Below are 56,680 nucleotides of genomic sequence, written 5' to 3' on the forward strand. Positions count from 1 at the left end.
TCGGCTGGGGCAGCAATCTGCAGGGGCTGCAGCCTGTGCTCGACTCGTCGCTGATCATGCGGGTAGGGGCCGCAGTGGCGGGCCTCATCGCTGCCGCAGCCATGCTGCTGGCCCCGCGCGCACCGCGCACGAGCATCGTGCTGTCGCTGCTGCTGGCCGTGTTCGGTGGCGCCGAACTGGTCGGCTACGTGAGCGGCTGGAATGGACTGGGCGCGCATGGGCTCGATCGTTGGCTGCTGGTCGCCACGGGGCGGCCGTTCAACCACATGACGCCGGTCGCCGCACTCGGCTTCGCACTCATCGGTGCACTCGGGGCCGGTGTGGTGGCGCGCTGCAGCGCGTGGCTGCGCGAAGTCTGTGCGTTCGCCGTGATCGCGATCGCGATGGGGTCCGCCGCGTCGTACGGGCCCGTGCTGGCCGGCGGCGAATCGGACCTGCTCGCGCAGTTGCCGGTGATGACGGCCTTGACCCTGCTGCTGCTGGCGCTGGCCTGGCTGTCGTCGGAGCCGACCCGGGGTCTCACCCGCATCGCGGTTGCCGACAGCGTCGGTGGTGCGGTGGCGCGGCGCCTGATCCTGCCGGCGCTGCTGCTGCCCGTGCTGCTGACGTTCCTGCTCACGCTCATGCAGTCGTGGTGGCGGCTGTCGCCGGCGCTGACGCTGGCGATGGCCAGCGTCGCCACCGGTGGCACGGTGGCGACGATGATCGTGTGGGTGGCATTCCTGCTCGATCGCAGCGAGCGCCAGCGCCGCACCGTGCTGGCGCTGCGCGAGGACGCCCATACCGACGGGCTGACTGGTCTCGTCAACCGGCGAGGTTTCGACGAGACGTTCGCCGTCCTGTTGGCCGAGGCCATACCCGGCACCACCGTGGCCGTGCTGATGCTCGACCTCGACCACTTCAAGCGCTTCAACGACAGTTTCGGTCATCAGGCCGGTGATGAGGTGCTGCGTGCGACCGGACGCCTGCTGCGCGGCGAGGTGCGCCCGCGTGATCTGGTGGCGCGTTATGGCGGTGAGGAATTCGTCATCGTGCTGCCCGACAGTGATGCCGAGCGCGCCGAACGGGTGGCGCAGCGCATCCTCGTCGCATTTCGACAGCACGCCTGGCCATTGCGGCCGGTCACGGTCAGCATCGGCGCCACGATCGCGGCTGCCGGCGAGGCAGGCGAGGTGGTGCTGCACCGCGCCGACCAGGCGCTGTACTGCAGCAAGCAGCAGGGCCGCGACCGGCTCATGTTCGACGGCGGCCCCTGTCAGGGCGTGCTCGCAGCCGGCCCCGTGCTGTTGCCGTGAGTGGCCGTCGCCAGGGCGCCTGATGCCGCAGGCAGGGCCAGGTGCAGCACGGCGCGCGTCAGTGCGTCGTCGCCGGCCACGGCGCGCGCGATGATGTCGGGATAGACGATCTGTTCCTCCTTTTCGTCGTGGCCGTCGAGCAGCAGCAGGAAGCGGCGCCGCGCGCCCGCATCGTGCAGGCGTTCGAGATCGCGGCGCAGCAGGGCGTGTTCGTTGCACAGGCCGCGTACCCAGCCCGCGCGCCCACCCGCGGCCAGATAGGCCGGGAACAGCAACTGCTCCTCGATGACGAGGTGGCGCGCCAGCGCGTTGCGCAGCCAGCGCATGCGCTGTGCATCGCCGCGCAAGGCACCGGCCAGCGCCGCTTCGATCACCGCGTGATCGCGTCCGAGGTACTCGAGCAGGCCAATCGGCTGCGACGCATGCACGAGCAGCACGACGTGCTCGGCCTCGTCCGCCTGCAGTGGATGCCAGCCGAGCGCGCCCGCGCCGGCGTCGAGCGCGGCGCGAATCGATGCGCTCGGATCGAACGGCGTGCGCAGCAGGCAGTGGCTGCCCGCGGCGAGCGTGGCCAACACCTCGCTGAGCGCCGCAGGATCGGCTGCCACGATGACCGGGGCCGCGTCGAGCAAGGCCGCACGCAGGGCCTGCGGCGCAGCCGCGGCGGTGGCATCGTCGGCGTGGATTTCGAGCACGAAGCTCGCCTCGGCGTGACCGTCACCCACGCGCCAGCGCGTGCCCGGCGCGATCCAGCGCAGCTCACCGCGGTCGAGTTCGAGGTCGCTGATGCCGCCATCGTCGAGCCACTGGATCGCGAGTGGTCCGCGGATGACCTGCAGGCATTCCCAGCGATTGGCGCGCGGCGCATGCCATTGGCGCAGGCGCGCGGGCAGGCTGGCGAGGTCATAGGGGCGCGAGCGACCGAGCTGACGCATGTGCGGCGTGGGGGCGGAGTCGTGGACGCAGGCCATGGGAGGGTATCGCCAACGTGGGATGGGTCGCCTGCCGTGCCCCTTGCCGCCAGCGCGCTCGCGTGCGGCGGGTGATCGACGTGGCCGGCTTGCGATGGTGCCGCATCGCGCGCTGCGCGGCATGGATCGAATCGCGGCAGATTGGCGCATCGTACACGATTGCGAATCATTCGCATCTGTGTTCTTATGCGCGCCACTGAACCACGACCGCCTGCGGCAAGGTCGCCAGTGCCCCGGCATGCGGCCGGACGCGCGCTGCGCGGCAGCACCAGCGGCGACGCGGTTCGTCACGACCTCCCATTTCTGCCACGAAAGGATTTTCGATGGATCGTTCCTGCCTGCCGGTTGCGCAACCGGCGCTGCTGCACCGCCCGCTCGCGCTTGCCTTGGCTCTGGTCTGCGGCAGCGTGCTGCCCGTCGCGTTCGCTCCGGCGATGGCTGCGCCAGCCGCGGCGACGTCCGCGGCGATGTCCGACACGCCCGATGCTGCACCCGACGATGCCCCTCCCGAACTCGACTCGGTCGAGGTCACGGGCTTTCCGGCCAAGGGCTATCGTGCGCAGCGTTCGTCCACCGCCACCAAGACCGACACGCCGCTGCGCAACATCCCGCAGGCGATCAGCGTCGTCACCCGTGACGAGATCCGCGATCTTGCCGTGCAGAGCATGGCCGAGGCGTCGCGCTATGTGCCTGGCGTGAGCTTCGCGCAGGGCGAGGGCAACCGCGACACGGCCGTCATCCGCGGCAGCAGCTCGACCGCCGATTTCTACATCGACGGCATCCGCGACGACGTGCAGTACTTCCGCGACCTGTACAACATCGATCGTGTCGAAGTGCTCAAGGGGCCCAACGCCATGATCTTCGGCCGCGGCGGTTCGGGCGGCGTCATCAACCGCGTGTCCAAGGTTGCCGAGTGGAACGATGCGCGCGAGGTCGGGCTTACGCTCGGCTCGTGGAACGACCGCCGCTTCACCGGCGACGTCAACCAGGCCGTCAGCGAGCAGCTCGCGCTGCGCCTGAACGGCGTGTACGAGCGCAGCGACAGCTACCGTGATGGCTATGAACTCGAGCGCTGGGGCCTCAACCCGACCCTGTCATGGCGGCTCGGCGACAGCACGCTGCTGAGCGCCGGCTACGAGCATTTCCACGATGAGCGCACCGGCGACCGCGGCATACCTTCGTTCCAGGGACGTCCGCTCGCGACCGACCCGGCGACCTTTTTCGGCAATGCCCGGCTCAGCCCCAACCACGCCACGATCGATGCGCTGAACGTGCTGCTCGATCACCAGTTCGACAACGGTGTTGGGCTGCGCAACCGCACGCGGCTGGCCGATTACGCCAAGTTCTACCAGAACGTGTTCCCGGGCGCGGTCAATGCTGCCGGTACCGAGGTTGCGCTGGCGGCCTACAGCAATGCCACCGATCGCAGCAACGTGTTCAACCAGACCGACCTCAGCCTTGCCTTCGCCACCGGCAGCCTGCGCCATGAACTGCTGGCCGGCATCGAGCTGGGGCGCCAGGACACCGACAATTTCCGCCGCACCGGCTACTTCACCGGCGTCGGTGCCGATGTCACCTCGATCAGTGTGCCGGTCGGCAATCCGTATACGGCCGGACCGGTCACGTTCCGCCAGAGCGCGACCGATGCGAACAATTCCGGCACCGCCGACACGCTGGCCGCCTACCTGCAGGACCAGATCGAGTTGACGCCGCAACTGCGCGCGGTGCTGGGCCTGCGCTACGACCGCTTTGCGGTCGACCTGCACAACAACCGCAACGGCAGCACGCTGTCGGCCACCGACACGCCGGTGTCGCCGCGCGCCGGTCTCATCTATGCGCCGATCGAGCCGCTGTCGCTGTATGCGAGCTACAGCGTGGCCTACCAGCCGCGTTCGGGTGACCAGCTCGCCTCGCTCAACCTGAGCAACCAGGCGCTCGATCCCGAGAAGTTCCGCAACATCGAGGTCGGTGCCAAGTGGGATCTCGGCAGCGAGCTGGCGGCGACGCTGGCCGTGTATCGGCTCGAGCGCAGCAACATCGCGGTGACCGACCCCAACGACTCGACCCGGTTGATCCTCATCGATGGCCAGCGCGTCAAGGGCGTCGAGCTCGGTCTGTCGGGCCACATCACCGAGGCCTGGCAGGTGACTGGCGGCTATGCGCGCCAGGATGGCCGCATCACGCGCACGTTGTCGGCGAGCGCGCCGGCCGGGGCGCGATTGGCGCAATTGCCCGAGAACTCGTTCTCGCTGTGGAACCGCTACGACTTCACGCCGCACTGGGGCGCCGGTTTGGGCGTCATTTACCGCGACGCGATGTACGCCGCCACCGACAACAAGGTGACCCTGCCGGGCTACACGCGCCTCGATGCGGCGCTGTACTGGACCGTCAACGACCAGCTGCGGCTGCAGGCCAACATCGAGAACCTGCTCGATCGCAAGTACTACCTCAACGCCAACAGCAACAACAACATCACGCCCGGCTCGCCGCGCGCGATCCGCATCGGCGCGAGCCTGCGCTTCTGACCGCGGCCGTGCGCTGCGACGCGGCTGCGCCCGGCCGCGCGCAGCGCATCGGCCGTTGTGCGTCGGCGTGGTGTGGCGCGCTCACACCACGCCGGTGCCGGTCGATGCCGTCAATGCCTGCGCCAGGTCGTTCCACAGGTCCTCACCGTGTTCGATGCCGACCGACAGGCGCAGCAATCCGGGCGTGATGCCGCTGGCGGCGCGCGTAGCCGCATCGAGCACGCGGTGGGTGAGCCCGGCGGGGTGCTGGATCAAGGTGTCGACCGAGCCGAGACTGACCGCCGGTGTCATCACCTTGACCGCGGCCATGACCGCCGCCGCGGCGGCGTGGCCGCCGTGCACCTCGAACGCAATGAGCGCGCCGGGGCCGCTCATCTGGGTGCCGAGCAGGTGCGCGTTGGCGTTGCCGGGCAGGCCCGGATAGAACACCCTGGCCACGGCCGGATGCGCGCCGAGGCGCTGCGCGATGAGCTGCGCATTGGCCTGCGCGCGTTCCACGCGCAGCGGCAGCGTCGGCAGGCCGCGATGCAGCAGCCAGGCAGCCAGCGGATGCAGCAGCGCACCGGTCGCGGCGCGCACCGTGCGCAGCGCCGTCGCACGCGATTGGTCGCAGCACACGACGCCGGCGATGACATCGCCATGGCCGCCGAGGAACTTGGTCGCACTGTGCAGGACCCAGCTTGCGCCATGCCGCGCCGGGCGTTGCAACACCGGGGTGGCGAAGGTCGAGTCCACGAGCACGGGAACCGGGCCCGCGGCGGCAACCACGGCGCCGATGTCGACGAGGTTGAGGGTCGGATTGGACGGCGTCTCGATCACCACCAGGCAAGTGTCGGCGCGGCGCCGCGCGGCGATCTCGTCGGCCGCGACGAACTCGGCCTCGATGCCGCACAGGCCACTCGCGAGCAGGTGGTCGGAGGTTCCGTACAGCGGTCGCACCACGAGCACATGCTTGCCATGCTGGCTGCGTTCGAGCAGCACGGCGGTCAGCGCGGCCATGCCCGAGGCAAACGCCACGCAGGCCTCGGTGCCTTCGAGCGCGGCGATGGCCGCTTCGGTGCGCGCCACGGTCGGGTTGTGCAGGCGCGCGTAGATCGGGTTCGCCGCCTGCGCCGCACCGGCGACGAGGGCGTCGAAGCTGGCGGTGCCGGTGTCGAGGTCGTGAATCGGATAGGTCGTCGACAGGTCCAGTGGCGGGGCATGCACGCACAGCGTGGCGAAATCGTCGCGGCCGGCATGCACGGCCATCGTGTCGAAATGAGGCATGACGTTCCCCCGCAGCGGCAATATGGCAACATTGTGGAACATGATTCGGTCCCACGGCGCATGACCGAAGCCTATTTCGCAATGAGCGGGTTTGCCGATGCTGGACCGAATCGACTACGAGTTGCTGCGACTGCTGCGGAAGAATGCTCGGCTGCCCAACAAGGACCTGGCGGCGAAAGTCGGCATCGCGCCGTCGACCGCGCTCGAACGCATCCGCCGCATGCGCGAGGCGCGCGTGCTGCTCGGCTACCACGCCGAGATCGCGCCGCAGGCGATTGGCGTCGGCCTGCAGGCGATGGTGTCGGTGCGCCTCGCGCGCCACTCGCGCGCGCTGGTCGACGGCTTCCACCAGCATCTGCTCGGCCTGGCCGAGGTGCTGGCCTGCTACCACGTGGCGGGCGCCGACGACTTTCTGGTCCATGTCGGCGTGCGCGACAGCGAACACCTGCGCAGCTTCACGCTGGCGGCCTTCACCGAGCGCGACGAGGTTGCCCACATCGAGACGCGCCTGATCTTCGAGTTCCGGCGCAACGTCGAACTGCCGGCGACACCGGCGCCGGCGTGAGCGGCGCGCCGCGTCAGGCCAGCGGTGCGAAGCGGGCGGTGAAGTGGCGCAGCTGCCGCGGCTCGGCCACGATGCGGTAGCCACGCAGGGTGCCGGCCGCGGCGGCGACTTCCTGGCAGACCTCGATCACGTAGTCGATGTGGCTCTGGGTGTAGGTGCGGCGCGGGATGGCCAGCCGCACGAGGTCGAGCGCGGCCGGCTGCTCGCTGCCGTCGGGATGGCGGCCGAACATGACGGTGCCGATCTCGCAGCCGCGCACGCCGCCGACTTCGTACAGCGCCACCGCCAGCGCCTGACCGGGGTACTGCAACGGCGCGATCTGCGGCAGCAGGGCACGCGCATCGAGATAGACGGCGTGGCCGCCGATCGGCTGCACCACCGGGATGCCCGACCTGGCCAGCGCCTCGCCCAGATACGCGGTCGAGCGGATGCGGTAGCGCAGGTAATCGTGGTCGACGACTTCCTTGAGGCCCTGCGCGAGCGCCTCGAGGTCGCGGCCGGCGAGGCCGCCGTAGGTCGGAAAGCCTTCGGTCAGGATCAGCAGGTTGCGGCACTGTTCGGCCAGCGCATCGTCGTTGAGCGCGAGCCAGCCGCCGATGTTGCCCATCGGGTCCTTCTTGGCGCTCATCGTCATGCCGTCGGCGAGCGCGGCCATGTCGCGCACGATGTCGGCGACGGCGCGATCGTGCTGACCGGGTTCGCGTTCGCGGATGAACCAGGCGTTCTCGGCGAAGCGACAGGCGTCGAGGAACAGCGGCACGCCATGTTTGCGGCACACCGCATGGGTTGCGCGCAGATTGGCCAGGCTGACCGGCTGGCCGCCGCCCGAGTTGTTGGTGATCGTGACGAACACCACCGGCACGCGGCCTGCATTGCGGTCGAGGAAGGCATCGAGGGCAGCGACGTCCATGTTGCCCTTGAACGGATGCAGGTTGGCCGGGTCGCGCCCTTCGGCGATCACGAGATCGACCGCCTCGGCGCCGGTGTACTCGATGTTCGCGCGTGTGGTGTCGAAGTGGGTGTTGCTCGGAATCGTGCGGCCCTTGCCGCCGAGCACGGTGAAGATGATCTTCTCCGCGGCGCGGCCCTGGTGGGTCGGGATCACGTGCTTGAACGGGAACAGGCCCTGCACCGCGTCGCGGAAGATCTCGAACGAAGGACTGCCCGCGTAGGACTCGTCGCCGTGCTGGATCGCCGCCCACTGGTCACGGCTCATCGCACCGGTGCCCGAGTCGGTCAGCAGGTCGATCATCACGTCGTCGGAGTGCAGCCCGAACAGGTTGTAGCCGGCGGCCTCGATTGCGCTGCGGCGCTGCTCGGGCGTGGTCATGCGCAACGGCGCCACCGACTGGATGCGGAACGGTTCGATGATGGTGCGAAAGGCCACGGTGATCTCCCATGCACAGCCGGCTGCAAACCTTGCGACTCTAGCACGCAGCCCGTGGCACGGCGGCCGCTGGCGATGAGGGCTCGGCGGCGCGCGCGTGGTTGCCGGTCAGTCGGCGCGCACGCGCCAGGCCTCGGTGAGCGAAATCTCGCCGCTGCGCGCCAGCGCGACGGCGGCGGCGGTGATCGGCACCATGCCTTCCTCGATCGCCACGCGGTGGATCGCGTCGGCTTCGGCGCCGGGTACGACCAGCGTGCGCAGGCGCTCGCTCATCACCAGCAATTCGTAGACGGCCTTGCGGCCGCGCACACCCAGACCCTCGCAGTGGCTGCAGCCGCGGCCGCTGTGGAACACCTCGTCCGGTGCCACGCCGAGCGCTTCGCGGACGTGCGGACTGACCTGCTCGACCTCGCGGCAATGCAGGCAGGTCTTGCGCACGAGCCGCTGCGACAGCACCGCGAGCAGACTCGCGCGCAGCAGGTACGGTTCGACGCCGAGGTCGAGCAGGCGCGTCACCGTGGTCGCCGCGGTGTTGGTGTGCAGCGTGCTCAGCAGCAGGTGCCCGGTGAGCGCGCTTTCGACCGCGATGCCGGCCGTTTCGCGATCACGGATCTCGCCGACCATGATGACGTCGGGATCGTGGCGCAAGAAGTTGCGCATCGCGCTGGCGAAGGTGAAGCCGGCCGCGCGGTTGACCTGCATCTGCTGGATGTCGGCGATGAAGAACTCGACCGGATCCTCGATGGTGAGGATGTTGATGCGCTGCTGACGCAGCGCCGTCAGCATCGCGTACAGCGTGGTGGACTTGCCGCAACCGGTCGGGCCGGTGGCGAGGAACATGCCGTGGCTGCGGCTCATCACGTCGTCGATGCGCCGGCGGTCGTGCTCGCTGAAGCCAAGCTGGTCGAGCGTCCACAGGCTTTCCCGCGCATCGAGCAGGCGGATCACGATGCTCTCGCCGAAGATTGCAGGCAGCACCGAGATGCGCAGGTCGACCTTGGTGCCGTCGCGCACGGTGAAGCTGGTGCGCCCGTCCTGCGGCCGGCGATGGTCGGCCAGGTTCATGCCGCCGATCACCTTGACGCGGCTCACGATCGCCGGATGCAGCGCGCGCAGCAACGTGCGCACCGGCACCAGCTCGTCGTCGATGCGAAACAGCACGTCGGTGCCATGCTCGCCCGGGCGCAGGTGGATGTCCGAGGCGCGGCGCGCCACCGCGTCGGCGATGAGGCCGTGGACGATGCGCACCACGGGTTGTTCACGGGCCAGGCGCTGCGCCTCGGCCTCGCTGGTTTCCAGCGTGAGACTGGGGTCGAGGCCGAGCAGTCGGATCGTCTCGCTGTCCTCGACCTGATCGTAATAGCGGGCGATCGTCTCGCGGATGCCGCGCGCGGTGGCGACCAGCGGCAGCACGCGGTCGGTCGTGACGAATTCAAGCGCGTTCAATGCCGCGCCGTTGGCGGGATCTTCCATCGCCGCCACGAGCAGGCCATTGCGCGAGCGCAGCGGGACGATGCGCAAGCGTCGCACCAGTTCCGGCGTGAGCAGTGTCGTGGTTTCCGGGTCGGCGGTGACCTCGGGCAGGCGCACCAGCGGCAGGCCCAGTTGCTGCGCGGTGCGATAGTTGCCCTCGGCCGCATCGTCGCCGCTGGCGAGCCAGTGCTCGAGCTCGACGCAGCGGGCACCGGGCCCGGTGCCGAGCGTGCGGCGCTGCACATCGTCGAGATAGCGCTCGAGCGCGGCATTGTCGGTGATCAGCAGGGGCGGCTGGGCGGTGGGCGCGACGCGCTCGTCCATCGTCATCGATCCATGGGCGGCCATGCGGCAGGCATTGGCCAGAAGGGGGGCTGCCCGGCAAGGATGCAATTAGCCTGCCAGCACCGGGCGAGGCAGTTGCCGGCGTTGCCATGGCCTGATCCGCCGCGAACTGACACCATCTGTTCGAAATGCACCGGCGCTGCGCCAGACGTGACAGCGACGGTTGGCAGCGGACGCCAGCGCGTCGCCGCTGGTTACTGCCGCCGCAGCCACCGCCAGCGACGGCGTGGCTTGCGGCGTAGGTTTTGAGCCGGCGCCGGTCAGTGGCGCAGCGGATGCGGGTAGGGAAAGGCCTGGTATCCCGGCGGCTGCTGGTCGAGGTGCCAATCGCTGCCCTGTTCGAGCAGGGTCGGACAGGCGATCCACACCTTGTCCGGGTTGTAGCCCGGGATCGCCCGCCAATCCTCGCTCCAGTGGTCGGACCAGATGTAGGCCGCCGTGGTCTGGTAGGGCTGGGGCCGGCTGCCGCTGCAATCGTCGTCGTCGAGACTGGCCGCATAGGGCACGTAGTCCTTGACCTTGTTGTTGTAGATCACGCCGTCGCCGCCGCGCAGCGCGATGCCGTCGCCGTAGCGGTTGCCGGACGCGCCGTCGCCGTGGATCTCGTTGTCGTAGATTTCCCAGCTGCGCGAGCCGGGATGGCGCACGCCGTTGTTGTCGCGACTGGGCCCGTGGGCATCGATCTGGCCGTAGTCGCGGGTGCGCGCGGTGCTGACGAACAGGTTGTGGCGGGCCACGTACACCGAACCGCTGTTGGCGGCAATGCCGTGGCGGTTGTCGTAGAAATAGTTGTCCTCGACGAAAACGGCCTCGGCCGTGCCCAGTTGCAGCGGCGGCCAGGCGTCGCTGTCGTCGCCGTACACCGCCACGCCATAGCCCCAGCAGCCCGGCACGCACTTGAAGTTCGACAGGAACGAGTTGTCGTGGATCACGCCGCGCTGCTGCGGCCCGCGCACGGTGAGGCCGGCGTTGGAGAACTTCTCGAACACCATGTCGTGGACGCGGAAGTCGCGGCAGCGCTCGGTGAGGCCGATGCCCGCATCGAGATCTTCTTCGACGCCGTTGCCGACCACGCGCAAGTCGGCCAGCTCGACCATGGCACCGACCCCGCACTTGAACTCGATCATGTAGTCGTACCAGTTGGTCATCGTCACGTTGCGCTTGATCACGGTGCCGCTGCCGTCGGTGGCCGTGCCGGCGCCGCGCACGGTCACGCGCGTCTTGCGGTTGGGAGCCGAGCCGCCGCCCCAGGTCAGCCGTGCGTTGCCCCAGTTGCAGGTGCCGGCACGGATGCGCACGGTACCGCCGTCGGGCACGGCGTTGAGCGCTGCCTGGACGGACGCGGGATCGCAATCGGCGAAGATCGGGCCTTCGAAACTGTCGGCGAAGATCGGCGGCTCCCAGGCGGCCTGTGCCACGAGCGGCAGGGCGAGAGCAATCAGCAGCAACATGCGGGCGTGGCGCATCGGTGGGCTCGGCGTCGGGATCGGCGCGCAACCTATAGCAAGGTGCCCCGCTTCTGGCATCATCAAGTTTGTGGAGCCACAGTCGCCGCGGACGCTGCCATCGCGTCGTCGTGGCGCACGTGCGCCGGGCTGCGGCGATGGCGTATCGTGGCGATGGCATGATGCGGTTGATGGCACAGGATGGACGCATGCACAGGCATGGTGAGTACAAGATGCCGGGCGGCAAGCTGACGGTGGTCGATCTGCAGATCGTCGACGGCCGTCTTGTCGATGTGGTGGTGAGCGGCGATTTCTTTCTCGAACCCGACGACGCACTCGCCGCGATCCACGCCGCCGTGGAAGGCCAGCCCGCCGAGCTCGACGAGAGTCGCCTGGCCCAGTTGATCGAGCACGCCACGCCGGCCCACACGCGCATGTACGGCGTCGACGCGCAGGCCATCGCGCGCGCACTGCGGCGCGCCATCGACGCCGGACGGCCGGCATGAAGACGCAATGGCGCGATCACGATTGGCAGCTCCTGCACGGCGCGCCATGCTCGCCGGCGCTGCACATGGCGCTGGACGAGGCAATCACCGACGAAGTCGCTGCCGGGCGTCGCGCGCCGACGCTGCGGGTATGGGAGTGGGCCGCCTCGGCGGTGGTGATCGGGCGCTTCCAGTCGCTGCGCAACGAAGTCGATCCCGACGGCGCGCAGCGCCACGCAATCGAGGTCGTGCGCCGCGTGACCGGCGGCGGCGCGATGTTCATCGAACCGGGCAACACGATCACCTATTCGCTGTCGGCGCCGGCGAGTCTGGTCGAAGGCATGAGCTTCGAGCAGTCCTACGCGTTCATGGACGCGTGGGTGCTCGATGCACTGCGCACGCTCGGCATCGAGGCCTGGTACCAACCGCTCAACGACATCGCCTCGCGCAGCGGCAAGATTGCCGGCGCGGCGCAGATGCGGCGCGGCAAGGCCGTGCTTCACCACGTCACGATGGCCTACGACATCGATGCGACGAAGATGCTCGAAGTGCTGCGCATCGGCCGCGAGAAGCTGTCGGACAAGGCCACCCAGAGCGCGGTCAAGCGCGTCGATCCGCTGCGCAGCCAGACCGGCCTGCCGCGCGAAGCCGTGATCGCACGCATGGTCGAGACGTTCCGCGCGCAGCACGGCCTGCATGAGGATCAGCTGCGCGCCGATGAACTGGCGCGCGCGCAGGACCTGCTGCAGGACAAGTTCGCTACGCGCGAGTGGACCGCACTGGTGCCGTGAACGCGGCCGCGCCGCGCGCGGGCTGCGGCGCGGCACCGGCATGGCCGCCGGCGAGATGGCGTTTGCTGTACCACATGCCGAGCACGAGCAGGCCCGCCGTGGCGAGATAGAACGCGAGCATCATGCCCGACGGTCGCGCGTCATAGCCGATCAGGATGTGCAGGATGCGGCCGGGCAGGGAAGTGTCGGTCAACAGCCACGAACTGTCCCATACCTGCGCCTGCCAGCCCGGCAGCAGGTCGGCCTGCGCCAGATAGCGCGCCGCATTGGCGGCAAGGCCGGCGGCGAGCAACACGAGCATCCAGTTGGTGGCGGTGAAGAAATGCCGCACCGGGATACGCAACAGGCCGAAGTAGAGCGCGAAGCCGAGCGCCGCGCCGCTGCTGATGCCGATCGCCAAACCCGCGTAGAGGCCGTCGGCGCCGCCTGCCAGCATGCCGTACAGGAACAGCACGATCTCGGAACCCTCGCGCAGCACGGCCAGCGCCACCACCGCCAGCAGCATCGTCAGCGAACTGGCGCCGGTGCGCACCGCGCTGCCGACCTGTTTCATGTGTTGCGCCAGCTCGCGCGCGTGGCCCGACATCCACACCACGTGCCAGCCGATCATGAGCACGGCGGCGAGCAACACGCCGGCGTTGAAGACCTCCTGGCCCATGCCGCTGGCCATGTCGGCGATGCCGCCAGCGAACGTCGCCACCAGCAACGCGCCGACCACGCCGAGCACGATGCCGCCGCCGATGAACCAGCCGCGGGCCTGCACGCCGCGCGTGGCGGCGGCGACGATGGTGACGATGAGCGCGGCCTCGAGCACCTCGCGAAACACCAGCAGTGCGATGCCCCACATGGCCTACTCCGCAATCAGGCGACCTTGCGCCGTGTCCTGGTGAAAATCGCCGAAGAAGCGGTAGCTGCCGGCTTCGAGCGGGCCGATGTAGACGCTGATCTGGCCGCCCGGCATGACGATCTTCTCGCGCTTGAGGTCGACGCTCTCGAATTCCTCGGGCGTGCCGTCGCGGTTGGTGACGACGAGCTTGAACTTGACGCCGGCCGGCACCCTGAGCTCCTCGGGCTGCCAGCGGTGGTGCTCGATGGCGAGCTGGAACTCGGGCAGGTCGGCGGCCAGCACCGGTGCGCTGCCGGCCGCGAGCATGAGCAAAACCGGCGCGAGGCGTCGCCGCAGGGATGACATGGGGCGTGACATGGGTTGGCTCACGGTTGCGGCGTGCGCGTCACCGGGGCGGGCGCGTAACGCAGGTTGTCGAGCAGCGGCGTACGCGGCCGCTGGATGTGCAGGAAGTCGATCCCGGCGCGCTGGTGGCAGGCCGTGCAGGCCGCCGACAGCGCGTCATAGGCCTTGCCGAACGCGGCTTCGTCCTTCTTCTCGAGTGCCTGCTGCAGTTGGCCGAGTGCGCCGTTCATCATCGCCGGCATCACCGCGGACAGCTGGTCGGGTTGCAATTCGGGCGCCTCGCCATTGCTGGCTTCGATCGCGCGCAGGGCCTCGCCGAGTTCGCCGACCATGTAGTAGGCGAGGTTCCAGTTGCGTGCATGGCCAGCCCACCACAGTCGATCGTGGCGGATCTGCAGTTCGAGCATCTGCTGGCCGAGCTCGGGCGCCTGCAGCTTGCCCTCCAGTTCGGCCACGCGCGCCTTGAGCGCCGCCAACCCGGCCGCATCGGTCGCGGTCGCGGGCGGCTCGGCGGCAGTCAACGCCCATGCCATGCCGGCCAGCCAGCCGCAGCTTGCAAGCAGCATGCCGCGCAGTGACAGTCCCATGCGCTCGGCTCCAAATGAGAACAATTCGCATCCGCGATCATCCACCCAATGCCTGCGCGATGCAAGGCGCCCAGCCACCATGCGTTCACCTGCGCGCGAGCCAGTGAACACGTGGCAGGTCGTTGCGCCGACGCCGGCGCGCCGCCATGGCCGCTTGCGCCGGCGTCCGCGTTCCAATACAAGCTCGGTTGCAGCCTCACCGACGGGACCCACCGATGAACCCAGCAGTTGTCGCCTCCACCTGGCGCCCGGTGGCTTGAGTCGCGATGGCACGCGCGATCTGGCTCGTTCTTGATTCACTCGGCATCGGCGGCGCGCCCGATGCCGCCAGCTATGGCGATGCCGGCGCCGACACCTTCGGCCACATCGCCGCCGCCTGCGCCGCCGCCGCGCGTGGGCCGCTGCGGTTGCCCAACCTGACCCGGCTCGGCCTGCCGCACGCGCATGCGCTCGCCAGTGGCCAGGTCGCGGCCGGTCTGGCACCGCTGCCCGCAGCGCAGGGGCAATGGGGCTGCATGATCGAACGTGCCTGCGGCAAGGACACGCCTTCGGGGCATTGGGAAAGCGCCGGCGTGGTGCTGCAGCAGCCGTTCGGCCTGTTCGCGGCACCCGAGCAGAGCTTTCCGCCCGAGCTGCTCGCCGCCCTCATCGAGCAGGCGCGCCTGCCCGGCGTGCTCGGCAACTGCCATGCCTCGGGCACCGAGATCATCGCGCGCCTGGGTGCCGAGCACATCGCCAGCGGCAAGCCGATCGTCTACACCTCGGCCGACTCGGTGTTCCAGGTCGCCGCGCACGAGCAACACTTCGGGCTCGAGCGGCTGTACGAGGTCTGCCATCTCGCGCGCGAACTGCTGGCACCGTGGAACATCGGGCGCGTGATCGCGCGGCCGTTCATCGGCGAGCCGGAGACCGGGTTCACGCGCACCGGCAACCGCCACGACTATGCACTGGCACCGCCGGGGCAGACCCTGCTCGATGCGGTCTGCGCCGCCGGTGGCGAGGTGTTTGCGGTCGGCAAGATCAGCGACATCTTCGCCGCGCGCGGGGTCAGCCACAGCCTGCTCGCGAGCGGGCACGACGCGCTGTTCGACGCCACGCTGCAGGCGCTCGCACGCGCCGAGTCCGGCGCGCTGGTGGCGACCAACTTCGTCGACTTCGACAGCGTCTACGGCCACCGCCGCGACGTGCCCGGCTATGCGGCCGCGCTCGAGGCCTTCGATGCGCGCCTGCCTGAATTGATGGCCGCGATGCGCGCAGGCGACATCGTCGTGCTCAGCGCCGATCATGGCTGCGATCCGACCTGGCCCGGCAGCGACCACACGCGCGAGTGCGTCCCGCTGCTGGCGTGGGGGCCCGACCTGGCGCCGCGTGCGCTTGGTCGTCGCGGCAGCTTTGCCGATCTGGGCCAGGGCCTGGCCAGCCACCTGCGCCTGCCGCCGCTCGCGGCCGGCGTTTCCTTCCTCGAGGACTGATGCGATGACGACACCCCACATCGATGCCGCCGTAGGCGACATCGCCGCCGATGTGCTGTTGCCGGGCGATCCGCTGCGCGCGCGCTTCCTCGCCCATCGCTTCCTCGACGCGCCGCGCGAGATCAACACGCGCCGCAACATGCTCGGCTACACCGGCCACTGGCAGGGGCGGGCCGTCACGATCATGGGCGGTGGCATGGGCATCCCGTCAACGGCGATCTACGTCACCGAGCTCGTGCGCGTGTACGGCGTGCGCCGCATCATCCGGGTCGGCACCTGTGGCGGACTCGGCGACGTCGCGCTCGGCGACGTGCTGCTGGCGCAGTCGGCCAGCACCGACTCGCGCTTCAACCGCCTGCAGTTCGGTGGTCACGATCTGGCGCCCTGCGCCGACTTCGCGCTGCTGCGCGCCGCGGTCGATGCCGCCGCGGCGCAGCAGGTGCCGGCGCGCGTGGCGCACGTGTTCAGTACCGACAGCTTCTACGATGGCGATCCGCAATTGCTGGCGCATCTGCAACGCCACCACATCAGTGGCATCGAGATGGAGGCGGCCGGGCTGTATGGCCTGGCCCTGCGTGAGCGGTTCCAGGCCTTGGCCATCCTCGCCGTCAGCGACCATCTGCAGAACGACGTCCACATGCCGGCGGCCGAGCGCGAGCAGGGTCTGGCACGCATCGCCGGCATCGCTTTGGCTTGCGTGGCCGCAGCGGACCCACGCTGAAGCGGTCGCCGCGCCGCGCCGGCGCGGCCTGCGTGGTTTGCAGGCGTTGGGCACATGCGCGAGGATCGGTTTTCCGCAGACCGAAGGATGCCGCCATGGCCGATACCTGGTTGACCAGCCTCAAGACCGCAACACCGCAGGATGGCTTCGAACTGGCCATCAAACTTTCACGCATGGGCGTCAAGTACACCCAGCCTTCGGCCGAGGCCCGCGATCGCCTGCGCCCGCAATACGCCGAGGACGCCAACGCGCTGATCGCCTCGTCGCAGGTGGTCGCGATCAACTTCCAGACCATCGCCGCGGCCAACAACTATTGGCGCGGAGCCTGACAGCCTCGCAGGCGCCGGCGTCGCGGCCGCGTGTTCGCGCCTGCGCAAGGTTCGATCAGGCGCTGCCCACGGCGGCGGTGGAGCGCCAGTTTCCACCGCGGGTGGCGACCGGCGCCGGGGTGCGGGCGCGCGATGAGGCTGTCGCCGCCGCAGCCGCCGCGTGGCCGCTTGACGTGGGTCAGGGCGGGAGCGACATGGCGGCGTAGCATGACTCGGGTTTGTTGCAAATCGGAGTCATTTCCATGTCGCTGCAGCTCGATCCCGAACCCAACGTCCACGTCTTCGACGCGCGCGGCATCGCGCGCCGCTTCCGCCATTCGGCGATCTTTGGCGCGCTCGGCGCGCTGCGCAACGGCGAGACGATGCGCTTCATCAACGATCACGACCCGATCCCGCTGCTGGGCCAGCTCAACCAGCGCTTCGGCGAATACCTCAGCGTGACCTATCGTCAGCGCGACGCCGAGGGCGTGGTCATCGACTTCGGCATCGACGGCCTGCCGGACGAATAGGCATGGCGCTGCAGGATTTCTTCGCCGAGGCGCCGCGCATCCGCGTCCACGATGCACTGGCGCAGTTCCTCGGTGCTGCCGACGACGGCATGATGGAGTACGGCTACGCCGACGCGGTGCGGCTGGCAGGGCATTCGTGCCCGACCGTGGCCGGCGCATTCCTGATGGCGCGTGCCGCGCTGCGCGCGCTGTATGCCGAGCAGGCGGCCGAGCGCGGTGCCATCCGCGTCGACATGCGCGATGGTGAAGGCGACGGCACCACGGGCGTCATCGCACAGGTGTTCACGCTCGTCACCGGTGCCGCGGCCGGCAACGGCTTCCATGGCATCGGCGGGCGTTTTGCACGCCAGGGCCTGTTGCGCTACGCGCAGCACGAGGTGCGCGGCATTGCGCGCTTCACCCGTGTCGACGACGGCCACGCGGTCGAGGTCTGGCTCGACGTGTCGGGCCTCGCGCCGGCGCCGCAGATGCGCGCGCTGATGGTGCGCGCGATGGCGGATGACGCCAGCGCCGCCGATCGGCATGCGTTCGGCGCGGTGTGGCAGGAGCGCGTGCGCCGCCTGTTGCTCGAGCACGCCGACGACCGCTCGGTCATCATCGTCGAACGTCTCGGCCCGCCGTAGGCGCAATGGCCATCGCGGGCGGTTTTCCGCGACAATCGGCCCACCTGTTGCCCGCGGATCCCACCGCCCATGCATGTCCTGCGCATCGCGCTGTTGCTGCTGCTGGTCATCGTGCCGAGCACGATCGTGCACATCGTGCCGCTGCTCGCGGTGACGCTGTTGAAGGCGCTGCTGCCGGTGGCGGCCTGGCGCCGGGCCTGCAACCCGCTGCTGACCGGTCTCGCCGAGAGCTGGGTCGGCGTCAACAATTTCCTGTTCGACCACTGCACGAACACGCGGCTGCGCGTGCAGGAGCAGGCATGCCTGCAGCGCGACGGCCACTATCTCGTGTTCGCCAACCACCAGAGCTGGGTCGACATTCTCGTCTTGCAGAAGGTGTTCAACCGCCGCATTCCGCTGCTGCGCTTCTTCCTCAAGCGGCAACTGTTCTGGGTGCCGCTGCTCGGGCTGGCGTGGTGGGCGCTCGACTTCCCGTTCATGGGTCGTTACACGGCGCGCCAGATCGCCCGCAATCCGGCCCTGGCGCGCCGCGACATCGAGGCCACGCGCCGCGCCTGCGACAAGTTCAGCGCGATCCCGGTCGCGATCATGAACTTCGTCGAGGGGACGCGCTTCACGCCGGCCAAGCATGCGGCGCAGAGTTCGCCGTACCGTCACCTGCTCAAGCCGAAGTCCGGCGGCGTCGCCTTCGTGCTCGGCGCCATGGGGCAGGGCCTGCATTCGATCCTCGACGTGACGATCGCCTATCCCGGCGGTGCGCCGAGCCTCGCTGACTTGCTCGGCAACCGCATCGGCGAGGTGTGCGTGGACGTGTTGCAGCGACCCATTCCACCCGAGCTGGTGCAGGGCGACTATCAGAACGACCGCGCGTTCCGGGTCAGGTTCCAGCACTGGATCAACGAGGCGTGGAGCGACAAGGACGCCGCGATCGCGCGCATGTTGGCGGTGCCGCCGCAGGTTGCGGACCACGCGCCGACTGCGTGAAGCGCGCGTCGACCTTGGTCGTATGGCGCGGCCCCTGCCGCCTGTCCAACAGTCTCGCCATGGTCGCGCGTGCGCTCGGGCGTGCAGCGACGCACGAGTGGATGGAGCGGAACGATGCGCATCGGACTGTTGGCCGACCTGCATGCCAATCGCGAGGCCACCGAGGCCTGTCTGCTGGCACTGGCCGACGCCGGGTGCACGCAGTTCGCGTTTCTCGGCGACCTCGTCGGCTACGGCGCCGACCCGGGCTGGGTGGTCGACTGCGTGCGCGAGCATGTCGCCGGTGGCGCGGTGGCGGTGCAGGGCAACCATGACGCTGCCGTCGACGGCGATCTCGAGCCGGCGATGAACGAGCAGGCGCGCGTCGCGCTGCAGTGGACGCGTGATGCGCTCGACGCCGACCAGCGCAGGTTCCTGCGCGAGCTGCCGCTGCAGGTGGTGGAGGAGGATCGCCTGTACGCGCATGCCAACGCGTTCGCGCCGGGACGCTGGGCCTATGTGTACAACCCGCTGGCGGCCGGGCAGAGCCTCAAGGCCACCCCGCAGTGGCTGACGCTGCTCGGCCATGTGCACGACCAGGCCGTCTACTACACCGGCGCCACTGCGCAGGCGATCCATTTCCAGCCGGTGCCCGGCGCCACCTTGCCGCTGCTGCCGAGCCGACGCTGGCTCGCCATCGTCGGCAGTTGTGGCCAGCCGCGCGATGGCAATCCGGCGGCCGCCTGCGCCTGGCTCGACACCCAACGGCGTCAGCTCGGCTTCCTGCGCGTGCCCTATGACCACGAGCGCGCCGCGCAAAAGGTCATCGCGGCAGGTTTGCCCGCGGTTCTGGCGCAGCGGCTGCTCAGCGGGAGATAGCGATGCCGGTGCGGCTCGAAGCGGGCATGGTGCTGGGCGGCTTCACGCTGATCGAGGCGCTGCACGAAGGCGGCATGGCGACGCTGTGGCGCGTGAGCCATCCCGCCCACGCCCAGCCACTGCTGATGAAGCTGCCGCGCATCGCCTATGGCGAGAGCGTGAGCCAGGTGGTCGGCTTCGAGGTCGAGCGCATGCTGCTGCCGGTGCTCAGTGGGCCGCATGTGCCGCGTTTCATCGCCACCGGTGACGAGGATGACCAACCGTGGCTGGTGATGGAGCAGGTCAGCGGCCACACCCTGCGGCCGCTGCTCGACGACGCGCCGCTCGCGCCCGCGCAGGTGGCGCGACTGGGCGCGCTGGCCGCGATTGCGCTCGACGACCTGCATCGCCAGCAGGTCGTGCATCTGGACATCAAGCCGAGCAACCTGCTGCTGCATCGGAGCGGCGCCGGCCAGCAACGCATCGTGCTCATCGACTTCGGCTTGTCACGCCATGCGCAGTTGCCGGACCTGCTCGCCGAACAGTTCCACATTCCGATGGGCACGGCGCCATACATCGCGCCCGAGCAGGTGCTCGGCCTGCGCAGTGACCCGCGCAGCGACCTGTTCGCGCTCGGCGTGACGCTGTACCACCTCGCCACGGCGCAGCGTCCATTCGGCTTTCCGGGCAGTGAACGCGGCTTGCGGCGACGGCTCTACCAGGACCCGCTGCCCCCGCGCAGCCTCGTGCCGGCGATTCCACGCTGGTTGCAGGAGACGATCCTGCGCTGTCTGGAGGTCGATCCCGAGCAGCGCCATCCCAATGCGGCGCAACTGGCCTTCGATTTGCAGCATCCCGAGCAGATCAGCCTGACCGAGCGCGCGCAGCGGACGCAGCGCGCGGGCCGCCTCGAGCGTACGCGGCGCTGGTGGCGGTCGCTCGGCATGGAGGCCGACCGTCTCGGTGCCGGTGCCGCCAGTGCCGCGCGGGCACCGCTGATCATGGCCGCGCTCGACCTCAAGCAGCCCGACCCCGAGCTCGACGTCGCGCTGCGCGACACCGTGCAGCGCCTCGTCGCGACCGCGCCCGGCGCCCGGCTGGCCTGCGTGACGGTGCTGCGCACTGCGCGGGTCGGACTCGACAGCAATATCGATGCGGAAGGGCGCAATCGCCACGTCAAGCGTCTGGTCGGCCTGCGCGACTGGGCACGCACGCTCGACCTGCCCGGCAATCGCATCACGTTCCATGTGCTCGAATCGCCCGACATTGCCGATGCGCTGATCGAATACGCACGCAGCAATGCGATCGACCACCTCATCATGGGGGCGCGCGGCGTCACCGGCGTGCGCCGTCTGCTTGGCAGCGTCTCGGCTCGTGTGGTGGCCGAGGCCGGCTGCACCACCACCGTGGTGCGCGCGCGTGGCATCGACGCGGCGAGCGACCAGGCCTGAGCTCGCGCAGCGCAGCGCATCGCCTCGTGGCGGCGCCACTACCACACCTGCGGCGGCTGCGGATCGCGTGATCCGCAGCCGCCCGACACCCTTACGGCCAGAAGTCGTTGAAGCCGTCGCGGAAGATCGTGTCGCCGTAGCAGACCATGGGCGACACGCTGAGCGAGGCCGTCAGCGCGTGCGTCGTGCCGAGTTGGACGAGGCGTTCGGCATGCACCGGTTCGAGGCGCGCCTGCAGCGCGTAGCCACTGCCGTGCTGGGTCGCCGCACTCGGTGCGAGGCTCGCGCGCAGGTCGATGCGGCCGGCCTGCGCCGGCAGCACCGCCAGCGCAGTCGCCAGCGTAACGCCGGCGAGCGCCATGCGCAGGCGCGGGTCAGATGGGAATGGACGGTTCATGGCGCTCACTCCGCTCGATTCGACAGTGCCTCGACCTTCGCTGCCAGTGCATCCAGGCGCTGCCGCAACTCGGCATTCTCGGCTTCGAGCTTTTGATTGAGGCCCTGGATTGCCGCGAGCGCGACACCGTTGGCATCCACGGTCGAGATGTGCTGGGCATCGTTGCCCAGGCCGAATGCGCCCGCGAAGTCCTCGGCGACCGGACCCATGTGGCGACCTTCGCTTTCGCCGCCAAGGTAGGACCAGGTTTGCAGCGGCATCGCCACGAGCCTTGCCAGCACCTGTGTGGTGTCGACATCGCTGAAGCCCTGCTTGAAGAAGCGGCTCGACGCATTGGTCCAGGTGCCGCCGGGGGTCAGGTAGGCGCCATTGCCGTTGCTCGAATTGTTGCCGACGACGAACGGCTTGGCGGCGGTTGGAATCACACCATTGAATCCGACGGCCTGGGCGTTGGCGCTGACGAACATCGCGATGCCGCCTCCGCTCGTGGCGGCCTTGCTGATGGTGAAGGCCTCGATGAAGTTGCCGAGATCCCAGCTCTTGTCGCTCGCGTACTTGAGGCTCAGGTTGACTGCGCTGGATCCAGCGACTGGCGCGATCGTCACGGTCTTGTTGAGTGCGCCGCCGCTGTTGTTGGTGGCGGTATTGATGCCGACGCCACCCTTGGCACCGATGATGAACTGGTCCGTGGCGGTATCTTGATAGGTACCCGTGGAGGTGTAATCACCCCAGACGATGGAACCGTTATAGTTGGCCTTGCTGTTGAAGCCGCCAGCGATCGAGTAGTCGCCGGCCGCGCCATTGGATAAGGCGAGACTCACGGCGCGCAGGCCAGGCGCCGCAGCGTTGAGCCAGGGGGCCAGTTCCACGCTGCCGTTGCCGCGTGCGCGCAGGACGTTGTACGCGTTGCGTTTGATCCAGAATTCCTCCGTGTCGGCGACGCCCAGATAGCTGCCCGACGGGATGCCGGCATTGCCATCGAGCGTCCATGCGCCTGGACAGGCGCTGCCCATCGGCGCCACCGCACTGCGGCCGTCGAGCGCTTCCCAGCCGGCGTTGCCCGATTTGACCGCGACGGCCAGCCAGGTCTGCGCGGCGGTGGCGAGGCTCGCGCCGAAATCGACGGGAACGCTGAAGCTGCCGTCCTTGACCGTCACGCCGTAGACGTCGATCGGGCCGGCCACGAGGTTGCCACCCTCGGCTGCCGAATACAGGGTCAGGCGCAGGTCATAGGAGCCGTTGGCCGGCTCGCCGGCCGCGCTCAACGACCCGTGGTAGTTGAAGCTTTCGGCGCGTGCATCGGCGCCTGCAGCCGTTGCGATGGCAAGGGCTAGAACGATGGCCGTGGTGCTTGCTTTCATGGTCTGGGTACTCCCCGCGTGATTGCGGGCTTCTGCCCGCAGAGTCATTTTCACGCAATTTGGCGGCGCTTGGGGACATGGCGCGCGCAGGCCGAAGGGACCGGCGGCCGCACGCGGCACGGTCGGTCCGGCCGCGCGCTTGGCCGCTGGCGGCAACGCGCCGGCCGGCGGGCGGCAGAGGCGGGCGGCGATCCGCAAGGCAAGCGCCGCGGCGACCGACTTGCGCAAATTCCGCGATGCGGGCGCAGGAAATCGGCAAGACCGCGCCAGGTGCCGATGCGAGGCTGTGCACGGGGGTCGCGCAGTCGATACCTGCAGTGGCCGATACGCGCAGGGTCGATCCAACAACGGGAGAGAACGATATGAACAGCAGCAGCCGGCGGTTGCTCCAGGCAGGCCTGGGCGGGCTGTGCGCATGCGTGATGGCGGCGGCGCAGGCGGTGGCGCCACGGTCGCCACCGCCACCCACGGCGGCGTCGATCGATGCGGTCGCGCCGCACCTCGGGCGCGATGTCGCGCACGTGCAACAACGTGTGCTCGATGCGGCCGAGCGGCCACCGCTGCCTGCCACCCGCGTCCATCTGCGCATCGACTACGACCAGCCGGCGCGAATGCTGGCCAAGGCCGGCATGGCCACCTGCGATGCGGCCACGTTCGCCAACGCCAGTGGCACCGCGCTGGTCGCGGCCGTCACCGCGGCCACGGTCGACTGCATCAACAGCCTGTTCTCGGTCAGCGCCAGCGTCGGCGCGCAGGTGTTCCCCGAGGCCAAGATGGTGACGATCGCCAATGCGATGGCGGCAGGCGCGGCGGCGTATCCGGGCAACAATTCGACCAGCATGCTGCAGCTCGTCGTGTACTTGCGCGCCGGCTACTACGTGCAGTGGTACAACCCCGACGAGGTCGGCGACTACGGGCCGGCGCTGACCGCGGCGATCCGTCCCGCGCTCGACGGCTTCGTCGCCAACGCGCATTTCCAGGACGTGAGCGACAGCCACGGCGCGGTTCTCGCCGAGTTCGTGACGCTGATCGACAGCGCCGGCGAGAACGCGCACCAGATCGGCACCATCCGCGGCATCCTGAGCCGCTATGGTCCGAGCCACCAGTCGTACGGGTACATGCAGGCGGCAGTCAACAACGTGTTCACGGTGCTGTTCCGCGGCCACTACCTCGACGATTTCCGCGCTGCCGTGCAGACGGCGCCCGACTCGGGCCTGCTCGATACGCTGGCCGATTTCGTCACCAGCAACAAGGCCGCCGACGTCGGCACCGATCGCGAGTATCTGCTGCAGAACGCGGCCGGCGAGCTCGCGCGCTTCCTCAATCCGGGGCCGTGGTATGGCTACCCGAGCGCGTTCCACGCCAGCGTGCACCCGAAGGCCAAGGCCGTGCTCGACCAGTTCGCGCTGACCGGCGCCGGTTCGGGCATCTACGTGCGCATGGCCGGCGTGATCGACTACTACGACCACGTCCATTGCAGCTACTTCGGCCTGTGCAGCTTCGCCGACGACCTCGAGGAGGTCGTTCTGCCGCCGGCCAATGCGCGCGACTGCAGCCCGACCCTGCGCGTGCGCAGCCAGGCGCTCAATGCCGCCCAGCTCGACTGGGTCTGCGCGCGCGTGGGCGGCGAGGAGAGCTATTTCCACACCCAGGCGCAGACCGGCAACGTGCCGGTGGCCGACGACTACAACACCAAGCTCGAGATGGTGATCTTCCATTCCAGCACCGACTACGAGACCTACTCGGGCACGATCTTCGGCAACGACACCAACAACGGGGGCATCTACCTCGAGGGCAACCCTTCCGATCCGGCCAACCAGCCGCGCTTCCTCGCCTACGAGGCCGAGTGGCTGCGTCCGACCTTCGATGTGTGGAACCTCACCCACGAATACATCCACTACCTCGACGGACGTTTCAACTGGTACGGCGGCTTCGGCGACTATCCGCTCGATGCGCCCAACGCCGCGGTGTGGTTCATCGAGGGCTTCGCCGAGTACATGTCCTATTCCTACCGCGACCTGGTCTACGGCTCGGCAGTGGGCGAAGCCGCCAATCCCGACAAATTCACGCTCGCGCAACTGTTCGATACCGAATACAGCACCGACTACGCGCGCACCTACCAGTGGGGCTATCTCGCGGTGCGTTTCATGTTCGAACGCCATCGCGATGACATCAGCGCCCTGTTCGGCGTGACGCGACCTGGCACCTACGTGCCCGGCTACGGCAACTGGCTCACACCGCTGCGCAGCAGCTACAACGCCGAGTTCCGCGCCTGGGTTGCCTGTTTCGCCGCCGGCAATGGCAACACCGCGGCCTGTGGTGGCACGTCGCCGCAGGTCGACGCGATCTTCGCCAACGGCTTCGATGGCGCGGTGCCGGTCGAACTGCCCGAATGCGCGCAGGCGGCCGACGGACGGCTCGACAATGGCTGCCGCATCAGCAGTCTGGCGGCCGCGCGCGAGGTCGACCGGGTCTGGCTCACGATCCTCGTGCCGGCCGGCAAGAGCTCGCTCACGTTCACGATGAGCGGCGGCAGCGGCGATGCCGACATCTACGAGAAGGCCGGCGGCTGGCCCGATGCGACCAGCCACGACCACGCCTCGACGCTGCCCGGCAACGACGAGACGATCACGGTGTCGAGCCCGGCCGCCGGTTGGCACTACCTGATGCTCAAGCCCAAGTCGACCTCGTTCGCCGGCGTCACGGTCGCTGCGGCCTGGCAATGAGCACCCGGCGCGGTTCCTGATCCCACCCCCAGCGCGAACCGCGCCAGTCGCGGGCGCCGTCCGGCAACGGACGGCGCCCTTTTTTTTTTCCGCAGGCCTGCCTGCGGCGCCGGGTCTGCTCGGCTCGCGCGGCGGCGCCTGGCACGCCGCCGCCCCCGCGATGGCCGCTGCGGGCTGTCCGTCGCGTCGCGCTTCGTGAGACGCTTGCGTGTCATCGTCGATGCTGGCGGTGGCGCGGCGACAACGGGGGGCGGAGTGGGGATGGAGGCAGTCGACAACGGACTCGTGGTGTATCGCGCCAGTCGCATCGAGGCGCTGCTGGCGCCGCTGTTCGAACTGCTCGCTGCAGCGCCGCCCGCGCATCTGCTGGCGCCGCACGAGCTCATCGCCGCCCATCCGGGCATGCGCCACTGGCTCGGCCGCGAACTCGCGCGGCAGGCCGGCGCGACCGGCATCGCCGCCAATCTGCGCATCGAACTGCCGAGCACCTGGCTCGACGCCCTGGCGCGCGAACGGCTCGGGGCCGAGGCCGTCGCGTTGCGGCCCTATCGCCGCGAATTCCTGCGCTGGCGCATCCACGAGCGCCTGGCCGCGCCCGACGACGCGGCGCTGGCGGCCTGGCTCGACAGCGTGCCGGCCACGCGCGCGCAGCGCCGATTCCAGTTGGCGGACCATCTTGCGCGGCTGTACTCGCAATATCTCGTCTACCGGCCCGACTGGCTCGATGCCTGGGCCAGGGGACGCAACGAGGTGCCCGAGGCGGCTGCGCTGGCGGAGCTGTGGCGGCAACTGCGCCGCGAGATCGGCGTGCCGCACCGCGGCGAGCGCATCATCCAGCTCATCGCCGCGCTCGAGCGTGGTGCCGGCCCGGCGCAGGAGCCGCTGCACGTGTTCGGCATCGCCCATCTCGCCCCGGCCGAGCTCGCCGTGCTGCGCGCGGTGGCGCGCCATCGCCTCGTGGTGCTGTACGTGCCCGATCCATGCCGCGAGCATTGGGACGGACTGGGCAGTGAGCGTGCTGCACTGCGCGAACTCGTCGCGCGTGATCCACTCGGGGCAGACAGCGAGGCGGCCTTCCTCGAACAGGGCCATCCGCTGCTCGGTGCCTGGGGACGCATGGGCCAGCACTTCGTGCTCGCGCTCGACGAGGTCGGTGCGGTGTTCGACACGCGCCACCACGAGGACGGCACGGTGGTGCAGCCGGTTTCGCGCCTGCAGGGCGTGCAGGAGAGCATCCGGCGATTCGATGCGAGCCTGATCGGCGAATGGGCGGATTCGCCGCGTGCCGATGCGAGTCTGCGCGTGCACGCCTGCCACACGCGGCTGCGCGAGCTCGAGGTGCTGCGCGATGCGCTGCTGCAGGCGCGCAGCGACGACCCGACGCTGCAGCCTGCCGACATCGCGGTGCTGATGCCCGACATCCACGCCTACCTGCCGTTGCTGCCGGCCGTGTTCGGCACGCCCGGCAGCAACGAGGGACCGTTGCCCTACCACTGCGCCGATGTCGCGCTGCGCCATGCACACCCGTTGTTCGAGGCGTTCCGGCGCCTGCTCGAGCTGCCACATTCGCGCTTGACCGCGCCCGAACTGGCCGACTTCCTCGCGCTGGCGCCGATCGCGGCGCGGCTGGGCCTGCAGCCTGGCGATCAGGCCGTGGTCGAGCGCTGGCTCGAAGCGAGCCGCGCGGCGTGGGCGCTCGATGGCGAATTCCGCGCGCGTTTCGCGGTGCCGCCGATCGAGGAGCACACGCATGGCTGGGCCGTCGATCGCCTGTTGGCCGGCTATGTGCTCGGCGCGCAACCGCTGGCCGACGCCGTGGTGGAACTGCCCGACGCCGCGCGACTGGCGCCACTGGAAGGAGTCCATGGCACGCAGGCCCCCTTGCTCGGCGCGCTCGACCGCCTGCTCGTCGAACTGCGCGAGGCATGCCGCGATGCGCTGTCCCCGCGCCGCGCCAGCGAGTGGAGCGCGCGCCTCGAGGCGCGCATCGACCGGCTGTTGCGCGTCGAGGCCGACGCCGCCGCCGGGCTCGACGCGCTGGCGCGCGTGCGCGACATCGTGCGCGCGATCGCGCTCGAGCCGGCCGATGCCGGCCTCGACCCCGAACTCGAGTTCGCCGTCGTGCGCGAGGTCCTGCTCGCGCAGCTCGACGGCGTGCCGGCGCGACAGCCGTTCCTGTTCGGCGGCGTCACCTTCTGCGGCATGGTGCCGCAACGGGCGATCCCGTTCCGCATGATCGCCGTGCTCGGTCTCGACGATGGCGCGTTTCCGCGCGCGCCGCGCGCCGGCAGCCTCGATGCGATGCGTCAGCATCCGCGGCTGGGCGACCGCGATGTGCGCAGCGATGACCGCTACCTGTTCCTCGAGACCGTGATGGCGGCGCGGTGGCGCCTGCATCTGTCCTGGATCGGCGAGGGCGTGCGTGACGGCAAGCCGCGCAATCCGGCCGCGCCGCTGGCCGAGCTCATGGCCGCGCTCGACGCCGGCCGCACCGGTGCCGACGACAGCGCCGGGCAGCCGGCGTCGCGGCAGCAGCCCTGGCTCGTGCGGCATCCGCTGCAGCCGTTCGATGCGCGCTACTTCGACGGCGCCGATCCGGCCCTGTATTCGTATCGGCACGTGTGGGCAGCGCTGCAGGGCGCGGCGACCGCGGCCGCGCCGGTACCCGCCTTCGTCGCCGGCGCTGACGCCGCCGGCACGGCGGCGGACGCCACGCCGGACGCGCCGGCCGTCATCTCGCTGGGCATGCTGCTGGCCTACTACCGCGATCCGGCGCGGACCCTGCTCGAGGACGTGCTCGGCCTGCGGCTGGACGCACTGCGCGAGGACCGGTTGCGCGAGAGCGAGCCCCTGGCCGCGGCGACCGAGGCGCTCGACCGCGTCGCCGCGCGCGTGTTCGTCGAGCAGCTGGCACGTGGCGAATACGCCGCGCCAACGCTGGCGCCGGAGTGGCTGCGGCTGACCGGCCTGCTGCCGCCGGGGCGGGCCGGCGAGGAGGCATGGCGCGGCGAGGCCGACAAGGTCGCGGCGCTGTTCGCCGCGCTCGCCGACCCCGCCCATGCCGCGCACGCGCTCATCGCGCAGCCGCTGCCGCCGGCGCGGCCGATCCGAGTCGAGCTCGCGCTCGGTCGCCGCGTGCTGCGCGGCGAACTGCGCGAGGTGTACGACACCGCAGCCGCGCGCTGGCTGCTGCAGGTGCGCCCCGGCAAGCACGAGGACAAGCTCGGTTTTGCCGAGCGCATCGGCGCCTTCCTCAACTGGGCCGTGCTGCGCCTGGTCACGCCGGCGACGCAGCCGGTGCGCGTGGCGTTGGCGGCGCTGCCGGCCGCAAAGCCCGCCTTGGCCTGGGCGGCGCACTGGCACGATTGGGACGCGCGCTACCTCGGCGCCACCGAGCCCGAGCGCGCGCGGTTGCGCAACGCGCTCGAAACGCGCGTGGAGGGGCTCATCGAGTTCTTCCTCGCCGCCTGTGGCCAGCCGCGCTGGTATTTCCCGCGCAGCTCGTGGGTCGCGCTCGACGACGATGCCGACGCGATCGCCGATGCCTGGCTCGGCAGCGACCACCATCTGGGCGAACGTGATCATGCGCCCGGCTATGCGCGACTGCTCGCCGGCAACCGCGATTTCCGCAGCGGCGCCGACCATGCCGACCTGGTGGCGCACGCGCGCGCGCTGCGCGCGCTGATCGAGCCGGTCGGCGAAGGCGCGGCGCGATGAACGCCCCGACCTTCGTGTCCGACTGGACCGCGCTCACGCTCGACGCGGGCGGGCGCAGCCTCATCGAGGCCAGCGCCGGCACCGGCAAGACCTGGACGATTTCGGTGCTGTATCTGCGCCTGCTGCTCGAGCGTGCGCTGTCGGTGCGCCAGATCGTCGTCACCACGTTCACCGAGGCCGCCGCGCAGGAATTGCGCGAGCGCATTCGCGGCCGCCTGATGTGGGCGCTGGCGCAAGTCGGTGCTGCGACAGCCGACCACGATGCAGGCGAAGCCGCGGTGGCGCGATGGCTGCAGGCACGCGATGCCGTGGCGTCCCGCGACCGCTTGCGGCTGCGCCTGGCGCTGGCCGAGCTCGACCTTGCCCCGATCGGCACGCTGCACGGCCTGTGTCAGCGCATCCTGCGTGATTTTCCGCTCGTCAGCGGCGCGCCGTTCGAGGCCGGCATGATCGTCGACGCCACGCGCCTGCGCAGCGAGCTGCTCGATGACCTGTGGCGCCGCCTGGTGCAGTCGAGCACGCCGCTGGCGCCCGATGATGCGGTGGCGTGGCAGTTGGGCCGCAGGCGACTGGAGCAGTACCTGCGCGCGGCACTTGCGCCCGGCGTGGTGGTGCCAGCGGCCGACAGCGCGGCCATCGAGTCCTTCCTCGCCCTGCTCGATCCGGCGCAGGCGCCCGCGATCATGGCGCTGGCGCAGGCGCCGGTCTATGCGCGCAGCAATTCGGCGCTGCGCACGCGCCTGCTTGAGGTGGCCGAGCGGATCGGCAGCGGCCGCCTCGATCGTGACCTGGCCGCCGACCTCGGCGCGGAAATCCTTGACCGGCTTGGCGCCGGTCCGCAGTCGAACTTCCATCGCGATGCGATCGCGGAGGGCCGCCACCATGCCGTCGCGGCCGAGGCGCAGCGCATCGGCGAACGGTTGTGCGCAGGCAGCCGCGCCCTGCTGCAGCGCGTGCTGGCGCGCTGCCAGAGCGAGCTGCGCGAGCGTGCCGAGCAGCGCCTGATGGCCGCCGGCGAGCTCACCTACGACGCGCTCATCACGCGTGTGCAGGCCGCGCTCGGCGACGGCAGCGACCGCCTCGGCGGCCAGCTCCACGCCACCTGGCCGGTGGCGCTCGTCGACGAGTTCCAGGACACCGACGCGCTGCAGTACGACATCCTCGATCGCATCTACCGCGCGCCCGACGGGTCGTCGCGCGGCCGGCTCATCATGATCGGCGACCCCAAGCAGGCGATCTACCGCTTCCGCGGCGGCGACATCGATGCCTATCTCGCTGCGCGCAGCGCGGCCGACGAGCAGATGACGCTCGCCGTCAATTTCCGCTCCTCGCCCGCCTACGTCGCCGCCCTCGACGAGCTCTACGCCAGCGCCGGCCGCGTGCTCAGCAGTCAGCCCGGCCACGCCATTGCCTGTGGCGACGTGGCGGCGGCGCCGGGGCGCGCGGACAGCTACAGCGTGGCGGGCCGGCGCTGCACGCAGCCCTTGCAGATCCACTACCTCGCGTCGGCACCGCCCGACGCGGCCACCTGCGAGGAGGAGGCGCTGCGTGCCTGCGCCAATCACATCGTGGCCTTGCTCGATGGCAGCCATGCGCTCGATGGCGTGGCGCTGCAGCCGCGCAACCTCGCGGTGCTGCTGCCCGCGCATCGCCACATCGCGACCCTGCGCGAGCTGCTGCAGCAGCGGCGCGTGCCCTGCGTGTCGCGTGGCGCGGCGCGCGTGTTCGACTCGGAATGGGCGCGTGAGCTGCAGGTGTTGCTGCACGCGGCCTTGCATCCGGGCGATGCGGGCGCGGTGCGCGCGGCGCTGGCGACCGAGCTCGGCGCCTGCGATTGGCAGCGCCTGCGGACGATCGCGGCCGATGCCGACCTCGCGCAGGAGGCCAGCCGCTGGCTGCACGAGCTCGGCGAGGTTTGGCGCCGCCGCGGCGTGCTGGCGCTGGTGCAGGCGCTCATCGAGCAGCGCGGTGCCGTGCTCGCGGCGCGTGCCGACCTCGAGCGCGCGTTGACCGACCTGCGCCACCTCGGCGAGCTGTTGCAGGCGCAAAGCGAACAGGCCACCGGCCGTGACGAGCTGCTGGCCTGGTTGGCCGACCAGCGTGGCGCGCAGGCCGCCGGCCGGACCGGTGACGAGCAGGAGCTGCGCATCGAATCCGATGCCGCGCGCGTGAGCCTGCTGACCGTGCATGCGAGCAAGGGCCTGGAGTTCGACATCGTGCTGCTGCCGATCATGTGGAAGGCGCAGCCGGCGGCCGGCGAGGTCGTCACCATCCACGACGCGGCGAGCGGCCAGCGCGTGCTTGGCTTCGATGCGGCGGCGCGCGCGCGCGACGACTGCGAGGTGCAGGACGAGCGCCATCGACTGCTCTACGTGGCGCTGACCCGTGCGCGCCATGCCTGCCACGTCTATGCGTTGCCGCCGTCGCGACCGGCGCGCCGGAACGGCAGGAGTGCCGCCACCGATCCGCAGCGTGCGCCGCTCGATGCGATGCTCGAGCGCCTGCTGGCGGCCGATGCACCGGCGCGGCTGAAGCATGTCGCATTGTCGACAGCCGGTTGGCCGTGGCCGCCGGCGCAATGGAGCGACGCGGTGGCCGCGCCATCTGCGCGCAGCGCGCGCAACGAGCCGCCGGCCGTTCCGCTAGCGTACCGCTACAGCTTCTCGGCGCTGGCGCGGCGCGCGGCGCGCACGCTCGCTGACGAGGATGCCGCCGGCGACGAGCGCGAGGTCGCTGCGGTCGAGCTGGCCGCAGTCGATGCGGCGCCCGCGGCGCAGCCCTGCGCTGCCCTGGAGCCGCTGCTCGGTGTCGTCGGCACCGCCTTCGGCAATGCCGTGCACGCGGTGTTCGAGAGCCGCCGCATCGGCGTGCCGCTCAGCGCGCAGCACGAACTCGTCGCCTGCGCCCTGCGCGATGCGCGCGTGCGCGTCGATGGGGCACACGGCGGCGTCGCCGCCACGGCCTTGGTGGCGCGGCTCGCCGAGCGCCTGCAGGGCGTACTCGATGCGCCGCTGCCGGTCGGTCGGCACAGCCAGCCCAGCCTCGGCGGCTTGGCGGCGCAGGCACAGCGCGCCGAGATGGAGTTCAACTTCGTGCTCGACGGGGTATCGCTGCGGGCGCTGCGCGAGGTCTGTCCATGGACGCCGGGCGAGTCGTTCGGTGACCTGCGCGGGCTCATGAACGGCAAGATCGATCTCGTGTTCGAGCACGAGGGCCGTTGCCATGTCGTCGACTACAAGACCAACCGTCTAGGCGACGGGCGCGACTTGGCGGCCTACCTGCCGGCACGGCTCGACGCGCCGATGGACGAGCACCACTATCGGTTCCAGGCGCTGCTTTACACGGTGGCGGTGGAGCGCTACCTGCGCCAGCGCAGGCGCGATTACCGCCGCGAGCATCATTTGGGCGCCACGCTGTACCTGTTCGTGCGTGCGGTCGGCATCGACCCGGCGCTGCCACAGGCTGGCATCTGGACGCATCGCTTCGACGATGACCTGCTCGATGCCGTCGATCGGGTCCTTGCCGGGCGCAAACTGGCACGGGGTGACGCATGAGCGGCTATCGTTTCGAACGCGCCGACGGCGAGCTCGACTGCGACGCCTGGCGTGCGCTCGACCGCGCCGTGTATCGCTGGGTGCGCAGCCACGGCGGTGATGCGCTGCTGGCAGGCGTCGCCGCCTGGACGAGCCTGGCCGAAGGGCAGGGCGATGCGGCGCTGTCGCTGCGTGCCCCGCGTTACGGCATGGCGCCACTCGACGCGGCGCACCTGGCGGCGCTGCGTGACTCGCCCTGGGTGGCGACGCGGCCCGAGCACGGCCAGCGGCCGTTTGCGCTCGACGCCGCCGGGCGCTTCCAGTTGTGGCGCAACCACGCCCACGAACTGGCGATTGCACGCCATGTCCAGGCGCGGCGCGCGGGGGCGCCGTCGGCAGCGCCGGCGGCACCTGCCAGCGAGGCCGATCTCGACGCGTTGTTCGGCAACGATCGCAGCGCCGCGGTACAGCCGCAGCGCGCCGCGGTACGTGGCGTGCTCGGTCGGCGCCTGTTCGTGCTGACCGGCGGGCCCGGCACCGGCAAGACCACGACCGTGCTGCGCATGCTGCTGATGCTGCAACGGCATGCCGCCACGCCGCTCAAGCTGCGCCTGGCCGCGCCGACCGGCAAGGCTGCGCAGCGGCTTGCACAGGCCCTGCGCGACGGCAATGCGACCTTGCGCGCCGGCACCACCGCAGTGGCCGACGCCTGGTGGCCGCTGCTCGATGCGATGGCCGGCATCGAGACCCTGACCGTGCATCGACTGCTCGGCTTCCAGCCCTGGCGCAACGCCTTCGCACGCGGCGCCGGCGATCCGCTCGATGCCGACGTCGTCGTCATCGACGAGGCCTCGATGGTCGACCTGGGCATGTTGCGCAGCCTGTGCGACGCACTGCGCCCCGAGGCCTGCCTGATCCTCGTCGGTGATGCCGACCAGCTCACCTCGGTGGCCACCGGCTCGGTGCTGGCCGATCTGGTCGCGGTGCTCGAAGACGACGCGCGCGGCGATCTCGTGCGGCTCGAGCACAGCTTTCGCGCCGAACAGGGGCTGGCGGCCGTCAATGCCTTGGTGCGGGCCGGCGATGGCGCTGCCTTGCGGCGGGCGGCCGCCGACGGCACGGTGCTGCGCCAGCGCGTGATCGGCGACGAGCGCAGCCTGCGCGGCGCGCTGCGCGAGTGGGCGGTTGAGCTGGCCGCCGAGCCGGCGTTGCGTCCCGTCCTCGATGCCGGTGCCGCTGCCGGCGATGCCGTCACCGCGGCGCGCGTGCGTGGCGCACTCGGCGCGCTCGCGCGGCGCCAGCTGCTGTGCGCACTGCGCGAGACGGCGTTCGGCAGCATCGTCGCCAATGCCTGCATCGAGGCGCAGTTGCGCGCGGCCTGGCAGGTCGATCCGCAGGCGACCTGGTATGCCGGGCGCGCGGTCATGGTGACGCGCAACGACCATGCGGCAGGGCTGTTCAACGGCGATGTCGGCATCTGCCTGGCCGATGCCGCCGGTCGCCTGCGGGTGTGGTTCGACACGGCGCGCGATGGCGTTGCCGGCGTGCGCGCGCTGGCGATACGCGACCTGCCTGCGCACGAAGGCGCCTTCGCGATCACGATCCACAAGAGCCAGGGTTCGGAATACGAACGCGTCGCGGTGCTGCTGCCGACCGTTGCCGACCATCGCATCCTGTCGCGGCAACTGCTCTACACGGGCTTCACCCGCGCGCGGCGCGAGGTCGAGCTGTGGGCCAACGATGGCGTGCTCACTGCGGCGCTGCGACAAGTGCTCGAGCGCAACGGCGGGCTGGCCGACAAGCTGGTGCAGACGGCCGCGTGAACGGCGCGAGGTGGCGGCTGCGGCCGGTTACACTGCAACCACGACAGGCGGGAGAGCAACGATGGACTGGCGCCGCGCGGGTGTGATCGGGTCGCTGCTGTGCGGCCTGTCGGTGGCGCAGGCGGCCACCGAGGTCGAGCTGCTCGAGTCGTTCCCTGCTGGTGGCGACATCGTGGTGGCGCCCAACTCGAACGTGTACCTGCGCGCGCGCTACTCGGTCGACTCGCCGCAGCACATCTGGCTGCGGCCGTATTTCCGCGGCAAACCCGCGCGCGCCGGCAGTGGCACCTCGCCCGAGTATGCGGGCAGCGGCGAACTGCTGGGCTGGTTTTTCCTCATGCAGGACGGTGCCGAGGTCGACGAGATCCGCGCCACCGCCGGCGATGGCAGTCTCGCACGCACGCCGCTGGTCGCCAGCTGGCCATTGCACGTGGTCGCGCGCAGCGGCGCGCCGGCAACGGCGGCCGAGCCGCCCTGGGTGGCGACGCTGCAGGCGCAACGCGAGGCGGCCGATCGCGCGGCCGCCGCGGCCCATGTCGAGCGGCCGCTCACGCGCGGTGAGCGCACGCTGGTCGGTGGCTTCATGCTTGGCGTGCCCGTGCTCGGCCTGTTCGGTCTGCTGGCACCGTGCTGGGGCCTGTGGCGTTGGCGCGGGCGCTGGCGCTTGGCGGCGGCGGTGCCGGCCGTGGTGATGGGCTACGTGGTCGCACGCATCGTGGTGGACGGTGCACGTGATCCGACCTCGCACAACCTGTGGCCGTTCGAGATCCTCATGGCCGGCGGCTGCAGTTCGGCGCTCATGATCGTGCTGTTCATCGCGCGCGCCCTCATCAAGCCGGCGCGAGCCGTCCGCTGAGTCCGGCTGCGCAGCGGCGCGGGCTCGACGCGACCCGCACGCGCGTACCCGTGCGGCGCGGCGCGGGTACGCGGACGATGGCGGCGGTCAGCGGTTGGCTGCGCTGCGATAGCGCTCGAACCAGGCCAGGATCGCCGCCGTCTTGGCGGCCGATTGCGAGGGCCGTTCGGCGAGGCCGCCGTGGTTCGCGCCGGGCACCTTGATGAGCGCGGTCGGCACGCCACGCAACTGCAATGCCTCGTAGTACTGCTCCGACTCGCTGACCGGCGTGCGGTGGTCCTCGCCGCCGACGATGACGAGGGTGGGCGTCTTGACGTTGCCCACCAGCGACAGTGGCGAGTGCGCCCAGTAGCTCGTGATGTCCTCCCACGGATACTTGCCGAACCAGTAGCGCGCGAAGTACGGCGTCATGTCCGAAGTCAGCACGAAACTCGTCCAGTTGATGACGGGCTTCTGCGACACGGCGGCGCGGAAGCGGTCGGTTTTGCCGACGATCCAGGCCGTCAGCACGCCACCGCCAGAGCCGCCGGTGACGAACAGGTTGTCGCGGTCGACCGAGCCGGTGGCGATCGCGGCGTCGACCACGCTCATGAGGTCGTCATAGTCGTGGCTTGGATAGTTCTTGTCGATCTGGTCGGCGAAGGCCTGGCCATAGCCGGTCGAGCCGCGCGGGTTGGCGTAGACGACGGCGTAGCCGGCGGCGGCGTAGAGCTGGTAGTCGGTCGAGAACGCGGGGCCATAGGCGGCGTAGGGTCCGCCGTGGATTTCGAGGATCAGTGGATATTTCCTGCCGGCCACGAAATCCGGCGGCGTGACCAGCCAGGCGTCGATCGGCAGGCCGTCGAATGCGCTGACCGCGAGCGGCGTGACCTTGCCGAGCGTGCGCGCGCCGAGCAGGGCGCGGTTGAGTCGGGTCAATTGGCGCGGCTTGCCGTCGCGCACGAGCCACACGTCGGCCGGATGCTGCGCGTCGCCACCGGTGTAGGCGATGCTGCCGTCGCGCGCGCTGCTGAACTGGCCGCCGCTGTAGGGCCGGTCGAACTCATCACCGACGAGATTGTCGGCCAGCGTGCGCAGGCTGCCATCGAGGCCGACGCGTGCCAGGCGCGTGCCGCCGCCTTCGCCGTAGGTGACGAACAGCGCGCGACCATCGGCCGCCCAGCGTGGATCGGCGACGCTGCGGTCGAGCTTGGCAGTGAGCACGCGCGACTGGCTGCCGTCGGCGCGCATGAGCGACAGCTGTTCGTTCTGGTAGCCGAGGTACCTGTCGTCGAATCCGACGTAGGCGATCGACTGGCCGTCGGGCGATACCACCGGCGCGCGATCGGGCCCGCGCCGATGGGTGAGCGTGCGCACCGCATGGGTGTCGAGCGCGACGGCATGGATCTCGCTCTCGGCGATGTTGCGCTCCCAGTCGGGTTCGAGGTTGGCGCTGAACAGCACCTCGCGGCCATCGTGCGACCAGGCGATCTGGCCGCCTGCATTGTGGGCGCCGAACGTGAGCTGGATCGGCGCGCCGCCATCGGCCGAGGTCCAGAAGATCTGCACGTAACCGGGCTTGGCGTAGCCGCCCTCGTCGGTGCGATACACGATCTTGTCGATGACCTGCAGCGGTTCGGCCCACTGCGCGCCGGGCGGCTTGAGCGGCGCCTTGCCCAGTTGCGCGCCCTCGTCGGGCACGAACATCGACCACGCGATGCGCGTGCCGTCGGGCGACCAGGCGATTCCGCGCGGCGCATAGGGCAGGCTGGTGATGCGCGCACTGGCGCCAGTGTTCATCCAGCGCACGTAGAGCTGCATGCCCGGGCCGTCGCCGTCGCTGGAGAGGTAGGCCAGGCGCGTGCCGTCGGGCGACCAGCGCGGTTGCACGTGGGAGCCGGCGCCGGCGACCAATGGCGTCTGCACGCCGCTGGCGACGTCGATGAGCCACAGCGTCGAGCGCGCGCGGTCGTGCATGATGTCGTTGCTTTGCCGCACATAGACCACGCGCTTGCCGTCCGGCGCGATCTGTGGATCGCTGGCGGCCTCGAGATTGAACAGGTCATCGCCGGTGAGCACGCGCGGGGCGTGCTCCGCGGGCGTGGCCAGTACCGGGCTGGCGAGCAGGATCGCACACAGGGCGATCGACAGGCGTGACGACATGGCTGAGGCTCCGTGGCGAGGCCCACGCGAGGGCGCAGGCGACAGCCTGTCACGATAGCGGCGCGCACGCCGTCCGGTACCCGCCAGAAGTCGTGGTCGGGGTGGCCGCGATTGCCGGTGCGCGTCGCAGACCCGCGGCCAACCACGTGCCGCTTGCGTCGCGACCCGTCACCTGCGCCGTCACAAGGCCGGGGTTCACGAATTGGGCGCTCGATCGGCAGCGGCCCGCGGTGACTAACCGCTATCGATGCGGGTGGCACGCACTCGCTGATGGTCATGCCGATGACTGGGTCCGAACGGCTACCGCGGGCGCCGTGCACGACGCCGTCGACGACCAAGGGCACGGTGCAGAGCGAGTCGGCGGGCAGTAGGTACCCGACCGCATCCGCGCGCATGCGTTGATCTGCTTCCTCGCGCTCGTGCTCCATCGCATTCTGCGCAGCCGCATGCGCGCGACCGGCAGCAAGTTGTCGCCGAGCCGCGTACTGGCACTGCTGCGCCAGGTTCAGCACATCGACCTCTCGATCAACCAACAATCCGCCGCACGCAGCAGCGTGGTCACCCCCGAGCAACGCGACCTCTTCGCTCAAATGCGATTGCCCGCACCAACCCAACACACCATCTCGTGGTGACAATTTCGAATTTCGTGGGCTTGCCAATCAACTACTTACGGATGTGGCTGCGGAACTTGGGCGCGACCTACTGACGCATCCAAGTTGACCCCCCCCGAAAAGTGCCTCCTCCGAGCGGGGAGGAATGGAACTCATGGATGGCAATTGATCGGGCGTGTATGACGAACAGGTTTCGTAACATTGCCAAACTTGGCGGGCGCTTCATATGATGCGATACACGACCTTTCAAACGAGTCATCCACCAAGCGGTGCAAGGAGCGAGCGATGTCCAATGGCAACACGAGCGTCTCATTGATGGAAATCGCCCGACGTTCCTGGAACGAAGGGATGTTGACAGCGCCAACGAAGGAGGCGCTCGAATCGCGGCCGCTGATGGTCTTCGCGAGCTTGGGCTATCCGTTCGAGGACATTGATTCCGAGAACAAGGACCTGGCGCAGGCGATTCGCGAAAATCTCGAACTGTGTGCCGAACGGGCGATCGAAAGCGTTGCATCCTTCAGCAGTGCCATCGCTCCCGACGACAATACTGGCGTCTTTTTCTATCTGTTGGTCAACGCAGATGGAGATGAGCAGTTCAGCACGTTCTGGGATGGCAGCACTGAATTTGCAGGCCCTCATGGCGGAAGCATCAAGGCCCTGATGGCTGCGCATGACTTCGAGGAGATGCTTCGCGAGCATGGTGATAGTACGACTATCGAGGTGTTCACCGTACTCGTGTTGCCTGATCCGGACGAGCAGTCGGTTTCATTGGAGACGGTCCACGAAGTGACCGAGGACTATGACGGTCGCGCAGTGTTCGTGGATCCCTCCGAGGGCACGTGCACCCTGCAGAATTGGAACAACGGGGAACTTGATTCTGGAATCCTCGTTGCTGCAGACAACGATCTGGACGAGGATGACTACATTACCGACGAGACAGCCGTTCGCGGTGTGATTCTCGAGCTGTGGAAGAAGGCCAAGGAATCCTGACGCGCAGGTGGAACTGTTCGGAATGCGTGAGATCGCAAGGGCGCTGGATCCAGCGTCCTTGCGGGGGTGCTCGCCGAATCCCGTGAAGAGCTGATGGCGTCGGCAGTGGCTCAGGTCAATGTTGAAACGGCACATGACCCGGGGCAGACCGGGGGCCTTGCCCCCTACTCGGGATACACCATCGGCGGCGATGTCAACCTGAGGGCGTTGGGTCGCGTGGGCAAGGCGGTTGCCAAGACGACGTTGGCAAGCGTCTTCCGGGTCGAGGTGGGTCAGCGCGTTTTCGCGTACAAGCGATTTCTCGTCAAGGCGCGGTCATCGTGGGCGCGTGAGGTTGCTTCGCACCTGCTTCTTCCGCGTATTGACGTGGCCGCACTCCAGGCATTCGGAATCGATGCGCAGGATCGCCCGTGGCTGATGACGCAATGGTGCGGCTGGCCAAACCTGCGCTGGCTGCTTCGTGAAGATGGTGGCAATGCGTCTAAGGAGAATGCGGGTCACCTCATTGGACGAATTTCCGAATCACTTCGTGTCGTGGGCTACGCGTGGACCGACCCGGCTACACGGAATCTCCTGGTACCGGACCTCGCAATGACTCGCTATTGCATGGTCGACTATGCGTTGAGGCCGATCGGCAGTGCGCCGGCTTTTGAAGCGCGTATCGCAGCGCTGTTGGTCACATCAGAAGCAACGAGCTTCTGGAAGGCGGACTTCGACTCCAACTGAAAACCGACCAAAGGGGGAGCCATGGACTGTTCAAGCGCCTGGATTCGAGGAACCGAACTCAAACGGGTGATCAATACTTACAAGCCGCGACACGACTTCGGAAGCATGAAGGAGAATGAGCGTGTCCCGCTCGACCTCGACAAATACCGATACCTACTTGGCGAGGATCGTTGCGATCCCGTGCCATTCGTCGTTCAAGGTGACCTCTTCGTAACCATCCATGATGTCGACGTGGAGTGTGAGGTCATCGACTTCACCAACATCCGTTTCACGCGCAAAGCATTGAACAGCGCAATCCTGGATGCGCAAAGGGACGTGGATGCGGTCAAGGATGATCGTTATGGAACGACGAAGGTCAGCGAGCTGGCGCGATCCATCAACTTCGGCGATTCAGATGCGGCGGTGGGATTGAGCGAGGCAGTTTGCATGTGGGGCGGCGGCGGGCGTGTCTGGGGAAACTTGCTGCGTCACTACGACAGGAGCGAGTTGGGCAGCGAGCTGTCCAAGTGGTTCCTCAGCGCACACAAGGAGGAGGATCCCGTTCGCGCAATCGGACCTGGAATCGAAATCAAGGGGCTGGGTGTCTCATTTGCAAGCAAACACCTGCGTTTTCTTGCGCCTGAGCGTTTTGCGGTACTGGACGACGTCCTGCACCAGGGACTTGGCTATGCGCTGAACGCGATGGGTTACAAACTCTTCCTTCGCGATCTGGACAGGCTGAGCAAGGCACACGACCTCGCCTATTGCGTTGCCGACCTGGAGCACGCGATCTTCCTCATGGTTCGGCAAATCGTCCGGTCGATGTAAGGGGTGTTCGAAAGGGGTGCCCGCGAAAATCATGTGCGGCGTTCTGGAGACATCAAGCACGGCAAAAAAGCATAGAAACCAACTCAGTCATCACCATCTGCCCATGCGCTTTCTACTTCCTCTCTGAACGCCTCCATGCGGTCCACGAGTGATTGCGCACGTTTCTGGCGTTGCCGGTACTTGGCAATGCTCCAGTCGGGATAAAGGACGGTGGGGTGTGCGTTGATGCCAGCATAGCCGCGCGAGAGCAAATCCATGACCCAAGGTTCGTCGGTGTTTCCGCCGGAGAGCATCGAGCCTTCATCATCGCGCCGTTCGGAAACGAAAATGCAGAATTGCCCGATGGCCTCTGGTTTCAAGTATTGGCAATCATTGCCCCAACCGAAGTTGAACAACTCGAACACTTCGTAGAAGTCACAGCTGGGCCGGCTTCGAAGCTTGTCGAGCATCTCCTGGCTATCCACCTCCTGCCCAGAGACGCGATCCATGTTGTCGATGATGCATGAAATGACCTCCCTGTCCCTCACGATCACCACGAACTCCTCGTGGGCAAACTCACCGCCGCCGGCATATCCGGCCAGCACTCCGAGGAAGGTTTCATCCTCGACCCGGTCAAATGCGACAAACCACCTGCATCGGGCAAAACCATCGGATTCGTCCAGTTCCCAGCAGCCATGCCATTTGAACGCGGCATCTGGCAGGCTTCCCGTGGATTCGGAGCGCAAGGCGTTCAGATTCTCCAGTGCTTTTTTCATGGCATTGGGATGGATTCAAGGTCGGGGTTCTTTGGGGAACGGTACTGCGAGAATGCTGGGGCGATCCACTCATTTCCAATCGATCTCAGAAGTGGAGCTATGCCGCCATGGCGAATTTTTGCATGGGGGTAATACCGCCGATGGCCATGTTGGGCCGTTTGTTATTGTTGGTCCATAGCCATCGCGCTGCCGACAACTGGGAGCAAGCAGGTGGTCGTCAGGCGCAACCCGGAGCGTGGCGAGGCGGCTCAGTCGTGCGCGCGCACGATGCCGCGTGCGACCAGTGCCGCGACGATGGCGCGGGCGGCCTGCTCGGGTGACTGCGTGGTGGTGTCCAGGTGCAGTTCGGGGCTCTGTGGCGCTTCGTAGGGCGAGTCGATGCCGGTGAAGTTCTTGAGTTCGCCGCGGCGTGCCTTGCGGTACAGGCCCTTGGGGTCGCGCGCCTCGACCACGGCCAGTGGCGTATCGACAAAGATCTCGATGAACTCGGCGTCCTCGACCATGCTGCGCGCGAGCGCGCGTTCGGAGCGGAACGGCGAGATGAAGGCGGTCAGCACGATGAGGCCGGCGTCGACCATGAGCCGTGCGACCTCGCCGACCCGGCGGATGTTCTCGACGCGATCGGCGTCGGTGAAGCCGAGGTCCTTGCTCAGGCCGTGGCGGATGTTGTCGCCATCGAGCAGGTAGGTGCGTGCGCCCAATGCGTGCAGTTCGCGCTCGACGAGGTTGGCGATCGTCGACTTGCCGCTGCCGGACAGACCGGTGAACCACAGCACGGCCGGGCGGTGGCCGTTCTGGCGCGCTCGCGCCTGTTTGTCGATGTCGACGGCCTGCCAGTGGATGTTCTGCGAGCGGCGCAGGGCGAAATGGATGAGGCCGGCGCCGACCGTGCGGTTGGTGTAGCGGTCGATGACGATGAAGCCACCCATGTCGCGGTTGGCGGCATAGGCATCGAAGGCGACTGCGCGATCGAGCGCGAGGTTGGCGACGCCGATGCCGTTGAGCTCGAGCGTGCGCGCGGCGAGCTTGTCGAAGCTGTTGACGTCGATCGCGTACTTGGGCGCGCTGAACGAAGCGCCGACGGTGGTCGTGCCGAGCTTTGCGAGGTAGGGGCGGCCGGGCAGCATCGGCGCCTCGTCCATCCAGATCAGTGTGGTTTCGAACTGGTCGGCAACGCCGGCCGGATCATTGGCCGCGCACAGCACGTCGCCGCGGCTGGCGTCGACATCGTCGGCGAGCGTGAGCATGACCGATTCGCCGCGCACGGCCTGCGCCGCGTCGGCGGCGAAACCGACGATGCGCGCCACCGTGGTCTGGCGCCCCGACGGCAGCACGCGCACGGCATCGCCTGGGCGCACGCTGCCGCCGAGGATGCGACCCGCATAGCCACGGAAATCGTGGCCGGGCCGGCACACCCACTGCACGGGCAGGCGCAGCGGATCATCGCCGGCGGCCATGTCGGGCTCGACATGCTCCAGATGCTGCAGCAGGCTCGGACCGGTGTACCAGGGCGTGTGCGCGCTGCGCGTGGCGATGTTGTCGCCGTGCAACGCGGACAGCGGAATGGCGGTGATCTGGTGCAGCGCCAGGTGCTGCGCAAACTCGCGGTAGTCGCGCTCGATCTGCTCGAAGCGCTCGCGTGACCAGTCGACGAGGTCGAGCTTGTTGATTGCCAGCACGACGTTGCGGATGCCCAGCAGTGACACGATGTGGCTGTGGCGGCGGGTCTGGGTGAGCACACCCTTGCGCGCATCGACGAGAATGACCGCCAACTGCGCCGTCGAGGCGCCGGTGACCATGTTGCGCGTGTACTGCTCGTGGCCGGGCGTGTCGGCGACGATGAACTTGCGGCGCGCGGTGGCGAAGAAGCGGTAGGCGACGTCGATCGTGATGCCCTGCTCGCGCTCGGCCGACAGGCCATCGACGAGCAGCGCGAAATCGAGCGCCTCGCCCTGGGTGCCGAAGCGGCGCGACTCGTCGGCGAGTGCGGCGAGCTGGTCGTCGGGCAGGGCGTGGGCGGCGTGCAGCAGACGGCCGATCAGCGTGCTCTTGCCGTCGTCGACGCTGCCGCAGGTAATGAAGCGCAGCAGGTCGCCTTGCCGGTTGGCGGTGGGCGCGTCCATCAGAAGTAACCTTCGCTTTTCTTGCGTTCCATCGAGGCGCCGCCATCGCGGTCGATCACGCGCCCTTGGCGCTCGCTGCTGTGCGTGTGTTCCATCTCGGTGATGATCGCGTCGAGACTGGTCGCGTCCGACTCGATCGCGCCGGTCAGCGGGTAGCAGCCGAGCGTGCGGAAGCGCACACGGCGGATCTGGATGGATTCGCCGCTGCGCAGCGGCATGCGCTCGTCATCGACCATGATGAGGGCGCCATCACGTTCGACCACAGGGCGTTCGGCGGCGAAGTACAACGGCACCACCTCGATGCGCTCGGCGCGGATGTACTGCCACACGTCGAGCTCGGTCCAGTTCGACAGCGGGAACACGCGGATGCTTTCGCCGGGGCCCTTGCGCGCGTTGTACAACCGCCACAGCTCGGGGCGCTGCTGCTTCGGGTCCCAGTGATGCTGCCGGTTGCGGAACGAGAACACGCGCTCCTTGGCGCGGGATTTTTCCTCGTCACGGCGCGCGCCGCCGAAGGCAAGATCGAACTGGTATTGGTCGAGCGCGAGCTTGAGGCCCTGGGTCTTCCACAGGTCGGTGTGCAGCGCCGAGCCATGTTCGATGGGATTGATGCCGAGCCGCTGCGCCTCGGGGTTGTGGTACACGATGAGGTCGAACTGGCCGCTGTGCGCGACGCGGTCGCGCAGCGCATACATGGCGCGGAATTTCCACGTGGTGTCGACGTGCAGCAGCGGAAACGGCACGCGGGCGGGATGGAAGGCCTTGCGCGCCAGATGCAGCAGCACCGAGCTGTCCTTGCCGATCGAATACAGCATGACCGGCCGCTCGGCCTCGGCGACGGCCTCACGCAGGATGTCGATGCTCTCGGCTTCGAGTTGGCGCAGGTGGCTCAGGGCACTCATCGGCAGGTCGCGGTGGATGATCGCCGCGAGTGTACGGTGCTGCCGCGCGCGCGGCCATGACGGGGCGGCATGTGGACAGAACGCCGCGCCGTGGGGCGCGCCTGTCGCGCTCGCGCGGCAGTCAGCGGTAGCCGGCGCAGAATGCCGGCGCGTCCTTGCCGAGCAGATCGCAGCCGCTCTTGATCTCGTCGGTGATGAGCGCGCAGGCGTTGGCAGAATTGCACGGCGGGTGCGTGGCCGGCGACACCTGCTGGCACTGCGCCACGTATTGTTCGGCTTTCTGCGCGCCAACTTCGGCCACGCAGTCCGCGGCCGATGGCGCCTGCGCGCTGGCGTCCTGCCTGCGCGGGACGCAGCTGGCGCCGTGCGCGTTGCAATCGAGTTCGCGCTGGAGCTGTTCGGCACGCTGCGCCGTCAGTGCCTCGATGCATGCGTCATGGGCGGACCTGGCGCTCGCCGCGTCGTGGTGTCCCTGCGCCTTGAACGCACATTCCTTGTCGCGGAAGGCCAACCAGGCACGCTGTGCATCGCGCAGACGGCCCTGATTGGCGGCGTCGAGCTGGCCCATCAGCGCACGATAGTGCTGGTTGAGCGCGGGATCGGCGCCGGACGCCATGGCCGCCGGCGCGGCCCAGGCCGTGATGCAGAGCGCAATGATGATCGCGGGTGCCTTCATGGCCATTTCTCATCGGATGACGGGCCGCTCGCCGTGGCCTGTGGTTCCAGTGCAGCCGGCGGCGCAGGCGCCGCCGGTCCGCGACGATGCTCAGAACCGGAAACGCACGAAGGCGGACGGGCCCTGGAGGTCGATGTCGAAATCGAACGAGCGGTCGTTGATGAGCCTGCGGCCGAGCGCCACGCGGGTGCCGCCGTATTCGGCGCCGAAACCGACGTTCTCCCACGGGAACCATTCCACGCCCACGCGAGCATCGACGATGTGGCCGCGCAGCGGACCACCGCTCTTGCGCACGCCCGAGGCGATCGCATAGACGCGCAGCGAATCGGAGAATGCGTGCTTGTAGCCGAGGTCGAGCATCGGTGCCACCGCGCTCTTCTTGCTGCCGACATGGCCGGTACCTGCCGGTTGGCCGTTGACGACGATGTCGCCGGCCAGCCTGATTTCGGCCGTGTAGTAGGTGGCGCCGAGGCCGACGCCGAACACGTCCTGGTCGCCGCCGAACCACCAATGCCAAGCCAGGCTGCCTGCGCTGAAGCCGTACTTGGCGCGCAGCGTGGTGTCGACCTGGAACTCGGTGCCGTCATAGACGAAGGCATCGTGCAGGTTGTGCTGGTGGGTCCGGTTGAAGTCGTACCAGTCGAAGGTGAGGCCCTGGCGCTCGAACATGAGGAAGTCGAAGCGGGCGCGCGCGATCGTGTCGTGGCCGGCGTCGAGGTCGAGATGGGTGGGCTGGTTGGCGACTTTGCCGTAGAGGTCGAACTTGACGTCGGGGTAGTACGCGCCGAGCCAGACGCTGATGCGGTCGAGCGCCTGCGAAGTGTCGCTGCAGCGCGCGTCACCCGACCAGGCGGCGCAGGCGAGGATGCCGGCTGCGGCGAGCGCACGCGGCAGATGCGTGAAGTTCATGCGATGTCCCCCTGTTGAGAATGCTTGTCAGTTTACTTCATCCGGCGCAGTGCCAGCACGGCGTTGAGGCCGCCGAAAGCGAACGAATTGGACAGCGCCGCGCGCACCGGCAGATCGCGCGCGGCGTTGGGCACGTAGTCGAGATCGCACTCGGGGTCGGGCTCGACGAAGTTCATGGTCGGCGGCACCACGCCGTCGCGCAGGGCGCCGATCGTGGCGACGAGCTCGACGGCGCCGGCGGCGCCGAGCGCATGGCCGTGCATCGACTTGGTCGACGACACCGCGAGGCGATCGGCATGTGCGCCGAACACGCGGCGCAGGGCCTTGGTTTCGGTCGGGTCGTTGGCCGGCGTGGCCGTGCCGTGGGCATTGACGTAGTCGACATCGGCCGGGTCGAGGCCGGCATCGGCGAGCGCGCGGCTGATCGCCTTGGCGGTCCAGGTCTCGGACGGAAACACGATGTCGCCGGCGTCGGCGGAAAGACCGGCGCCGGCCAATTCGGCGAGGATGGTGGCGCCGCGCGCTCGCGCGTTGTCGAGCGTTTCGAGCACGAAGATCGCAGCACCCTCGCCGAGCACCATGCCGCGGCGCTGCTTGCTGAACGGACGGCAGGTGTCGTCGGCCATCACGCGCATCGCTTCCCATGCACGCACCACGCCGAGCGTGATGCAGGCCTCGCTGCCGCCGGCGAGCGCGGCGCGGGCCGCGCCGCTGCGCACGAGCATGAAGGCTTGCGCCAGCGCATGGTTGGCCGAGGCGCAGGCGCTGGAGGTGGCAAATGCCGCACCGTGCAGGCCGTGCTCGATGCAGACGTGGCTGGCCGGTGCATTGGCGATCAGGCGCACGATCGTGAGCGGGTGCAGGCGCGGGTTGTTGTCGCCGTACAGGCGCTTGGAGGCCTCGTCGTGCGTGGTCTCGCCGCCAATGCCGGTGCCGATGATGACGGCGGTGTCATCGCCCAGGCCGTCGCGCGCGAAATCGATGCCCGATTGCGCCACCGCCTCGCGCGCCGCGACCAGCGCGAACTGCGTGAAGCGGTCGTACTGGACGAGCTTCTTTTCGTCGAAGTGCGCGAGCGGATCGAAGCCGCGTACTTCGGCGGCAATGCCGTAACGCAGGCCTTCGCGCGGAAAGTTCTCGATCGGGCCGATCGCCACGCGACCTTCGCGCAGTGCAGCCCAGGTGGCGGCCGCAGTGTGGCCGAGCGGCGTTACGGCGCCGATGCCGGTGATGACGACGCGATGCATTGAGTGGCTCGGCTCAGGCGTGCGGCGCGTCTTTGGCGGCCACGAGCTTCTCGACCGCCTCGACCAGCCCGCTCACCGAGCCGGTGTCGAAGTTGGCGTCGTGGTCGGGCAGGCTGATCTTGAAGTGATCCTCGATCTCGAAAATGATCTGCACCACGTCGAGCGACTGGATCTCGAGATCCTTGAGCGTCGCCTGCGGCGTGATCTTGGCGCGATCGATGTTCGCCTCCTTGGCGATGATGTCGAACACGGTGTCCTGGACGCTGCTCATCGATACCATCTCCGCAAATGCCATGGGGGTGCAGCGCTACAGCCGCCTGGTGCAACGCGCATGATCGCTGTCGGCGACGCGATGTTCAAGCCGTGCATGCGGCCGCGTGTCGGCGCTGGCGTTCCCTGCATCGTGGCAGGCGGGCATACTGCGCACCCGCTACGCACGTTCCCGGCATGTCCACGATCATCGTCCTGCTCTGGCTGGCCAACATAGTGCTCGACACTTTCGGGCAGCTTTCCTTCAAGGCCGCGGCGGTCGCCCCCGACCTGGGCGAAGGTCTCGCGCGCTGGCGCGCAATGGCGCGACGCCCGTGGATCTGGCTTGGCGCCGGAGCCTACATCGGCGAATTCGTGGTCTGGCTTGCGTTCCTGTCGCTGGTGCCGTTGTCGCAGGGCGTGCTGCTGGGTTCGATCAACATCGTCGCGGTGATGGTCGCCGGCCGCATGCTGTTCGCCGAGAAGTTCTCGCCGCTGCGCACGCTCGGCATCCTGCTGGTCGCCTGCGGCGTCGCCGTGGTCGGCATCGGAGGCTGAACATGCGTCGTTTCTACCTGATCGGATTCCTCGTGCTGGTGTGCTTCGACACCCTGGCCCAGGTCTGCTTCAAGCTCACGGCCAACCACGCGATGCCGCCCGAGGCGAATCTGGCCTGGTTGCTGCGCGTGATGTCCTCGCCCTGGGTCTATTGCGCGATCGCCTGCTACATCGGCGCCTTCGTCACCTGGATGACCCTGCTCGAGCACGCGCCGATCGGTCCGGCGTTCGCGGCGTCACACCTGGAGGTGGTCAGCGTGCTGGCGTTGTCGGTGGTGGTGTTCGGCGAGCACGTCGGTGCGCCGCAACTGATCGGCAGCGTGCTCATCATCGCCGGCATCGTCTGCCTTGCGATCAGCGAGACCGAAGGTGAGTCCGCACCCGCCGCGCACTGAGGTACCGCCAACGGCCGGCCTGCCGCCGCGCTGGCGCGACCTGCTCACCGCGGGGCACGAGCTGGCGGCGCCGATGGCCGATTTCCTCGGGCTGCCGGGCGTGCAGCCCACCTGCTCGGGTACGGCCAGCCTCGTCATCGCGTTGCGCGCCCTGCACCGATTGAGCGGGCGGCGCGCCGTGGTGGTGCCGGCCTATACCTGCCCGCTGGTGGCGCGGGCAGTGGCGCACTGCGGTCTGCAACTGCGCCTGTGCGACCTCGCGCCGGATTCGATCGACTTCGACCCTGCTGGCCTGCAACGGTTGTGCGATCGCGACACGCTGGCGGTGATCCCGACCCATCTGGGCGGACGCGTGGCCGACGTCGATGCCGTGCTGGCCTGCGCGCACGCGGTCGGCGCCTTCGTGATCGAGGACGCCGCGCAGGCGCTCGGCGCGCGCATCGGCACGGCGAGCGTGGGCCTGCGTGGCGATGCGGGCTTCTTCAGTCTCGCCGTCGGCAAGGGCCTGACGACCTGGGAAGGTGGCTTGCTGGTCACGCCTGACGCGCACTTGCGCGCAGCCTTCGCCGCAACCGCGCGCGAACTGGCGCCGTCACGCCCGGGCTGGGAACTGCGCCGCTGCGCCGAACTCATCGGCTATCACGCGCTGTATCGGCCGGCCTTGCTCGGGCTTGCCTATGGGCGGCCGTTGCGCCGCGCGCTGCGGCGCGGCGATCCCGTGGCGGCTGTCGGCGACGACTTCGGTGCCGACATTCCGCTGCACACGCTCGGCCGCTGGCGGCAGGGCGTCGCAACGCGCGCATTGAGGCGTCTGCCGGCGTTCCTCGCCGCGTGCACCGAGCAGGCGCAGGCGCGCAAGACACGCCTGGCCGCGATCGCGGGCATCGCGCTGATCGACGATGCCGCCGGAACCCAGGGCACGTGGCCGTTCTTCATGCTGCGCCTGCGCGATCGCGCCCGGCGCGATGCCGCGCTGGCACAGCTGTGGGGGGCGGGGCTGGGCGTGAGCCGGCTGTTCATCCACGCCTTGCCCGATTATGGCTACCTGCAACCGCTGTTGGGCGAGCATGTGGTGCCCAATGCACGCGCACTGGCGGCGACGATGCTGACCGTGAGCAACAGCCCGTGGCTCGACGAGGCGCGCTTCGCCCGCATCCTCGCCGTGCTCGAGCGCGTGGCCGCGCAGCCGTTGCGCGACTGACGCGGGCCGGGCGAGTTACCGGCTCCGCCAGCGCTCGGCGGCGCGCGGCTGCAGCGCGGCCTCGATGTAGGCCAGCAGACGCAGGTTGAGTGCGTGCTGTTGCGCCTGCCATTGCGCGAGCTCGCCGGCGTCGATCACGGGTTGTTCGTCGAGCGCGCTGAGCCTGCGTTTCCACCAGGTCCGGTAGCGGTACTGCGATACCTCGCCGGTGATGTCGCTGCCGACGAGGCGGCCAGCCAGCAGGCCGATGCCACGCGCAAGGTCGGCTTCGGCGAAGCGGCCCTGATCCCAGTTGGTGCGGGCCACGTCGGCGCTCAGCACATCCTTGTCGATGCTCAGATAGACCGGTGTGGTGGCGGCGCGCTGGCGTTCGCCGAAGGCATCGAGCAGCGCCGCCGGCGTGTCGAATGCATGGCTGGCGCGCGCCAGGCCCGCACGGCGCATCCAGCCGACGTCGACGCCGACCGTCCAGTATTCGAGCCGGCCGCGCCACAGCGGCGCAAGGTGGTTCTCCCAGGCATGCGCGAGGCCGACATCGCCCGAGCTGATGCCGAGCACATGCACCCGGCTCACGCCCGGCAGCGCGGCGACGCGGCGCACCCACGAGCCGCAGTGGATGCCCCACGGGAAGCGCATGTTGTCGGGATGGTTGTCGAAAACCACGACTTCGAGCGGACCTTGCGCCGCCCGCCATTGGATCAGCGGCCAGCTCAGGTGGTGGTAGTCGCCGCTGCCGAGCAGCACGGTGCCGTAGTCTCGCGGCAGGCGTGGCTGCAGCTCGCCGACAAAGCCGCGGAACGTGCGCAGCGTCGAGCCGAAGCGGATGCGCTCCTGCCACTGGGCGAGATCGAGCCGCGTCGCGCCAGCCAGCGTGCCGACCGAGTGGTCGAAGTCAAGGACGAGCGGCGCCGCCATCGGCAGTCTCCGTGTGCTCGGCCCAGGCACGATCGCTCTCGAAGTGGCGCGCGAGGTGGCGCAGCGCCAAGCGCAGCAGGCGGCTGCGCGGCCGCACCGCGTGGCGCGTGAAGGTGAAGCGCGCGCCAAGATAGGACTTGATCTGCGGATCGGTCCAGCCGGCGATGTAGCAGTCCAGGCCGCGCCGCCGCGCATAGTCGAGATTGTGCAGCCAGCTGACGAAGTACAGGTTGTTGTCGCGCGCGGCCGGATAGCTGAAACCGACGTATTTGTCGACCAGCGCCTGGCCCTGCACGAAACACAGATTCCAGCCGATGATGGCGCCGTCGCGGCGGTACACGAAGGCGATGCCGCCACTGCTGGCATCCTGCAGCAGCGCATCGAAGAAGTCGCGGCTGAGGCGATCGAAGTGGATCTCGCTCTGGGCAAAGACTTCCAGGTACAGCGCGTGGAACAGCGCGCGGTTGGCGGCGTCGGCGAAGAAGGCCGCACCGGTGGCGATCTCCTCCACCTGCAATTGCTCGCGCACGCGCAGCTTGCGCCGGATGTCCTTGCGTCGCGCCGCCGACAGCCGCGCGAGGTATTCGTCGGTGGAGGCGAAGTCGATCGGCACCCAGGCCAGGGCCTGGCCTTCGAGCAGCACGAAGCCGGCGGCGCTGGCGGCCTCGGCGACGGCGTGTGCCTGCGCGTTGCTGGCCGCATCGAGCAGCGGCGAGTCCTGCGGGATGTCCTTGATGATGAGGAACGGCTGCCCCGCATGATCGGCCAGCCATTCGTGCACGAGCGCGGTGGCGTCGGCGCCGGCCGGGAACAGCGCGTATTCGGATACCGTGGTGCCAATGAAGCAGGTGCGTGGCCGCAGCAGGCGCTGCCAGCAGCGCTGCAGCGGCAGGCGCTCGACACGCCGGCGCAGGTCCGCCTCGGCCGTGGTCAGCAGGTCGAAGCGTGCGATGAAGGCGGGCGTGCCCGAGCGCGTGAGCAGCGCGCGGAAGTCATCGGGCGGGTGGGCGAGGAACTGCGCGACGAGCGCCGGCGGCTCGAGCTGGTTGGCCAGCGCCGGTGCCGGCGCCGCGGCGGTCGTCACTTGGCGATCGCGAGCGGCGCGTGGTGGCTCCAGCTCGCCTCGCGATGCGCGACGATGTCGCGGAAGAACGCGATGGTGCCGTCGATGACCTTGCTGCGTTCGCGATCGATCGTGACCAGGTGGTAGCTGTCTTCGAGCAGCAGCGTCTGCACCGGTGCGCGCACGCCGCGCTCGATCAGGCGCACGTTGCGCAGCGAAGCGATGTCGTCATGCGCCGAATGGGCCACGAAGCATGGCGCGCGCACGCGACCCAGGCGTCCGCGCACGCGCGTGGACAGGCTTTGGAACTGCGCCAGCGCGGGCCACGGGAAACCGGCCAGGCCCGCTTCCTCGCTGGCGCCCGACAGCATGGCACCGACCACACGCTGGCGGATGCGCTCGTCCTTGATGCCGTAGGGCTCGGCTTCGGCGAACACGCGGCTGCGACCGATGCCGAGCGAGGTGACCAGCGGCAGCAGGAAGGCGAGACGACCGATGCCCGGCGTGGCCCAGCCGTCGTGGAAGAACGTGGTGCCGTACAGGCCAAGGCCGTCCACCTGCGCCGGGCGGTCGATGGCGAGCTTGAGTGCCAGCACTGCCCCCATCGACAGACCGGCCACGAACAGGTGGTCGACGTCCTCGCGCAGGCGATCGGCAGCATCGGCCACGCTCGCCGCCCAGTCGCGCCAGCCGGTGGCGAGCAAGTCGTCGACGCTGCCGCAGTGGCCGGCCAGATGGACGCCGAGCACGCTGAAACCGGCACGCTGCAGGCAGTTGCCGACGTAGCGCATCTCGGTGGGGGTGCCGGTCAGGCCGTGGATCAGGAGGACGCCGGCGCGACCGCCGCGCAGATGGAATTCCGAGGGTTTGATCATCGATCCGGAGAGTGCCCGCCGCGCCATCGATGACGCGCAAGCCGTTGCAGATGTTGGTGCAAGCTTGGGCGTGGCGTCTTTCCGGTGGCTTTCGCGCCGGCGCGGCCGAGGCCTGGCGGCCGGCCCCGCGGTGCGCCCGATGTCCGACAGTGGGGCGCAGTGTCAGATTCGTGCAACCGTCGTCACCGCCGCCGCACGGATCGCGGGCCAGCGGCTGGCACGACACTTGCTTGTGTCCTGATGGGGGAAGCAATCCGCGAGGCAGACCATGAGCTACGACATCCTGAAGAACTTGGGGCTGGATCACCTCGATACGCGTTCGCCCGACTTCATCAAGACGCTCGAGCGCATGCAGCGCGAGGCCTTGCTGCACCTGCAGGCCGACGACCACCAGCGCGAGCCCGAGCTGCACGACGCACAGGGCTTCTGAGCGCCGGCGGCCGTCGGCGCCGCAATCGCCCGCGCGATCGCCGCGCGGGATTCGCGATATCTTGCACGGTCCGCGCCACCGGCGCCCGCTCGCGCAAGTCCGACATGAACCATCGCCTGTACCTCGCCTCGCGCAGCCCGCGCCGGCGTGAATTGCTGCAACAGATCGGCGTGCCGTTCGAGCTTGTCGATGTCGATGTGCCCGAGGTGCGGTCCGCGGACGAATCGCCGGCGACCTATGTCAGTCGAGTGGCCCGCGACAAGGCGCAGGCTGGCCTGCGCGCGCTCGGCGCGCCCGCCGACGTCCTCGTGCTCGGCGCCGATACCGAAGTCGTGCTCGCCGACGAGGTGTTCGGCAAGCCGGCCGACGCCGCGGCCGCCGCCGCCATGCTGCGGCGACTGGCCGGACGCAGTCATCAGGTCATTTCAGCCATATCGCTGGCCGCAGCACACGGCGAGTTCCACGCCAGCCATGTTTCCGAGGTCACGCTGGCGGCGCTGGACGATGCCCGCATCGATGCCTATGTCGCCACCGGCGAGCCGTTCGGCAAGGCCGGCGGCTACGCGATCCAGGGCCGCGCAGCGGCCTTCATCACGCATCTGGCCGGCAGTCATTCGGGAGTGATGGGGTTGCCATTGCATGTGCTGGCGCGCTTGCTGGCGCAGGCCGACGCACGTTGAACGGCGCTGGCGCCGGTGGCGATCGCGGCGGATTTGCGCCCTCGCCGGCGCTGCGTCACGATGCGCGCCCGTCCTCGCCGCAGCGTGCCGCGCCATGAAGTCGATCCTGTTGCTGTCGGCCTGCGCGCTGTGCACGGTACTGGCGGCCTGCGCCACCACGGGCGGCGCCGCGCATGCGCCGACCGCCGCCGCAGCGGCGGCCACGACCACGGCCGCGGCTGGACTCGAGCAATGGCGGGCACGGCGCGAGGCACAGCTGCGCGAGCCCGATGGCTGGCTCAGCTTCAGCGGTTCGGGTCCGGTCCACGAGGGCAGTGCGAGCGTGGGCAGCGCCGCCGACAACGTGATCGTCGTGCCCAAAGGGCCCGCGCATTGGGGCACGCTGTCGCTGCAGCAGGGTCAGTTGCGGTTCGATGCCGCTGCCGACAGCGGCGTGACGGTGGGCGGCCAGGCGGTGCAGTCGGCGCCGCTGTTGACCCAGCTCGACGCCGGCGGCCCGACGGCCGTGCATGCCGGTGCGCAGCGCTTCTACGTGGTGAGGACCGGCGAGATCTATGGCTGGCGCTTCCGTGATCCGCAGTCGCCGGCGCTGGCGGCATTCAAGGGCGTGCCGCATTTCGCGCCCGACCCCTCGTGGCGGATCGAGGCGACCTGGGTCGCCTATGCGCAGCCGGAAGCGATCGAGCTGGTGACCTCCAATGGCAGCCTGGAGCCGGCGCAGATCCCGGGCGAGGCGCGTTTCGAGCGCGATGGCCGCGCGCTGCGGCTGCGGCCGGTGACCGAAGACGGCGGCAAGACGATGTTCTTCATCATTGCCGACCGCACCAGTGGCCGCGAAACCTATGGCGGGGCGCGGTTTCTCTACGTTGACGCGCCGGTCGACGGGCGCATCGTGCTCGACTTCAACCGTGCCGAGAATCCGCCCTGCGCCCTCAACGGGCACGTGGTCTGCCCGCTGCCGCCGCCCGGCAACCGGTTGCCGATCCGCATCGAGGCGGGCGAGAAGACCTTTCCGCTGCAGCATTGAGCCGCCACCGCCGGCGCGACCGACTGCAGGCGACGCCTGCACGAAAGACGCCGCTGCGAGCATGCCGTCGCCGCCGCGCCCCGGGATTCGACACGGCCCCCTGCGCAAAGCTATAAACCACTCAAGTTCCTGCGCGTATCCCATTCATGTCGGAAGAAATCCTGATCAACGTGACGCCCCGCGAGACGCGTGTGGCGCTGGTCGAGAACGGCATGCTGCAGGAGGTGCAGGTCGAGCGCGCCAGCCGTCGCGGCTATGTCGGCAACATCTACAAGGGTCGGGTCAGCCGCGTCATGCCCGGCATGCAGGCGGCCTTCGTCGAGATCGGCCTCGAACGCGCGGCGTTCCTGCATGCGTCCGACGTGGTGCGCGTGGCGCTGCCCAGCGAAGACGGCAGCGAGCCGCCGACACCCGCGTCGATGCCGGCGATCGCCGATCTCGTGCGCGATGGCCAGGAGCTCGTGGTCCAGGTGGTCAAGGATCCGATCGGCAGCAAGGGCGCGCGCCTGACCACCCACCTGTCGATTCCCTCGCGCTATCTCGTGCTGCTGCCCTACAGCCGGGCGCTGGGCGTGTCGGTGCGCATCGAGGACGACGCCGAGCGACAGCGTCTCAAGGACATGATCGCCGAGCTGTCGGTGCCGCCGGTCGCGGCCAGCGGCGGCGATGCCGGCGCGGCCAGTCTCGACACGCGCCGTTGCGGCTACATCGTGCGCACCAATGCCGAGGGCACCGCCCGCGAGGCGCTGGCCGAGGACATCGTCTACCTCGACAAGCTGTGGGGCACGGTACGCGACAACATCGCCCGCGCCAGGGTCGGCGAGCGCATCTACGAAGATCTCAGCCTGCCGCTGCGCGCGCTGCGCGACCTGATGCGGCCCAGCATCGAGAAGGTGCGCATCGACTCGCGCGAGACGTTCGAGCGTGCGCAGCGCTTCGTCGCCCAGTTCATGCCCGAGTTGGCCGAGCGGGTGGAGCATTACCCGGGCGAGCGGCCGATCTTCGACCTGTACGGGGTCGAGGACGAGATCCAGAACGCGCTCAAGAAGAACGTACCGCTCAAGTCCGGCGGTTATCTCATCATCGACCAGACCGAGGCGATGACCACGATCGACGTCAATACCGGCGCGTTCCTCGGTACGCGCAACCTCGAGGAGACGGTGTTCCGCACCAACCTCGAGGCCGCGCAGGCGGCGGCGCGCCAACTGCGCCTGCGCAATCTGGGCGGCATCATCATCATCGACTTCATCGACATGACCGACGAGGAACACCAGCGCCAGGTGCTGCGCCAGTTGCAGAAGTCGATGGCGCGCGACCATGCCAAGGCCACCGTGTATGAAATGTCGCCGCTCGGCCTGGTCGAGATGACGCGCAAGCGCACCACCGAGAGCCTCGAACGGCAACTGTGCGAGCCATGCCCGGCCTGTGGTGGCCGCGGCAGCATCCGGACCGCCGAAACCATCACCTACGAGATCTTCCGCGAGATCACGCGGGCGGTACGCCAGTTCGAGGCCGCCAAGCTGCTCGTGCTGGCCGCGCCCAAGGTGGTCAGCCGCATCCTCGAGGAAGACTCCGCGGCGGTGGCCGAGCTGGAGGAGTTCATCGGCAAGACGATCCGCTTCCAGCCCGAGGAGCACTATTCGCAGGAACAGTACGATGTCGTGTTGCTGTAGCCGGCCGCGGGAGCCACGCGCGTCGTGAGCATGTCGTGGCGGATGCGCCTGCGCCGACTG

The 56,680-nt window shown here is 69.0% G+C and carries 51 protein-coding genes (2 of these 51 running past the window's edge); 30 read left to right on the forward strand and 21 right to left on the reverse strand.

Translation table 11 applies throughout. From position 1 onward, the window contains the following. A protein-coding gene (locus KF903_RS05865) for a GGDEF domain-containing protein (RefSeq protein WP_291212316.1) crosses the window boundary here: on the forward strand, nt 1–1,295 show its 3' portion. 136 nt of this gene lie to the left of the window's left edge; the window shows 1,295 of its 1,431 coding nt (coding positions 137–1,431); the start codon falls outside the window, past its left edge; its stop codon occupies nt 1,293–1,295. On the opposite strand, the gene KF903_RS05870 is transcribed toward KF903_RS05865, so the two are convergent. Continuing rightward, nucleotides 1,256–2,230, reverse strand: coding sequence for a hemerythrin domain-containing protein (locus KF903_RS05870; protein ID WP_291212319.1), 975 nt, complete (start codon nt 2,228–2,230; stop codon nt 1,256–1,258). The genes KF903_RS05865 and KF903_RS05870 overlap by 40 nt on opposite strands. A 359-nt stretch (nt 2,231–2,589) precedes the next feature. Here KF903_RS05870 and KF903_RS05875 point away from each other — a divergent pair, with 359 nt between their 5' ends. Continuing rightward, nucleotides 2,590–4,791 carry a TonB-dependent siderophore receptor gene (locus KF903_RS05875; protein WP_291212321.1) on the forward strand — a complete coding sequence of 734 codons (2,202 nt, stop codon included), beginning with the start codon at nt 2,590–2,592 and terminating at the stop codon, nt 4,789–4,791. 81 nt (nt 4,792–4,872) lie between these two features. Here the strand turns inward: KF903_RS05875 and KF903_RS05880 are convergent, their stop codons facing one another. Further along, nucleotides 4,873–6,057, reverse strand: coding sequence for a PLP-dependent transferase (locus KF903_RS05880; protein ID WP_291212324.1), 1,185 nt, complete (start codon nt 6,055–6,057; stop codon nt 4,873–4,875). 97 nt (nt 6,058–6,154) lie between these two features. Between KF903_RS05880 and KF903_RS05885 the strand changes: the two genes are divergently transcribed. Beyond that, nucleotides 6,155–6,622 (forward strand): Lrp/AsnC family transcriptional regulator, encoded by a 468-nt coding sequence (locus KF903_RS05885; protein ID WP_291212328.1) that lies wholly within the window; start codon nt 6,155–6,157, stop codon nt 6,620–6,622. A gap of 13 nt (nt 6,623–6,635) precedes the next feature. Here the strand turns inward: KF903_RS05885 and KF903_RS05890 are convergent, their stop codons facing one another. The 3 genes from KF903_RS05890 to KF903_RS05900 all read right to left on the reverse strand — a co-directional run bounded on the left by KF903_RS05890 (nt 6,636) and on the right by KF903_RS05900 (nt 11,293). Then, complete coding sequence (locus KF903_RS05890; RefSeq protein WP_291212331.1) at nt 6,636–8,009, reverse strand: tryptophanase; 1,374 nt, start codon at nt 8,007–8,009, stop codon at nt 6,636–6,638. Between the two features lie 108 nt (nt 8,010–8,117). Continuing rightward, a complete protein-coding gene (locus KF903_RS05895; RefSeq protein WP_291212334.1) occupies nt 8,118–9,806 on the reverse strand; it encodes a GspE/PulE family protein in 1,689 nt (562 codons plus the stop codon). Nucleotides 9,807–10,087: 281 nt separating this feature from the next. Then, complete coding sequence (locus KF903_RS05900; RefSeq protein WP_291212337.1) at nt 10,088–11,293, reverse strand: hypothetical protein; 1,206 nt, start codon at nt 11,291–11,293, stop codon at nt 10,088–10,090. 188 nt (nt 11,294–11,481) lie between these two features. On the opposite strand from KF903_RS05900, the gene KF903_RS05905 reads away from it, so the two are divergent. Continuing rightward, nucleotides 11,482–11,778: a biotin--protein ligase gene (locus KF903_RS05905; RefSeq protein WP_291212340.1), complete on the forward strand. Its 297-nt coding sequence runs from the start codon at nt 11,482–11,484 to the stop codon at nt 11,776–11,778. Further along, complete coding sequence (locus KF903_RS05910; RefSeq protein WP_291212343.1) at nt 11,775–12,548, forward strand: biotin/lipoate A/B protein ligase family protein; 774 nt, start codon at nt 11,775–11,777, stop codon at nt 12,546–12,548. The genes KF903_RS05905 and KF903_RS05910 overlap by 4 nt, the downstream gene beginning before the upstream one ends. Here the strand turns inward: KF903_RS05910 and KF903_RS05915 are convergent. From KF903_RS05915 to KF903_RS05925, 3 genes are read right to left on the reverse strand one after another with little or no spacing between them, the layout of a single operon-like run. After that, nucleotides 12,517–13,395: an FTR1 family protein gene (locus tag KF903_RS05915; RefSeq protein ID WP_291212346.1), complete on the reverse strand. Its 879-nt coding sequence runs from the start codon at nt 13,393–13,395 to the stop codon at nt 12,517–12,519. The genes KF903_RS05910 and KF903_RS05915 overlap by 32 nt on opposite strands. A gap of 3 nt (nt 13,396–13,398) precedes the next feature. Beyond that, complete coding sequence (locus tag KF903_RS05920) at nt 13,399–13,740, reverse strand: cupredoxin domain-containing protein (RefSeq protein WP_291212349.1); 342 nt, start codon at nt 13,738–13,740, stop codon at nt 13,399–13,401. Nucleotides 13,741–13,760: 20 nt separating this feature from the next. Next, a complete protein-coding gene (locus KF903_RS05925; RefSeq protein WP_291212352.1) occupies nt 13,761–14,327 on the reverse strand; it encodes a hypothetical protein in 567 nt (188 codons plus the stop codon). A 266-nt stretch (nt 14,328–14,593) separates the two neighbouring features. Between KF903_RS05925 and KF903_RS05930 the strand changes: the two genes are divergently transcribed. The 8 genes from KF903_RS05930 (at nt 14,594) to KF903_RS05965 (ending at nt 21,253) form a co-directional block, all read left to right on the forward strand. Next, on the forward strand, nt 14,594–15,799 hold the full coding sequence (locus KF903_RS05930; RefSeq protein WP_291212355.1) for a phosphopentomutase: 1,206 nt from the start codon (nt 14,594–14,596) through the stop codon (nt 15,797–15,799). 4 nt (nt 15,800–15,803) lie between these two features. After that, nucleotides 15,804–16,520 carry a purine-nucleoside phosphorylase gene (deoD, locus tag KF903_RS05935; protein ID WP_291212358.1) on the forward strand — a complete coding sequence of 239 codons (717 nt, stop codon included), beginning with the start codon at nt 15,804–15,806 and terminating at the stop codon, nt 16,518–16,520. A 95-nt stretch (nt 16,521–16,615) separates the two neighbouring features. After that, nucleotides 16,616–16,849, forward strand: a complete 234-nt coding sequence (locus KF903_RS05940; RefSeq protein ID WP_291212361.1) for a hexameric tyrosine-coordinated heme protein — start codon at nt 16,616–16,618, stop codon at nt 16,847–16,849. 242 nt (nt 16,850–17,091) lie between these two features. Then, entirely contained in the window at nt 17,092–17,358 is a 267-nt protein-coding gene (locus KF903_RS05945; protein WP_291212364.1) for a DUF2249 domain-containing protein, read from the forward strand. Between the two features lie 2 nt (nt 17,359–17,360). Next, nucleotides 17,361–17,981 (forward strand): FmdE family protein, encoded by a 621-nt coding sequence (locus KF903_RS05950; RefSeq protein WP_291212366.1) that lies wholly within the window; start codon nt 17,361–17,363, stop codon nt 17,979–17,981. Nucleotides 17,982–18,050: 69 nt separating this feature from the next. Beyond that, nucleotides 18,051–18,965 (forward strand): acyltransferase, encoded by a 915-nt coding sequence (locus tag KF903_RS05955; RefSeq protein WP_291212369.1) that lies wholly within the window; start codon nt 18,051–18,053, stop codon nt 18,963–18,965. 114 nt (nt 18,966–19,079) lie between these two features. Beyond that, nucleotides 19,080–19,823: a metallophosphoesterase family protein gene (locus tag KF903_RS05960; RefSeq protein ID WP_291212373.1), complete on the forward strand. Its 744-nt coding sequence runs from the start codon at nt 19,080–19,082 to the stop codon at nt 19,821–19,823. A gap of 2 nt (nt 19,824–19,825) precedes the next feature. After that, nucleotides 19,826–21,253, forward strand: a complete 1,428-nt coding sequence (locus KF903_RS05965; protein WP_291212376.1) for a bifunctional serine/threonine-protein kinase/universal stress protein — start codon at nt 19,826–19,828, stop codon at nt 21,251–21,253. Nucleotides 21,254–21,344: 91 nt separating this feature from the next. Here KF903_RS05965 and KF903_RS05970 read toward each other — a convergent pair whose 3' ends face one another. Both KF903_RS05970 and KF903_RS05975 read right to left on the reverse strand, forming a co-directional pair. Further along, nucleotides 21,345–21,650 (reverse strand): hypothetical protein, encoded by a 306-nt coding sequence (locus KF903_RS05970; RefSeq protein WP_291212378.1) that lies wholly within the window; start codon nt 21,648–21,650, stop codon nt 21,345–21,347. Nucleotides 21,651–21,655: 5 nt separating this feature from the next. After that, complete coding sequence (locus KF903_RS05975) at nt 21,656–23,011, reverse strand: tail fiber domain-containing protein (protein WP_291212381.1); 1,356 nt, start codon at nt 23,009–23,011, stop codon at nt 21,656–21,658. A 362-nt stretch (nt 23,012–23,373) separates the two neighbouring features. Here KF903_RS05975 and KF903_RS05980 point away from each other — a divergent pair, with 362 nt between their 5' ends. The 5 genes from KF903_RS05980 (at nt 23,374) to KF903_RS06000 (ending at nt 35,666) form a co-directional block, all read left to right on the forward strand. Then, a complete protein-coding gene (locus KF903_RS05980; RefSeq protein ID WP_291212383.1) occupies nt 23,374–25,737 on the forward strand; it encodes a M9 family metallopeptidase in 2,364 nt (787 codons plus the stop codon). Between the two features lie 261 nt (nt 25,738–25,998). After that, complete coding sequence (recC, locus tag KF903_RS05985) at nt 25,999–29,454, forward strand: exodeoxyribonuclease V subunit gamma (protein WP_291212386.1); 3,456 nt, start codon at nt 25,999–26,001, stop codon at nt 29,452–29,454. Continuing rightward, the gene (locus KF903_RS05990; RefSeq protein ID WP_291212389.1) at nt 29,451–33,008 is read left to right on the forward strand and encodes a UvrD-helicase domain-containing protein; all 3,558 of its coding nucleotides are present in this window, start codon (nt 29,451–29,453) and stop codon (nt 33,006–33,008) included. Before recC ends, KF903_RS05990 begins: the two co-directional genes overlap by 4 nt. Beyond that, on the forward strand, nt 33,005–34,810 hold the full coding sequence (gene recD, locus KF903_RS05995; RefSeq protein WP_291212392.1) for an exodeoxyribonuclease V subunit alpha: 1,806 nt from the start codon (nt 33,005–33,007) through the stop codon (nt 34,808–34,810). Before KF903_RS05990 ends, recD begins: the two co-directional genes overlap by 4 nt. A 61-nt stretch (nt 34,811–34,871) precedes the next feature. Next, nucleotides 34,872–35,666: a hypothetical protein gene (locus KF903_RS06000; protein WP_291212395.1), complete on the forward strand. Its 795-nt coding sequence runs from the start codon at nt 34,872–34,874 to the stop codon at nt 35,664–35,666. Between the two features lie 87 nt (nt 35,667–35,753). Here the strand turns inward: KF903_RS06000 and KF903_RS06005 are convergent, their stop codons facing one another. Continuing rightward, the gene (locus tag KF903_RS06005) at nt 35,754–37,808 is read right to left on the reverse strand and encodes a S9 family peptidase (RefSeq protein ID WP_291212398.1); all 2,055 of its coding nucleotides are present in this window, start codon (nt 37,806–37,808) and stop codon (nt 35,754–35,756) included. A 398-nt stretch (nt 37,809–38,206) separates the two neighbouring features. On the opposite strand from KF903_RS06005, the gene KF903_RS06010 reads away from it, so the two are divergent. The 4 genes from KF903_RS06010 (at nt 38,207) to KF903_RS06025 (ending at nt 40,942) form a co-directional block, all read left to right on the forward strand. Then, the gene (locus KF903_RS06010; protein ID WP_291212401.1) at nt 38,207–38,440 is read left to right on the forward strand and encodes a hypothetical protein; all 234 of its coding nucleotides are present in this window, start codon (nt 38,207–38,209) and stop codon (nt 38,438–38,440) included. A 264-nt stretch (nt 38,441–38,704) separates the two neighbouring features. Continuing rightward, nucleotides 38,705–39,409: a hypothetical protein gene (locus tag KF903_RS06015; protein WP_291212403.1), complete on the forward strand. Its 705-nt coding sequence runs from the start codon at nt 38,705–38,707 to the stop codon at nt 39,407–39,409. 66 nt (nt 39,410–39,475) lie between these two features. Beyond that, on the forward strand, nt 39,476–40,135 hold the full coding sequence (locus KF903_RS06020; RefSeq protein ID WP_291212405.1) for a hypothetical protein: 660 nt from the start codon (nt 39,476–39,478) through the stop codon (nt 40,133–40,135). A 21-nt stretch (nt 40,136–40,156) separates the two neighbouring features. Next, nucleotides 40,157–40,942, forward strand: a complete 786-nt coding sequence (locus KF903_RS06025; protein ID WP_291212407.1) for a hypothetical protein — start codon at nt 40,157–40,159, stop codon at nt 40,940–40,942. A gap of 83 nt (nt 40,943–41,025) precedes the next feature. Here the strand turns inward: KF903_RS06025 and KF903_RS06030 are convergent, their stop codons facing one another. The 7 genes from KF903_RS06030 to KF903_RS06060 all read right to left on the reverse strand — a co-directional run bounded on the left by KF903_RS06030 (nt 41,026) and on the right by KF903_RS06060 (nt 47,825). Further along, complete coding sequence (locus KF903_RS06030) at nt 41,026–41,697, reverse strand: hypothetical protein (RefSeq protein ID WP_291212410.1); 672 nt, start codon at nt 41,695–41,697, stop codon at nt 41,026–41,028. 248 nt (nt 41,698–41,945) lie between these two features. Next, nucleotides 41,946–43,820, reverse strand: a complete 1,875-nt coding sequence (gene cysN, locus KF903_RS06035; RefSeq protein WP_291212413.1) for a sulfate adenylyltransferase subunit CysN — start codon at nt 43,818–43,820, stop codon at nt 41,946–41,948. Then, entirely contained in the window at nt 43,820–44,728 is a 909-nt protein-coding gene (cysD, locus tag KF903_RS06040; RefSeq protein ID WP_291212629.1) for a sulfate adenylyltransferase subunit CysD, read from the reverse strand. Before cysD ends, cysN begins: the two co-directional genes overlap by 1 nt. Nucleotides 44,729–44,843: 115 nt before the next feature. Further along, nucleotides 44,844–45,398, reverse strand: coding sequence for a lysozyme inhibitor LprI family protein (locus KF903_RS06045; RefSeq protein WP_291212416.1), 555 nt, complete (start codon nt 45,396–45,398; stop codon nt 44,844–44,846). Between the two features lie 90 nt (nt 45,399–45,488). Next, nucleotides 45,489–46,307 carry a hypothetical protein gene (locus KF903_RS06050; RefSeq protein ID WP_291212420.1) on the reverse strand — a complete coding sequence of 273 codons (819 nt, stop codon included), beginning with the start codon at nt 46,305–46,307 and terminating at the stop codon, nt 45,489–45,491. Nucleotides 46,308–46,339: 32 nt separating this feature from the next. Then, nucleotides 46,340–47,554: a beta-ketoacyl-[acyl-carrier-protein] synthase family protein gene (locus tag KF903_RS06055; protein ID WP_291212422.1), complete on the reverse strand. Its 1,215-nt coding sequence runs from the start codon at nt 47,552–47,554 to the stop codon at nt 46,340–46,342. A gap of 13 nt (nt 47,555–47,567) precedes the next feature. Next, the gene (locus tag KF903_RS06060; RefSeq protein WP_291212424.1) at nt 47,568–47,825 is read right to left on the reverse strand and encodes a phosphopantetheine-binding protein; all 258 of its coding nucleotides are present in this window, start codon (nt 47,823–47,825) and stop codon (nt 47,568–47,570) included. A gap of 176 nt (nt 47,826–48,001) precedes the next feature. Between KF903_RS06060 and KF903_RS06065 the strand changes: the two genes are divergently transcribed. Genes KF903_RS06065 through KF903_RS06075 form a run of 3 tightly spaced genes read left to right on the forward strand, consistent with a single transcriptional unit; the run spans nt 48,002 to nt 49,957 of the window. Next, nucleotides 48,002–48,361, forward strand: a complete 360-nt coding sequence (locus tag KF903_RS06065) for a hypothetical protein (RefSeq protein WP_291212426.1) — start codon at nt 48,002–48,004, stop codon at nt 48,359–48,361. A 2-nt stretch (nt 48,362–48,363) separates the two neighbouring features. After that, entirely contained in the window at nt 48,364–48,756 is a 393-nt protein-coding gene (locus tag KF903_RS06070; RefSeq protein ID WP_291212428.1) for an EamA family transporter, read from the forward strand. Beyond that, complete coding sequence (locus tag KF903_RS06075; RefSeq protein ID WP_291212429.1) at nt 48,731–49,957, forward strand: DegT/DnrJ/EryC1/StrS family aminotransferase; 1,227 nt, start codon at nt 48,731–48,733, stop codon at nt 49,955–49,957. Before KF903_RS06070 ends, KF903_RS06075 begins: the two co-directional genes overlap by 26 nt. 15 nt (nt 49,958–49,972) lie before the next feature. On the opposite strand, the gene KF903_RS06080 is transcribed toward KF903_RS06075, so the two are convergent. Genes KF903_RS06080 through KF903_RS06090 form a run of 3 tightly spaced genes read right to left on the reverse strand, consistent with a single transcriptional unit; the run spans nt 49,973 to nt 52,810 of the window. Continuing rightward, nucleotides 49,973–50,872, reverse strand: a complete 900-nt coding sequence (locus KF903_RS06080; RefSeq protein WP_291212432.1) for an arginase family protein — start codon at nt 50,870–50,872, stop codon at nt 49,973–49,975. Beyond that, nucleotides 50,850–51,956: a peptidogalycan biosysnthesis protein gene (locus KF903_RS06085; RefSeq protein WP_291212436.1), complete on the reverse strand. Its 1,107-nt coding sequence runs from the start codon at nt 51,954–51,956 to the stop codon at nt 50,850–50,852. Before KF903_RS06085 ends, KF903_RS06080 begins: the two co-directional genes overlap by 23 nt. Further along, the gene (locus tag KF903_RS06090) at nt 51,953–52,810 is read right to left on the reverse strand and encodes an alpha/beta fold hydrolase (protein WP_291212438.1); all 858 of its coding nucleotides are present in this window, start codon (nt 52,808–52,810) and stop codon (nt 51,953–51,955) included. Before KF903_RS06090 ends, KF903_RS06085 begins: the two co-directional genes overlap by 4 nt. A gap of 268 nt (nt 52,811–53,078) precedes the next feature. Here KF903_RS06090 and KF903_RS06095 point away from each other — a divergent pair, with 268 nt between their 5' ends. The 5 genes from KF903_RS06095 to KF903_RS06115 form a co-directional block, all read left to right on the forward strand. Then, the gene (locus KF903_RS06095) at nt 53,079–53,240 is read left to right on the forward strand and encodes a hypothetical protein (RefSeq protein WP_291212441.1); all 162 of its coding nucleotides are present in this window, start codon (nt 53,079–53,081) and stop codon (nt 53,238–53,240) included. Between the two features lie 104 nt (nt 53,241–53,344). Then, complete coding sequence (locus KF903_RS06100; RefSeq protein ID WP_291212444.1) at nt 53,345–53,920, forward strand: Maf family protein; 576 nt, start codon at nt 53,345–53,347, stop codon at nt 53,918–53,920. A 94-nt stretch (nt 53,921–54,014) separates the two neighbouring features. Further along, entirely contained in the window at nt 54,015–54,947 is a 933-nt protein-coding gene (locus KF903_RS06105; protein ID WP_291212448.1) for a DUF1684 domain-containing protein, read from the forward strand. Between the two features lie 146 nt (nt 54,948–55,093). Beyond that, entirely contained in the window at nt 55,094–56,620 is a 1,527-nt protein-coding gene (gene rng / locus KF903_RS06110) for a ribonuclease G (protein ID WP_291212450.1), read from the forward strand. 42 nt (nt 56,621–56,662) lie between these two features. Then, nucleotides 56,663–56,680, forward strand: partial view of a YhdP family protein gene (locus KF903_RS06115; RefSeq protein WP_291212452.1) — the beginning only. It continues 3,798 nt past the right edge of the window; the window shows 18 of its 3,816 coding nt (coding positions 1–18); it begins with the start codon at nt 56,663–56,665; its stop codon lies beyond the right edge, outside the window.

Origin of the sequence: Dokdonella sp. (assembly GCF_019634845.1) — a bacterium.
Lineage (GTDB): Bacteria > Pseudomonadota > Gammaproteobacteria > Xanthomonadales > Rhodanobacteraceae > Dokdonella_A.

Coding starts and splice junctions, on each gene's coding strand:
- KF903_RS05870 (WP_291212319.1), bottom strand. CDS start 2,230: ATGCGTCAGCTCGGTCGCTCGCGCCCCTATGACCTCGCCAGCCTGCCC.
- KF903_RS05960 (WP_291212373.1), top strand. CDS start 19,080: ATGCGCATCGGACTGTTGGCCGACCTGCATGCCAATCGCGAGGCCACC.
- KF903_RS06070 (WP_291212428.1), top strand. CDS start 48,364: ATGCGTCGTTTCTACCTGATCGGATTCCTCGTGCTGGTGTGCTTCGAC.
- KF903_RS05990 (WP_291212389.1), top strand. CDS start 29,451: ATGAACGCCCCGACCTTCGTGTCCGACTGGACCGCGCTCACGCTCGAC.
- KF903_RS06060 (WP_291212424.1), bottom strand. CDS start 47,825: ATGAGCAGCGTCCAGGACACCGTGTTCGACATCATCGCCAAGGAGGCG.
- KF903_RS06000 (WP_291212395.1), top strand. CDS start 34,872: ATGGACTGGCGCCGCGCGGGTGTGATCGGGTCGCTGCTGTGCGGCCTG.
- KF903_RS06030 (WP_291212410.1), bottom strand. CDS start 41,697: ATGAAAAAAGCACTGGAGAATCTGAACGCCTTGCGCTCCGAATCCACG.
- KF903_RS05895 (WP_291212334.1), bottom strand. CDS start 9,806: ATGGACGAGCGCGTCGCGCCCACCGCCCAGCCGCCCCTGCTGATCACC.
- KF903_RS05920 (WP_291212349.1), bottom strand. CDS start 13,740: ATGTCATCCCTGCGGCGACGCCTCGCGCCGGTTTTGCTCATGCTCGCG.
- KF903_RS05875 (WP_291212321.1), top strand. CDS start 2,590: ATGGATCGTTCCTGCCTGCCGGTTGCGCAACCGGCGCTGCTGCACCGC.
- KF903_RS05950 (WP_291212366.1), top strand. CDS start 17,361: ATGGCGCTGCAGGATTTCTTCGCCGAGGCGCCGCGCATCCGCGTCCAC.
- KF903_RS06025 (WP_291212407.1), top strand. CDS start 40,157: ATGGACTGTTCAAGCGCCTGGATTCGAGGAACCGAACTCAAACGGGTG.
- cysN (WP_291212413.1), bottom strand. CDS start 43,820: ATGGACGCGCCCACCGCCAACCGGCAAGGCGACCTGCTGCGCTTCATT.
- KF903_RS05905 (WP_291212340.1), top strand. CDS start 11,482: ATGCACAGGCATGGTGAGTACAAGATGCCGGGCGGCAAGCTGACGGTG.
- KF903_RS06100 (WP_291212444.1), top strand. CDS start 53,345: ATGAACCATCGCCTGTACCTCGCCTCGCGCAGCCCGCGCCGGCGTGAA.
- KF903_RS06005 (WP_291212398.1), bottom strand. CDS start 37,808: ATGTCGTCACGCCTGTCGATCGCCCTGTGTGCGATCCTGCTCGCCAGC.
- KF903_RS06055 (WP_291212422.1), bottom strand. CDS start 47,554: ATGCATCGCGTCGTCATCACCGGCATCGGCGCCGTAACGCCGCTCGGC.
- KF903_RS05955 (WP_291212369.1), top strand. CDS start 18,051: ATGCATGTCCTGCGCATCGCGCTGTTGCTGCTGCTGGTCATCGTGCCG.
- KF903_RS05965 (WP_291212376.1), top strand. CDS start 19,826: ATGCCGGTGCGGCTCGAAGCGGGCATGGTGCTGGGCGGCTTCACGCTG.
- KF903_RS05925 (WP_291212352.1), bottom strand. CDS start 14,327: ATGGGACTGTCACTGCGCGGCATGCTGCTTGCAAGCTGCGGCTGGCTG.
- recD (WP_291212392.1), top strand. CDS start 33,005: ATGAGCGGCTATCGTTTCGAACGCGCCGACGGCGAGCTCGACTGCGAC.
- KF903_RS05930 (WP_291212355.1), top strand. CDS start 14,594: ATGGCACGCGCGATCTGGCTCGTTCTTGATTCACTCGGCATCGGCGGC.
- rng (WP_291212450.1), top strand. CDS start 55,094: ATGTCGGAAGAAATCCTGATCAACGTGACGCCCCGCGAGACGCGTGTG.
- KF903_RS06015 (WP_291212403.1), top strand. CDS start 38,705: ATGTCCAATGGCAACACGAGCGTCTCATTGATGGAAATCGCCCGACGT.
- KF903_RS05900 (WP_291212337.1), bottom strand. CDS start 11,293: ATGCGCCACGCCCGCATGTTGCTGCTGATTGCTCTCGCCCTGCCGCTC.
- KF903_RS05975 (WP_291212381.1), bottom strand. CDS start 23,011: ATGAAAGCAAGCACCACGGCCATCGTTCTAGCCCTTGCCATCGCAACG.
- KF903_RS05910 (WP_291212343.1), top strand. CDS start 11,775: ATGAAGACGCAATGGCGCGATCACGATTGGCAGCTCCTGCACGGCGCG.
- deoD (WP_291212358.1), top strand. CDS start 15,804: ATGACGACACCCCACATCGATGCCGCCGTAGGCGACATCGCCGCCGAT.
- KF903_RS06080 (WP_291212432.1), bottom strand. CDS start 50,872: ATGGCGGCGCCGCTCGTCCTTGACTTCGACCACTCGGTCGGCACGCTG.
- KF903_RS05885 (WP_291212328.1), top strand. CDS start 6,155: ATGCTGGACCGAATCGACTACGAGTTGCTGCGACTGCTGCGGAAGAAT.
- KF903_RS05980 (WP_291212383.1), top strand. CDS start 23,374: ATGAACAGCAGCAGCCGGCGGTTGCTCCAGGCAGGCCTGGGCGGGCTG.
- KF903_RS05915 (WP_291212346.1), bottom strand. CDS start 13,395: ATGTGGGGCATCGCACTGCTGGTGTTTCGCGAGGTGCTCGAGGCCGCG.
- KF903_RS06065 (WP_291212426.1), top strand. CDS start 48,002: ATGTCCACGATCATCGTCCTGCTCTGGCTGGCCAACATAGTGCTCGAC.
- KF903_RS06050 (WP_291212420.1), bottom strand. CDS start 46,307: ATGAACTTCACGCATCTGCCGCGTGCGCTCGCCGCAGCCGGCATCCTC.
- recC (WP_291212386.1), top strand. CDS start 25,999: ATGGAGGCAGTCGACAACGGACTCGTGGTGTATCGCGCCAGTCGCATC.
- KF903_RS06045 (WP_291212416.1), bottom strand. CDS start 45,398: ATGAAGGCACCCGCGATCATCATTGCGCTCTGCATCACGGCCTGGGCC.
- KF903_RS05970 (WP_291212378.1), bottom strand. CDS start 21,650: ATGAACCGTCCATTCCCATCTGACCCGCGCCTGCGCATGGCGCTCGCC.
- KF903_RS05880 (WP_291212324.1), bottom strand. CDS start 6,057: ATGCCTCATTTCGACACGATGGCCGTGCATGCCGGCCGCGACGATTTC.
- KF903_RS05945 (WP_291212364.1), top strand. CDS start 17,092: ATGTCGCTGCAGCTCGATCCCGAACCCAACGTCCACGTCTTCGACGCG.
- KF903_RS05940 (WP_291212361.1), top strand. CDS start 16,616: ATGGCCGATACCTGGTTGACCAGCCTCAAGACCGCAACACCGCAGGAT.
- KF903_RS06105 (WP_291212448.1), top strand. CDS start 54,015: ATGAAGTCGATCCTGTTGCTGTCGGCCTGCGCGCTGTGCACGGTACTG.
- KF903_RS06095 (WP_291212441.1), top strand. CDS start 53,079: ATGAGCTACGACATCCTGAAGAACTTGGGGCTGGATCACCTCGATACG.
- KF903_RS06090 (WP_291212438.1), bottom strand. CDS start 52,810: ATGATCAAACCCTCGGAATTCCATCTGCGCGGCGGTCGCGCCGGCGTC.